The organism is Rhodanobacter thiooxydans LCS2 (assembly GCF_000264375.1).
Classification (GTDB): domain Bacteria; phylum Pseudomonadota; class Gammaproteobacteria; order Xanthomonadales; family Rhodanobacteraceae; genus Rhodanobacter; species Rhodanobacter thiooxydans.
Genome location: NZ_AJXW01000094.1, coordinates 1 through 42,827, shown reverse-complemented (window position 1 = coordinate 42,827; position 42,827 = coordinate 1). Strand labels below are relative to the sequence as shown.

At 69.3% G+C, this 42,827-nt stretch carries 30 protein-coding genes and 1 pseudogene; 15 read left to right on the top strand and 16 right to left on the bottom strand.

The window, feature by feature from the left end:
• Nucleotides 1-25: 25 nt before the first annotated feature.
• Nucleotides 26-643, top strand: a pseudogene (locus tag UUA_RS19905) (integron integrase); the annotation flags it as partial.
• 28 nt (nt 644-671) lie between these two features.
• On the opposite strand, the gene UUA_RS16290 reads toward UUA_RS19905, so the two are convergent.
• Complete coding sequence (locus UUA_RS16290; RefSeq protein WP_008438841.1) at nt 672-9,311, bottom strand: glycoside hydrolase family 94 protein; 8,640 nt, start codon at nt 9,309-9,311, stop codon at nt 672-674.
• A 164-nt stretch (nt 9,312-9,475) separates the two neighbouring features.
• On the opposite strand from UUA_RS16290, the gene UUA_RS16285 reads away from it, so the two are divergent.
• Nucleotides 9,476-9,940, top strand: coding sequence for a GNAT family N-acetyltransferase (locus tag UUA_RS16285; protein ID WP_008438840.1), 465 nt, complete (start codon nt 9,476-9,478; stop codon nt 9,938-9,940).
• A gap of 66 nt (nt 9,941-10,006) precedes the next feature.
• On the opposite strand, the gene UUA_RS16280 is transcribed toward UUA_RS16285, so the two are convergent.
• Both UUA_RS16280 and UUA_RS16275 read right to left on the bottom strand, forming a co-directional pair.
• Nucleotides 10,007-12,499: a sensor domain-containing protein gene (locus UUA_RS16280; protein WP_039954305.1), complete on the bottom strand. Its 2,493-nt coding sequence runs from the start codon at nt 12,497-12,499 to the stop codon at nt 10,007-10,009.
• An 87-nt stretch (nt 12,500-12,586) separates the two neighbouring features.
• Nucleotides 12,587-13,729, bottom strand: a complete 1,143-nt coding sequence (locus UUA_RS16275; protein ID WP_039954303.1) for a hypothetical protein — start codon at nt 13,727-13,729, stop codon at nt 12,587-12,589.
• A gap of 116 nt (nt 13,730-13,845) precedes the next feature.
• On the opposite strand from UUA_RS16275, the gene UUA_RS16270 reads away from it, so the two are divergent.
• A complete protein-coding gene (locus tag UUA_RS16270; RefSeq protein WP_008438837.1) occupies nt 13,846-15,129 on the top strand; it encodes an acetyl-CoA C-acetyltransferase in 1,284 nt (427 codons plus the stop codon).
• 52 nt (nt 15,130-15,181) lie between these two features.
• A complete protein-coding gene (locus UUA_RS16265; protein WP_008438836.1) occupies nt 15,182-15,739 on the top strand; it encodes an energy transducer TonB in 558 nt (185 codons plus the stop codon).
• Between the two features lie 211 nt (nt 15,740-15,950).
• Here the strand turns inward: UUA_RS16265 and UUA_RS16260 are convergent, their stop codons facing one another.
• The 4 genes from UUA_RS16260 to UUA_RS16245 all read right to left on the bottom strand — a co-directional run bounded on the left by UUA_RS16260 (nt 15,951) and on the right by UUA_RS16245 (nt 20,253).
• The gene (locus UUA_RS16260) at nt 15,951-17,825 is read right to left on the bottom strand and encodes a phospholipase D family protein (protein WP_008438835.1); all 1,875 of its coding nucleotides are present in this window, start codon (nt 17,823-17,825) and stop codon (nt 15,951-15,953) included.
• A gap of 81 nt (nt 17,826-17,906) precedes the next feature.
• On the bottom strand, nt 17,907-18,380 hold the full coding sequence (locus UUA_RS16255) for a SixA phosphatase family protein (protein ID WP_008438834.1): 474 nt from the start codon (nt 18,378-18,380) through the stop codon (nt 17,907-17,909).
• Between the two features lie 56 nt (nt 18,381-18,436).
• Nucleotides 18,437-19,069 carry a ParA family protein gene (locus UUA_RS16250; RefSeq protein ID WP_008438833.1) on the bottom strand — a complete coding sequence of 211 codons (633 nt, stop codon included), beginning with the start codon at nt 19,067-19,069 and terminating at the stop codon, nt 18,437-18,439.
• A gap of 152 nt (nt 19,070-19,221) precedes the next feature.
• Entirely contained in the window at nt 19,222-20,253 is a 1,032-nt protein-coding gene (locus tag UUA_RS16245; protein ID WP_008438832.1) for a hypothetical protein, read from the bottom strand.
• A gap of 162 nt (nt 20,254-20,415) precedes the next feature.
• Between UUA_RS16245 and UUA_RS16240 the strand changes: the two genes are divergently transcribed.
• Nucleotides 20,416-20,610: a hypothetical protein gene (locus UUA_RS16240; protein ID WP_008438831.1), complete on the top strand. Its 195-nt coding sequence runs from the start codon at nt 20,416-20,418 to the stop codon at nt 20,608-20,610.
• Between the two features lie 82 nt (nt 20,611-20,692).
• Here the strand turns inward: UUA_RS16240 and speE are convergent, their stop codons facing one another.
• Nucleotides 20,693-21,574: a polyamine aminopropyltransferase gene (gene speE / locus UUA_RS16235; protein WP_008438830.1), complete on the bottom strand. Its 882-nt coding sequence runs from the start codon at nt 21,572-21,574 to the stop codon at nt 20,693-20,695.
• A gap of 286 nt (nt 21,575-21,860) precedes the next feature.
• Here speE and speA point away from each other — a divergent pair, with 286 nt between their 5' ends.
• The 3 genes from speA (at nt 21,861) to UUA_RS16220 (ending at nt 25,831) form a co-directional block, all read left to right on the top strand.
• Nucleotides 21,861-23,750: a biosynthetic arginine decarboxylase gene (gene speA / locus UUA_RS16230; protein ID WP_008438823.1), complete on the top strand. Its 1,890-nt coding sequence runs from the start codon at nt 21,861-21,863 to the stop codon at nt 23,748-23,750.
• 117 nt (nt 23,751-23,867) lie between these two features.
• Entirely contained in the window at nt 23,868-24,653 is a 786-nt protein-coding gene (locus UUA_RS16225; protein ID WP_008438822.1) for a 3-hydroxybutyrate dehydrogenase, read from the top strand.
• Nucleotides 24,650-25,831 carry a DUF3734 domain-containing protein gene (locus UUA_RS16220; RefSeq protein ID WP_008438821.1) on the top strand — a complete coding sequence of 394 codons (1,182 nt, stop codon included), beginning with the start codon at nt 24,650-24,652 and terminating at the stop codon, nt 25,829-25,831. Before UUA_RS16225 ends, UUA_RS16220 begins: the two co-directional genes overlap by 4 nt.
• A gap of 168 nt (nt 25,832-25,999) precedes the next feature.
• On the opposite strand, the gene UUA_RS16215 is transcribed toward UUA_RS16220, so the two are convergent.
• From UUA_RS16215 to radC, 4 genes are all read right to left on the bottom strand, one after another.
• Complete coding sequence (locus tag UUA_RS16215) at nt 26,000-26,755, bottom strand: SDR family NAD(P)-dependent oxidoreductase (protein ID WP_008438820.1); 756 nt, start codon at nt 26,753-26,755, stop codon at nt 26,000-26,002.
• Nucleotides 26,756-26,786: 31 nt separating this feature from the next.
• The gene (locus UUA_RS16210; protein WP_008438819.1) at nt 26,787-27,482 is read right to left on the bottom strand and encodes an SPOR domain-containing protein; all 696 of its coding nucleotides are present in this window, start codon (nt 27,480-27,482) and stop codon (nt 26,787-26,789) included.
• The gene (gene argS, locus UUA_RS16205; RefSeq protein WP_008438817.1) at nt 27,482-29,170 is read right to left on the bottom strand and encodes an arginine--tRNA ligase; all 1,689 of its coding nucleotides are present in this window, start codon (nt 29,168-29,170) and stop codon (nt 27,482-27,484) included. The genes UUA_RS16210 and argS overlap by 1 nt, the downstream gene beginning before the upstream one ends.
• Before the next feature lie 509 nt (nt 29,171-29,679).
• A complete protein-coding gene (gene radC / locus UUA_RS16200; RefSeq protein WP_008438816.1) occupies nt 29,680-30,351 on the bottom strand; it encodes a RadC family protein in 672 nt (223 codons plus the stop codon).
• A gap of 95 nt (nt 30,352-30,446) precedes the next feature.
• On the opposite strand from radC, the gene coaBC reads away from it, so the two are divergent.
• The 3 genes from coaBC to UUA_RS20245 are packed head-to-tail and all read left to right on the top strand — an operon-like array spanning nt 30,447 to nt 34,473.
• Nucleotides 30,447-31,652, top strand: coding sequence for a bifunctional phosphopantothenoylcysteine decarboxylase/phosphopantothenate--cysteine ligase CoaBC (coaBC, locus tag UUA_RS16195; protein WP_008438815.1), 1,206 nt, complete (start codon nt 30,447-30,449; stop codon nt 31,650-31,652).
• Complete coding sequence (gene dut / locus UUA_RS16190; RefSeq protein WP_008438814.1) at nt 31,649-32,107, top strand: dUTP diphosphatase; 459 nt, start codon at nt 31,649-31,651, stop codon at nt 32,105-32,107. The genes coaBC and dut overlap by 4 nt, the downstream gene beginning before the upstream one ends.
• Nucleotides 32,108-32,163: 56 nt before the next feature.
• Nucleotides 32,164-34,473: a phosphomannomutase/phosphoglucomutase gene (locus UUA_RS20245; protein WP_008438813.1), complete on the top strand. Its 2,310-nt coding sequence runs from the start codon at nt 32,164-32,166 to the stop codon at nt 34,471-34,473.
• A gap of 87 nt (nt 34,474-34,560) precedes the next feature.
• Here the strand turns inward: UUA_RS20245 and UUA_RS16180 are convergent, their stop codons facing one another.
• Both UUA_RS16180 and pyrE read right to left on the bottom strand, forming a co-directional pair.
• On the bottom strand, nt 34,561-35,205 hold the full coding sequence (locus UUA_RS16180; RefSeq protein ID WP_008438812.1) for a DUF4124 domain-containing protein: 645 nt from the start codon (nt 35,203-35,205) through the stop codon (nt 34,561-34,563).
• 118 nt (nt 35,206-35,323) lie between these two features.
• On the bottom strand, nt 35,324-35,971 hold the full coding sequence (gene pyrE / locus UUA_RS16175; protein WP_008438811.1) for an orotate phosphoribosyltransferase: 648 nt from the start codon (nt 35,969-35,971) through the stop codon (nt 35,324-35,326).
• A gap of 154 nt (nt 35,972-36,125) precedes the next feature.
• Here pyrE and UUA_RS16170 point away from each other — a divergent pair, with 154 nt between their 5' ends.
• From UUA_RS16170 to UUA_RS16160, 3 genes are all read left to right on the top strand, one after another.
• Entirely contained in the window at nt 36,126-36,896 is a 771-nt protein-coding gene (locus UUA_RS16170; protein ID WP_008438810.1) for an exodeoxyribonuclease III, read from the top strand.
• Nucleotides 36,886-38,202 (top strand): AmpG family muropeptide MFS transporter, encoded by a 1,317-nt coding sequence (locus tag UUA_RS16165; RefSeq protein WP_235605834.1) that lies wholly within the window; start codon nt 36,886-36,888, stop codon nt 38,200-38,202. The genes UUA_RS16170 and UUA_RS16165 overlap by 11 nt, the downstream gene beginning before the upstream one ends.
• Nucleotides 38,203-38,340: 138 nt before the next feature.
• Nucleotides 38,341-38,652, top strand: a complete 312-nt coding sequence (locus UUA_RS16160) for a hypothetical protein (RefSeq protein WP_008438807.1) — start codon at nt 38,341-38,343, stop codon at nt 38,650-38,652.
• Here the strand turns inward: UUA_RS16160 and UUA_RS16155 are convergent.
• Together UUA_RS16155 and UUA_RS16150 are read right to left on the bottom strand one after the other, a co-directional pair.
• Nucleotides 38,622-39,752: an anhydro-N-acetylmuramic acid kinase gene (locus UUA_RS16155; RefSeq protein WP_008438806.1), complete on the bottom strand. Its 1,131-nt coding sequence runs from the start codon at nt 39,750-39,752 to the stop codon at nt 38,622-38,624. The genes UUA_RS16160 and UUA_RS16155 overlap by 31 nt on opposite strands.
• A 13-nt stretch (nt 39,753-39,765) precedes the next feature.
• The gene (locus tag UUA_RS16150; protein ID WP_008438805.1) at nt 39,766-41,211 is read right to left on the bottom strand and encodes an OapA family protein; all 1,446 of its coding nucleotides are present in this window, start codon (nt 41,209-41,211) and stop codon (nt 39,766-39,768) included.
• 184 nt (nt 41,212-41,395) lie between these two features.
• Here UUA_RS16150 and tyrS point away from each other — a divergent pair, with 184 nt between their 5' ends.
• Nucleotides 41,396-42,607, top strand: a complete 1,212-nt coding sequence (tyrS, locus tag UUA_RS16145) for a tyrosine--tRNA ligase (RefSeq protein WP_008438804.1) — start codon at nt 41,396-41,398, stop codon at nt 42,605-42,607.
• Nucleotides 42,608-42,827 lie beyond the last annotated feature (220 nt).

The following is a 42,827-nucleotide window of genomic DNA, read 5'->3' as shown; positions in this document are numbered from 1 at the left end:
ACTTCGGAGTTGAATCCGCCAGGCGTTGCTGGCACAGATGGAAGGTCGTCCGTGGCTGCTGGCTAGTCTGTTGTATGGCACCGGTATGCGCCTGATGGAGTGCATGCGGCTGCGCGTGAAGGATGTGGATTTTGCCCGCAACGAGATCACGGTGCGCGACGGCAAGGGTGGCAAGGATCGGCGCACGGTGTTGCCGAAGAGGCTGGCCGAACCGCTGCAGCATGAGATCGAGCGCGCCCGCGTGTTGCATGAAGGTGACTTGATTGCGGGTTTTGGCGTGGCTCGCCTGCCGCATGCCCTGGCGCGAAAGTATCCCCATGCCGGACGGGAATTCGGTTGGCAGTTCGTATTTCCGTCAGCCCTGCGCTCAGTCGACCCGCTGGATGGCGTGGAGCGCCGGCATCATTTTGACGAAGCACTTCTGTCGCGCTCGCTGAAAAGCGCCTGCCGCCGCGCGGGCATCGTCAAGCCAGTGAGCGCGCATACGCTGCGCCACTCTTTCGCCACGCATCTGCTGGAGTCCGGGTATGACATCCGCACGGTGCAGGAGCTGCTCGGCCACAAGGACGTGGCGACCACTCAGATCTACACTCACGTGCTCAACCGCGGCGGCCACGGTGTATTGAGCCCATTGGACCGCTGAGCGGAGGGGCACGCCGCCGCGGCCGGCTTCATGGGTGGCGCGGACAGTTCAGTTCCACGCTGTGCTCTGCCCCGTCGTCGGCGAGTGGGATGCGACCGTCGGGCTGCACCTCGCCGTCCAGCCACAGCGTGCTCGGCGTGCCGACGTCGCTCTGGTGCAGGCGGATGCGGTAGAGCGTGCCGCGGTGGCGGTAGTCCAGCTCGAAACCTTCCCACTCGGCCGGGAGCACCGGCGCGAAGCGCAGCTGGCCGGCTTCCAGGCGCAGGCCGAGCAGCGATTCCACGATCAGCCGGTACATCCAGCCGGCGGAGCCGGTGTACCAGCTCCAGCCGCCGCGGCCGATGTGCGGGGCGACGGCGTAGACGTCGGCGCTGACCACGTAGGGCTCGACCTTGTAGACATCCATTTGCGCGGCATCGATGCCGTGGTTGACCGGGTTGATCATGTGCAGCAGTTCCCACGCGCGGGCGCCGTCACCGAGTTCGGCGAAGGCCATCGTGGCCCATATGGCGGCGTGCGTGTACTGGCCGCCGTTCTCGCGTACGCCGGGCAGGTAGCCCTTGATGTAGCCCGGGTCCATCGCGGATTTGTCGAACGGCGGCCGCAGCAGCTGCACCAGGCCGGCGTCGCGGCGCACCAGGTGGACGTCCAGCGAGTCCATCGCCTGCCGCTGGCGCTCCGGCGCGCCGATGCCGGACAGCACCGACCAGCTCTGCGCGATCGAGTCGATGCGGCATTCGTCGTTGCTGCTGGAGCCGAGCGGCGTGCCGTCGTCGAAGTAGGCGCGGCGGTACCAGGCGCCATCCCAGCCGTGCTGCTCCAGTGCGCTGCGCAACTTGACCACTTCGCCTTCGCAGCGTTGCGCGAACGGCTCGTCGTCGTGCAGCCGGGCCACTTCGGCGAAGCGCTGCAGCACTTCGCAGGAGAAGAAGCCCAGCCACACGCTTTCGCCGCGGCCCTGTTCGCCGACCCGGTTCATGCCGTCGTTCCAGTCGCCGCCGCCGATCAGCGGCAGGCCGTGCGCGCCGCGCAGGGCGAAGCTGCGCTCGATGGCGCGCACGCCATGCTGGTATAGCGTTTCACGCAGGGCCGATGGCTGCGGCAGGTCATAGTACGACTCCTCGCCCTCGTGCAGCGGACGGCCCTCGATGTAGCCGACGTATTCTTCGAGCACGCCGCGGTCGGCGCTGGCCAGCACGTAGCGCGCGATGGCCAGCGGCAGCCACAGGTAGTCATCGGAACAGGTGGTGCGTACGCCGCGGTCCAGTGGTGGGTGCCACCAGTGCTGTACGTCGCCTTCGGCGAACTGGTGCGCGGCGCACAGCAGCAGCTGCGCGCGCGACAGTTCCGGCGCGGCGTGCAGGGTTGCCATCGAATCCTGCAGCTGGTCGCGGAAGCCGAAGGCGCCGCCGCTCTGGTAGTAGCCGCTGCGCGCCCACAGCCGGCAGCCGATGGTCTGGTACAGCAGCCATCCGTTGGCGAGCATGTCGAGCGACGGCTCCGGCGTGCGCACCTGCACCGCACCGAGCACGCGCGCCCAGTGCGCGCGCACCTTGTCCAGCGCGTCGGCGGCGCTGCCGCTGCCGCGGAAGCGCTGCACCAGCGCGCTGGCCTCGGTGGCGTCGCGCCCGAGACCGAGGCGGAAGATCAGCCGGCGCTGCTCGCCCTCGCCCAGGCTCACCATCGACTGCAGCGCGGCGCAAGGGTCCAGCCCGGCACCGAGCCGGCCGGACAGGTGCGCGCGGGCCAGCCCGGCCGGTGTGCGCATGCTGCCGTTGCGACCGAGGAATTCGCCGCGGTCGCCGCCAATGCCGCGCGCGGGGTCGTCCACGTCGAAGAACGCCACGCGGTTCGGAAACTCGCTGTTGTACGCGTTGCGCGCGAACAGCGCGCCGCTGGCCGGGTCCGATTCGGTGACCACGTGCATCGAGGTTTTCTCGCGCAGGTCGCCAAGCAGCCACTCCACGTAGCCGGTGACGCTGAGCCGGCGCGCCGCGCCGGAGTCGTTGCGCAGGTGCAATACGGAGAACTTCACCGGCGCGTCCAGCGCCACGTAGACCCACAGTTCGGAGTGGATGCCATCCTCGTGGTGCTCGAACACGCTGTAGCCGAAGCCGTGGCGAGTGGTGTAGCTGCCGCTGCCGCGGCACGGCAGCGGCGTGGGCGACCAGATCTGGCCGGTGTCCTCGTCGCGCAGGTACAGCGCCTCGCCGCCGCCGTCGCCGACCGGATCGTTGTGCCAGGGGGTGAGGCGGAACTCGTGCGCGTTCTCGCCCCAGCTGTAGGCGCTGCCACTCTCGGAGATCACTGTGCCGAACTGCGGGTTGGCCAGCACGTTCGCCCACGGCGCCGGCGTGCTGTCGCCGGCGGCCAGGGTGATCACGTACTCGCGGCCGTCGTGGCTGAAACCGCCGTGCGGATTGGCCAGTAGCAGCGCCGGTGCGCCGGTGCCGCCGACGGGCGAGGCGCTGGCGATGCGCCGCGGCCGGCTCGGCTCGAAGCGCGGCGCATGGGTTTCCACCTGGCGTCGACCGATCTGCTCGGCCAGGCTGCCACGGCCGTCACTCAGCACGATGCGCGCGCTGGCCAGCATCACCAGCCGGTCCTCGCCGGACAGCTGCTGCCCCGGGCGCACGAAGATGCCGCCGGGGCGGTCGAGCAGGCTGGCCTCGCTGCCGGAGGCGATCAGGCCCATGATCAGGTCGTGCAGTTCCTGCCGGTAGCCGGCGCGGTCCTCATTCCAGATCACCAGGTCCACCGCCAGGCCCTTCTGCCGCCAGTACGCATGCGCCTGCACCAACTGGCGCACCAGCTCGATCCGCGACGGGCTGGCGATCTGCAGCAGCACGATCGGCAGGTCGCCGGAGACCGACTGGCCCCACAGCCCGGACTGGCCGCGCCGGTTGCCACGCAGCAGCGCCGGCTCGGCGCGCAGGCCGGCGTTCGGGTAGAGGATGCCGGTGGCCATGTGCTCGTACAGCTGCGCATCGGCGAGGCTGGCGTTGAGCTGGCGCAGCAGCACCTGGCTGTGCGTCCAGGCCAGGTCGAACACGCGGTCGGCGAGGTGGCGGTCGCGATACTTGCCGATCAGCTGCAGGCAGCCGTCGCGCTGCTCGGCGTAGCCGGTGACGAAGTCGATGGTGGCCGTCTGCTCCGGCTCCAGCGTGATGCGGCAGCGGATCGCCACGATCGGGTCGAGCACCGGACCGGCGCTGTCGGACAGCCGTGCCTGCTCGCGGTCGAGCGCCTGCGGCTCGGCCGTGCTGCGACCGCGGCCGATGAAGCGGGCACGGTCGGTCTCGTAGGAGATCGCGTCGATGTCGGCGTCGTGCACCGCCAGCAGGTGGAACATCCACGGCACCTGCTCGCCGGCCGAGCGTGGCCGGCGCGTGCACACGATCGCCTGCAGTGCCGGTACCAGCTCGGTCTGCACGAACAGCTTGCTGAAGGCCGGGTGCGCCGCGTCGGCGAGCGGCGGCGCCAGCACCACCTCGGCGTAGCTGGTCAGCTCGATCGTGCGCCGCGTGCGGCTGCGGTTGCCGATGTGGGTGCGACGCAGCTCGATGTCGTCTTCCGGCGACACCACGATCTCGGTGTGCGCGTCGAACTCGCGCTCGCGCACGCGGAACTCGGCGCGCGCGTCGGAGAAGATCGCCTCGAACTGCTCGGTCTTCTTCAACGTGGGCTGGTAGGCGGTGGACCAGCACTCGCCGCTGGCCACGTCGCGCAGGTAGCAGAACATGCCCCAGGCGTCGCGGGTGATGTCCTCGTGCCAGCGCGTCAACGCGAGGTCGCCGCGTCGGCTGTAGCCGCCGCCGGCGCTGGAAAGCACCACGTGGTAGCGGCCATTCGACAGCAGCTGCACGGCCGGGCGGGCGCGATCCGGGTCGGCGAACACGCGTAGCCGCGCCTCGGCCGGGCGCGGGCTGCCGTCCGTTTCGGGGAAGCCGGAGGCGTGCAGGTATTCCGCCGCGGTCTTCGGCACGCGCTCCTGCAGCAGCAGACTGGTGGCCTGGAACTGCGGGTCGGATTCGAAGCGCCGTTGCATCGGCCGGTCCAGCAGCGCATGGCCCAGCGCCAGCAGGCTCATGCCCTGGTGGTGCGCCATGAACTGCCGCACCAGCGCCGAATCCTGGCCCGGCGGCAGCCGCGCCGGGGTGTAGTCGATCGCCTCGTACAGGCCGTAGCGACCGCGCGCGCCGGCCTCGGCCAGCCGCTGCAGGTTCCGCGTGGCCGCCGACGGCGCCACCATCAGCGCCAGCGCGCTGGCGTACGGCGCCACCACCGTGTCGTCGCCCAGCCCGCGCTTCAGGCCCAGCCCGGGCACGCCGAACGCGCGGTACTGGTAGGTGAAGTGCGCGTCGAGCGTGTTGTAGCCCGATTCGGAAACGCCCCACGGCACGCCGAGCTGGTTGCCGTACTCGATCTGCCGCGTCACCGCGGCGTGGCAGGTCTGGTCGAGCAGGGTGCCTTCGTAGCTCGGCATCACCAGGGTCGGCATCAGGTACTCGAACATCGAGCCAGTCCACGACAGCAGCACCGGCTCGCCGCCCACGGTGGTGAGCAGGCGGCCCAGCGCGAACCAGTTGTCCTGCGGCAGCTGGCCCTGCGCGATGCCGACGAAGCTGGCCAGCCGCGCCTCCGACGCCAGCAGGTCGTAGTAGCCGGCGTCGAGCCGGCGCTGGTCGACGTTGTAGCCGATCGCCAGCAGGTCGCGCGTGGCGTCGTACAGGAAGCGATAGTCCACGAGTGCCAGCTCGCCGGCCTGTTGCGCCAGCTGCTCGATCACGGCGAGGCGTTCGCGCGCGCGTTCGCGCACGCCCTCGGCGTCGGCCGCGGCCGGCCACGCCAGCGGTTCGATCCGGGCCAGCTGGCGCAGCGTGGGGATGCCGGCGAAGCCGGCGTCGCCGTCAGGCGGCGGGTCGAGCTGGAACGCGATGGCCTCGGCGTACAGCTCGTCGCACTGCGCGAGCAGCGCATCGAGCCAGAACCGCGCCTCGCTGCCGGGCTCGGTCTCCAGCCACTGTTGCAGCGCCTGCGCATGCCCGGCCAGGCGCTGCAGCAGGGCGCTGGCTTCGCCGCTGGTTGCCGGCAGCGTGGCCAGCGCCTGCTGCAGGTGGCGGTCGAGCGGGTCCAGCGCCCGCGCGGCGTCGACGTCGAGCGTGTCGCGCAACAGCGCCAGCGTGTCGAGCAGGCCGTGCAGCACGCGTGGCCGGAACATCGGCTGGCCGGGCAGTTCCTCCAGGCCCGGGCGCAGGGTCAGCAGGTGGCCGGCGAGGTTGCCGCTGTCCACCGCCGAGACGTACAGCGGCGCCAGCGGCTGCAGGCTCTGCGTGTCGTACCAGTTGTAGAAGTGGCCGCGGTGGCGAGGCAGTTGCTGCATGGTGGCCAGGCTCTGCCGGGTGCGTTCGAGCAGGCGGCCAGTGGCCAGGAAACCGAAGTCGTGCGCGGCCAGGTTCGCCAGCAGCGCCAGGCCCATGTTGGTCGGCGAGGTGCGATGGGCGATCGCGGGCCCGGGTTGCTCCTGCAGGTTGTCCGGCGGCAGCCAGTGCTCCGCGGCGCCGACGTGGACGTCGAAGAAGGCCCAGGTCTGCCGTGCCAGCGTGCGCAGGAAACGCTGCTGCAGCGCGCTCGGCGCGAATACCTCCGCCACGCGCGGCTGGCTGATCCACCACGCGAGGGTGGGCGAGCCCAGCCACAGCAGCAGCAGCGGCGTAGCCAGCCACAGCGCGTCCGGACGCACCAGCGCCAGCGCCACGGCCAGCCCCAGTGCCAGCGTCGGGGCGATCCACATCCGCCGCCACAGCGCGGACTGCGCATGGTCGCCGTGGCGTTCGACCTCGCTGGAGCTCCGCCACTGCAGCAGGTGGCGGCGGCTGACCGCCATCCGCCACAGCGTGCGCACGATCGCGTCGAGGTGGTACAGCGCCTCATGCGGCAGCCACGCCAGCCCCAGCACCATCCGCGCCAGATGTTGCATGCCGGCCCGGACGGCGGCGCGCAGGTGCTGGTCGAGCTGCACCTCGCGCGGCTTCTGCACCAGGTCCAGCAGCGCCGCCAGCAGCGGCGGCAACAGCACCATCGACAGCACCGCCACGGTCCACGAGAGCACCGGCGCAATCAGCAGCCAGCCGATCATCAGCAACAGCAGCAACGCCACCGGCACCAGGCTGCGGCGCAGGTTGTCAAGGATCTTCCAGCGCGACAGCGCGGTGAGTGCATTGCGGCGCCAGCCGCCGTGCGCGGTCGGCGCCCACGGCAGCAGCCACGGCAACAGCTGCCAGTCGCCGCGGATCCAGCGGTGGCGCCGCTTCACGTCGGCGCCGTAGCGGGCCGGCCAGGTCTCGAACAGCTGCACGTCGCTGAGCAGGCCCGCGCGTGCGTGGCAACCCTCGACCAGGTCGTGGCTGAGGATGCGGTTGTCCGGGAAGCAGCCGTCCAGGGTGCGTTCGAAGGCGTCGATCGCGTAGATGCCCTTGCCGATGAACGAGCCTTCGCCGAACACGTCCTGGTAGACGTCCGAGACCATCTGCGTGTACGGGTCGATACCGGCGTCGCTGCCGTACAGTTGGGCGTAGCGCGAGCGCGCGGTACTCGGCAGGCTGATCCCCACGCGCGGCTGCAGGATCGCGTAGCCGCTGACCACGCGATGCCGCCCGGGGTCGTACACGGCGCGGTTGAGCGGGTGGTCGATGGTGCCGACGAAGGCCCGCGCGGCGTCGCGCGGCAGCTCGGTGTCGGTGTCCAGGGTGATCACGTACTGCACCGGCCCGAGCGAGGCGATGTCGCCCACCACCCGCATGAAGCGGCCGTGCGCGTTGCCGCGCAGCAGCGCGTTGAGGTCCGCCAGCTTGCCGCGTTTGCGCTCGTGGCCCATCCAGCATTGCTCGCCCGGGTTCCAGAGGCGCGGCCGGTGGAACAGGAAGAAGCGGTCGGCCTTGGCGCCGGCATAGCGCTCGTTGAGCGCCTCGATCCGGCGCTGCGCCAGCTGCAGTAGCGCCTCGTCGCCGGGCAGCGTTTCGTGGTCCGCGTCGGCGAAATCGGTGAGCAGGGCGAAGTGCAGGTGTTCGTCGCGATTGCCGAGGAAGCGCACCTGCAGCGATTCGGCCAGCGCATCGACGTCCTGCGTGCTGGCGATCAGGCTGGGGATCGCCACCAGGGTGCGCGCGCTGGCCGGAATGCCGTGCGAATAGTCCATCCGTGGCAGCTGCTGCGGCGCGATCGACAGCGTGGCGATCCAGTTGAGCAGGCTCAGCCCCAGCTGGCTGGCCAGGATCGCCGCGGGCACTGCCAGCGCGACCAGCGCCCACGCCGGCCAGCGCTGCTGCGCGGCGATGCCGACCAGCGGCTGCGCGAAGGCGAAGGTGAGCAGCGCCAGCAGGCCCAGGTAGATCGGCAACGGCGCGCGGTCGAAGCCGCGGCGCAGCGCCACGCGCAGCGGCGGATGCACACCGAGCCGCCGTTCCAGCCGCGGCCGGCCGCGGTCGATCAGGTAGTAGCCGACGTGCTGCGGCAGCGACACGCTGCTGTCGGTGGGCGCTGCGGCCTGGCTCAGCGCGATAGCTGCCTCGGCCACCTGCAGCTCGGTCAGCCGGTGCCGCCGCGCCATCGCCTCCACCATATGGCGGTAGCGGTCGCGGGTGGCGAAATCCATCGCCGCGTAGACCCCGGTCGGGTCTTCGCGCAGGCAGTGCTCGACCAGGCTGCAGTGCTCGACGAAATCGCGCCAGTCGATCGCTGACAGCGTGCGCAGGCTGCCGATGCTGTTGCTGATGGTGACCTGGTTGGCGGCCTGCTGCTGCGCTTCCAGCTGCACCAGGTGCTCGACGCTCTGTCCCGAGGCGGCCAGGCGCTGCTCGATCCAGCTCAGCGGCAGCGCCAGCGCCGGGCTCTGGCCCTGCAGCCGGCGCGCCAACTCGGCCACGAACGGACTGTTCATCGGCGGGACCGAGCGCGCCATGTCGGCCACCACCAGCACCACCGAGTTCGGCTCGCGTTCGGCGGTGGCGGTCATCGCGTCAGCCCAGCGCGCGGCCTGGCCGCGATGGCTCCAGTCCGCCATCACCCGCGCGGCGACGCGACGCAGGTTCTCGATCAGCGCCAGCCGCAGCATGATCGGGATCGCCCACAGCTCGCCCAGCTTCAGCGGGCTCACTTCCTGATAGGCGTCGATGAAGTGCTGCAGGATATGCGTGTCGACCCGGCCGTCGCCGTGCGAGATGATCTCCAACGCGATGTCGTACACCCGCGGCAGCCCGGCTGACGGCCCGCTGGCCAGCCGCGGCAATTCGCGGCTATAGCCCTTGGGCAGGTGCCGGCGGGCAATCCGGATCTGCTCCTCGATCAGATAGAAGTTGTCCAGCAGCCACTCGGCGGCCGGGGTGATCCGCCGCCGCTTGCGACTGGCGTCGGTCAGCCGTTCGCAGGTGTGGGTCAGCACCGCCTCGTTGTCGTCCAGCCGCGCCAGCAGCGTATCGGGGGTGATCCGCGCGCTAAGCCGGTGCTGGCCGGCCAGCGCGCGGCCGTGCTGTTCCATCTGTTCGGCGCTGAACAGTTCCGCGCGCAGCGCCGGCTCCTGCTCCGGCCGCGTGCGCGCCGCGGCACGCCGGCGGCGGAAGGCTTGCAGCCTTCGCAGCTTGAGCAGGTCGAGCAGGTTGCCGATGTTCAAAACGTTTTCCTTGGCCTCGTGGCTGCGGCCGCGAGGCGTTCGTGGGGACGGGTTGCGGGCGGGAACCCGTGCGCGGGCTGCTACCACCGGCACGCCCTATCCTAGGCGCCGGCATGTGAAGATGACGCACGCTAGGATGGGCACTCGCCCGAAGGAGCCCGCCCATGTCACTGCAGATTCGCGCCGCCACGCCCGCCGACGCTCCCGAGCTGGCCGCCTGGAACATGGCGATGGCCTGGGAGACCGAGCGCAAGCGACTCGAAAGCGCGACGCTGGAGCGCGGCGTGCGCGGCGTGTTCGAGCAGCCGCGGCGTGGCTTCTACCTGGTGGCCGAACACGATGGCGCGGCGGTCGGCTGCCTGCTGGTGACCTACGAATGGAGCGACTGGCGCAACGGCGATTTCTGGTGGATCCAGAGCGTCTACGTGGTGCCGGCCGCGCGCCGCGTGGGCGCGTTCCGCGCGCTGTATGCCGAGGTCGCGCGGCGCGCCGCGGCGGCCGGCGCGGTCGGCCTGCGGCTGTACGTGGAAACCGAGAACGGCCGCGCGCAGGCGACCTACGAGGGACTCGGCATGCAGCGCTGCCACTACTTCATGTACGAGGCGCCGCTGGCGGTACCGGTTTTGTAGGAGCCCGCTGGCGGGCGATGCTTTCCGTCATGTGATGGAAAAAAGCATCGCGCACAGGGTGCGCTCCTACAGGTGATGCGTGGGGGTGGAGGCTCCGGTAAGCAGCGCCTGGAACTCCGCCGCCGGCAATGCCGCGCCGAACAGAAAGCCCTGCAACTGCGAACAGCCGGCCTGGCGCAGGAACGCCACCTGCGCGTGCGTCTCCACGCCCTCGGCCACCACGTCCTTGTTGAGGCTGCGCGCCATCGCGATGATCGCTCCGGTGATCGTGGCGGTGTCGCGGTCGCTGGTGAGGTCGCGCACGAACACGCGGTCGATCTTCAGCGTGTCGATGGGGAAGTGCTTCAGGTACGACAGGCTGCAGTAGCCGGTGCCGAAATCGTCCAGCGACAGCCGCACGCCGCGCCGCTTGATCCGCTGCAGCAGACCGGTGGTGGCGTCGCCGCCGGACATCACCATGCGCTCGGTCAATTCCAGTTCGAGCAGGCCGGGCGCCAGGCCGCTTTCCGCCAGCACCTCGTCCAGCCAGTGGTAGAACTCGGGGTGCTGGAACTGCAGTGGCGACACGTTCACCGAGACCGGGATGGCGTGGCCGAGGTCCTGCCACGCCCGTGCCTGCCGGCAGGCACGGCGCAACGCCCAGGCGCCGATCGGCAGGATCAGCCCGCTGTCCTCGGCGACCGGCACGAACTGGTCCGGCTGGTACAGCTCGCGTCCGTTCGCCTGCCAGCGCAGCAGCGCCTCGGCGCCGACGATGCGGCCGCTGTGCACGTCCACCTTGGGTTGGTAGTGCAACTCCAGTTCGTGCCGCGGCAGTGCCTGGCGCAACGCGGTCTCGATCCGCCGCCGCGCCTGCGTGCGCTCGTTCATCGACGCGGTGAAGAAGCGGTAGCCGTGCCGGCCCTGCGTCTTCACCGCGACCAGCGCAGTCTCCGCCTGCTGCAGCAGGCCGTCCGGTTCGATCGCGTCGTCCGGGTACACGCTGATGCCGATGCTGAGCTGCAGGCTGAGGTCGGGCAGGCCGTCGACATGGGTCAGCTCGCCGTGGTTGATCAGCCGCTGGCCCAGGCTGGCCGCGTCGCCGACGCTCTCCAGGTGTGGCAGCACCACCACGAACTCGTCGCCGCCGTAGCGGCTCAGCAGGTCGTCGCCGGACAGGCAGCGCTGCAGCTGGGCCGCGAACGCGCGCAATACCCGGTCGCCGGCAGCGTGACCGTGCAGCTCGTTGACCTGCTTGAAGTTGTCGATGTCGGCGTAGAGCAGCGCAGCGCGCTGCTGGCGCCGGTTGGCGGTGGCGATCGCCTGGCCGATGTGCTCGTGCAGCTGGCTGCGGTTGGGCAGGCCGGTGAGCGTGTCGTGCTGGGTCAGGTGGATCATCTTCAGCGCCAGCGCGCGGGTTTCGCTGACGTCGTGGAACACCAGCACGCCGCCGATCACGTTGCCGGCATTGTCGTGGATCGGCGCGGAGGAGTCCTCCACCGGCGTGTCGAAGCCGTGGCGGTGGCGCAGCAGGGTGCGGCCGGCCAGGTCGACGATGGTGTTGTGCTTGATCGCTGCGCGCAGCGGATTCGCCACGGCATGGCCGCTGCGCGCGTCAAACAGCTGGAAGATCTCCTCGATCGAGCGGCCCTGCGCCTCCAGCCCGCTCCAGCCGGTCATCGCCTCGGCGATCGGGTTGAGCGAGGTGATGCACAGCTGCGGGTCGGTGGTGATCACCGCGTCGCCGATCGAGCGCAGGGTGACCTCGGCCAGTTCGCGCTCGCGGTGCAGCGCGTCCTCGAACGCCTTGCGCTGGCTGATGTCCTGGATCTGCACGACGAAATAACGCGGATTGCCGTCGTCGTCGCGCACCAGGGACACGCTGAGCTGCGCGTGTACCAGGCTGCCATTCCGGTGGGAATACCGCTTCTCCAGATGGCACGATTCCAGCTCGCCTTCCAGCATCTGCGTATGCCGCACGTCGCTGGCCGCGACGTCGTCGGGGTGGGTGATGTCGTGCGTCGTGCGTGACAGGAACTCGTCCTCGCGGTAGCCGAGCATCGCGCAAAGCGCCGCGTTGACCCTCAACCAGCGGCTGTCCGGTGCGACCAGCGCCATGCCGATCGCGGCGTGCTGGAACGCGCCGAAGAAGCGCTGCTCGCTCTCGTGCAGCTTGAGTTCCAGGTCATGCCGCTCGGTGATGTCGACCAGCGCGGTGAAGATGCCGCAGACGTGACCGTCGGCGTCGAAGTCGGGCTGGAAGTTGCCGTGCGCGTAGCGCCGCCGACGGCCGTCGTGCAGCTCGCCTTCGTAGCTGGCCATGTGTCCGGCATAGGCGCGCGCCAGCGCCGCCTTGGCCAGCGCGTGGTTGCGCCGGCCGACCACGTCGACCAGGTGTTGGCCGATCAGTTGCTGCGGATCGACACCGAGCCAGCGGCGGTGGGTGTCGTTGACGAAGCGGAAGCGCTGTTCCAGATCGAGGTAGGCCAGCAGCACGGGCGCGCCGTGCGCGACCCGCACCGACCAGTCGGCTTCCCCGGGTAGCGATGGCGATACCTCGGCAGGCTCGTGCGGCCGCATGGTCATTCCGTCAGCAGGGCGCCCCCTGGCGGCGCCCTTGCATCATGCGCCGAGTTTTCGCCGCTGCCCAGCAGGTTGCGCGGAAGTTCAGTGCAGGAGCGTCGCCGGGGCGCCGAGCCGGCCGTTGGCGTCCAGCACGATGCGGCCGGATGCGTGCAGTTCGGCGACGATGCCGTAACGGTCGGTCAGCTGTGCCAGCAGCGGGCCGAGTGCCTGCGGCCGCAGCGGATAACCGTGCGCCAGCGCGCGCGCCTGCCCGCCGTCGCCGCGCTGGACCACGCTGACCGCCACCACGCCGAGGCCGGGCGCCTCGTGCGCGAACAGCGTCGGCGGGTCGTAGCCCGGTTCGACCGCGGCCAGGGTCTCCAGCAGGCAGCCGTCGGCCGCCGTGTCCGCCGCCAGCTCGGGCGACAGCTGCAGCGGCACGTGGTGCGCGTCGAGCAGCGCGGCGTACTGGCGAAGCTCGAACACGATGCCGGCGAAGTCGTGCGCGCGCTGTCCGGCGTCGCCGCCGGTCTGCGCACCCAGCCACTGCGACGGCGACTGCGCCAGCACCCTGCCGCCGGCGTAGTGCAGGGGCAGTCCGCGCGCGCTCATGGTCGATTCCTCGTGGTCGGGCGTGAGCAGCGCCGCCTCCAGCAGCGCCCACAACGGCGCCAGGTTGACGTGCTCGTACTGCACGCAGGTCAGCGCGAGCAGGTCGTTGCGGCTGAAGTAGCGCGCATGCTCCAGCTGGATGCCGAGCGCACGCATCAGCCAGTCGGCGGTATGCGTGCCCATCTCGCCGCGGCCGACCAGCTGGACCTCCAGCTGCTCGGACAACTCCCCGGCCTGTTCCGCCGGCACCAACAGGCTCATCGGCAGCAGCCGCATCGGGCCGTCGGCATAGGCCGAGGACGGCTCCAGCGCAGGCGCCGGCATGTGCCCCTCGTGGGTGCCGAACGCCACCACGTTCTCCAGGTGGCCGCGCGGCACGCGTCGCGCCAGATCCTCCAGCGTGCTCCACACCGGGAAGCCCGGCCGCAGCAGTTCGACCTGGTCGAACAGCGCGGCGGCCAGCGCCAGCCGCGCGGCGTCGACCTGCGGCACCAGCCCGTGCAAGTCGGTGGCGACCAGCGCGGCCAGCTCGGCAGCTTCGTCGCGGGTGAAGCTCATCCGCGTCACCGGCTCGCCCGCGGCCGGTTCCAGCGCCAGCACGATAGGGAGCGCGAGCAGCGTTTTGGTTTCCACCAGCGAGGTCCACAAGAAGACGAAGAGACGGGATTCTACCATTCAGCGATTTGGGCTTTCGCCGAGGGGCATGGCGGGTTAGCCTTGACAAACTTGAGTGGTGGACTGTCCTGAGCATGGAAAACACGCAAAAGCGCGTCGGGGTGATCGGCGGCGTGCGCATTCCGTTCTGTCGCAATAACACCGCCTACGCCGACGTCGGCAACTTCGGCATGTCGGTGAAAGTGCTCGGCACCCTGGTCGAGCGCTTCGGCCTGCACGGCGTGGAGCTGGGCGAAGTGGTGATGGGCGCGGTGATCAAGCACTCCTCCGACTGGAACCTGGCGCGCGAGGCGCTGCTCAGTTCCGGCCTGGCGCCGACCACGCCGGGCATCACCACCGCGCGCGCCTGCGGCACCTCGCTCGACAACGCCATCATCATCGCCAACAAGATCGCCGCCGGGCAGATCGAGGCCGGCATCGCCGGCGGTTCGGACACCACCTCCGACGTGCCGATCGTCTACGGCACTCGCCTGCGCAAGCGCCTGCTGGCGATGAACCGTGCCAAGACCCCGCTGGACAAGCTGCGCGTCGCGCTGCGCGGCTTCTCGCTCGGCGAACTGAAGCCGTCGTTCCCCGGCGTGGCCGAGCCGCGCACCGGCAAGTCGATGGGCGACCACTGCGAGCAGATGGCGAAGGAGTGGCACATTGGCCGCGAAGCGCAGGACCGGCTCGCGCTGGACAGCCACCGCAAGCTGGCGGCGGCCTATGAAGCCGGCTTCTTCGAGGACCTGCTGGTGCCGTTCCGCGGCTTGAAGCGCGACGGCTTCCTGCGCCCGGACTCGACCATGGAAAAACTTGCCGCGCTGAAGCCGGCGTTCGACAAGACCTCCGGCCACGGCACGCTCACCGCCGGCAACTCCACCGGCCTGTCCGACGGCGCCGCTGCGGTGCTGCTGGGCAGCGAGGCGTGGGCCGCACAGCGCGGGCTGAAGATCCAGGCCTGGCTGCGCGATGCCGAGGTCGCCGCGGTGGACTTCGTGCACGGCGAGGGTCTGCTGATGGCGCCGACCATCGCGGTGCCGCGCATGCTGGCGCGCCACGGGCTGCGCCTGCAGGACTTCGACTACTACGAGATCCACGAGGCGTTCGCGGCGCAGGTGCTGTGCACGCTTCGTGCGTGGGAGAGCGCCGACTACTGCAAGAACCGTCTCGGCCTGGACGCGCCGCTCGGTTCGATCGATCCGGCGAAGTTCAACGTGCACGGTTCCAGCCTCGCCGTCGGCCACCCGTTCGCCGCCACCGGCGCGCGAATCATCGCCACGCTGGCGAAGCTGCTGGAGCAGAGGGGCTCCGGCCGCGGCCTGATCTCGATCTGCACCGCCGGCGGCATGGGCGTCACCGCGATCCTCGAGCGGTGACCGGGCAGCAGCTTCAGCCGCGATTCGCCCTGCGGGGCGCATAAAGACCGCCATGTTCCGCCTGCGCACCACCACCACCCTCAGCCTGCTCGCGCTGGCCGCCGGCGTCGCTGGTACCGGCTGGCTCAGCGAGCAGACCAGCGTCTGGCCCGGCCCGCCGGCGCGCTATGTCGTGCAGATCGACACGCCGACCGCGACGCGCGCCCGCCCTGCCCAGCGTCCCGCGCACGGCCGGACCCGCGTGGTGCAGGTGCGCCGGGCGCTGCCGCCGAGGGTCGTCGGCGACGAGGCGCAAGCCGCCATCGCCGCGCCCGCTCCTGCCCCCGAACTGGTGCCGCTGGCCACGCCAGCCGACAGCTCGCAGTCGTGGGACGAACTGCGCGGCCATCTGGACGGCCGTGTGCGGCTGCACGTCGATGTTGACGCCAGCGGCTGGGTCCGCGCCGCCAGCCTCGCCGAATCCAGCGGCGACCCGGTGCTCGATCAGCACGCCCTGCGCAGCGTGCGCGGCTGGCGCTTCGCGGTGCCGCTGGACCACCCCGACGGCCTCAGCGGCGAGCTGCCGATGCGCTTCACCTCGCAGGGCAACCGCGTCGCGCAGTTGCCGTAGGGCCGTTGCCCGGTCGCGCTGGTACTTTGCGTTCTGTCGTCCCAGAGCAAAGAGCTTTCGTTCACGTGCACCTGTAGGAGCGCGCTTCCTGTGCCGTGCTCCTGCTTTATGCAGAGCGAAGGTCTCGAAAGCTCTTGGTCCTTGCTTCAAACAAGGCAACAGGTGGCGAAAGTGATTTCCGTGGAACGGAGCGGACGGTGGTGAGCGGCGCTCACAGAATGCCCTTGGCCCCCACCCCGAACGCGGTGATCAGCCGCGTGATGATCAGCTTCGGCGACAGTGCCACGTCGGGGAAGTCGCCGACCGGTTCGTAGCAGGCGTAGAAGTTCGGGTCGGTGGCGCGCAGGGGCTGGCAGCCGGGTTTGAGGTCGTAGCTGGTGGCGTACCGGAACGGCCACAGGTCGAACAGCGGCAGGCTCTCGGAGACCGTGCCGATCGCCTGGTTGATGTCGGTCAGTACCGGAACCTTCGGTTGCCGCGGCGCGATCACCCAAGCGTTCTCCGGCTGCGTGCTGCGCAGGATGCTGTGGCGCAGCTGGCCGGCGAAGTCGTGGTCGTAGACGATCATGCCCGACTCGGTGTTGTAGTGGTCCGAGCGCGGGTCGAAGTTGTGCGATCCGACCATCGCGAAGGCGTCGTCGACCACGATCGACTTGGCATGCAGGCCGAAGCGCATGCCTTCGCTTTCCAACGGTGCCGGCCGATTGTTGCTGCCGCGGCTGCCGAGCAGGTGTAAACGCGTCTCGCTGAAGGGACGCGTGCCGGTGACTTTCGACGGCAGGGCGGCCGCGGGCATGCCGAGGTTGGCCAGTTCGTAGTCCTCACCGGCGCTGGGCGCATGCGGCTTCAGTTCGTGGACCTCGAAGCCGAATTTCTTCAGGTAGCGCTTGCGGTGCTTGTACGACATCGCATATGCGGCGAACGCGTCGGTCGCTGCCAGCGAGTTGGTGGAGACGATCACGCGCGGCGGATCGGCGCGCCGGTGCAGCGTGCGAAAGATGTGCTGGGCGCGTTTGCTCATCACCAGGTACGGTGTCTGCAGCAGCACCTCGCGTTTCGCTTCACTGATCATGTGCATGATGTGGTGGGTGAATTCCAGCGCGCGTCGCTTGTCCGGCTTGTCGGTCTTGGCCGGCAGGTCGCTGAAGTACTCCACCCGGCCCACCCGCAGCGAGGCGTCGACCAGCCAGGTCCGCAGCCAGGCCGGGTCCTCGGCATCCTCTTGCGCCCGGGCCACGCGTGTCGGGCGGCGGTAGCGCGGGGCTGGCCAGGATGGTGGCGCGCGTTCGGTCAGGATGCGCCGGTTGACGTCGCGCAGGTGGGTCAGTGGCAGCGAGCGCCGATGGTTCCAGAACAGCTCGAAGCTGGCCGCCATCTGCAGCGCGGCCGGCCCGCCGACCATCGCGTCGCGGTCGATGTAGTTGAAGGCGTCGTCCCAGTTGAAGTAGCGGTCCTGGTAATTGCGCCCGCCGGCGATGCCGATGGCGTTGTCCACCAGCAGCAGCTTGTTGTGCATGCGCTGGTTGAACTGCATGAAGCAGCACAGGATGCCGGCGGCGAACTCCAGCGGCTGGGTGTGTGCCTTGTGGAAGGTGGGGTTGTACAGGCGCACCTGCAGATTCGGACTGATCCACGCCAGCCGGTCGAGCAGGTCCGGGTCGTTGAAGGAGGACAGCTGGTCGGCCAGGATGCGTACGCGCACGCCGCGCCGCGCCGCGCGCACCAGTTCGTCGAGCATCAGCTGGCCGGCGTCGTCCTGGTCCCAGATGTAGGTCTGCACGTCGATCGAGCGTCGTGCCGCGCGCACCAGGTTGATCCGCGCGACCAGCGCCGGCTCTGAGTCGTCGAGCAGGGTGACCACGTGCACCGGCCGCTGCGGCGTGGAGGCGGCCAGCGCGGCGGTGGCGGCGTCCAGCAGCGGCGAGGGGAGCGCGCAATGGTCGGCCCGTGTGCAATCGAGGCGATGATCGGCGGTGGCGGCGACGATGGCATCGGCGCGGCGGATCTGCGCGCGCGACAGCGCGCAGCCTTGCAGCGACAGCAGTGCGAGTACGAGCGGAAGGACGAATCGGCTCAGGACAGGCATGGATGACTCATACGTTCTGCGCGTGCCACGGCCATGAGGAGGCGGGCGCGGCGCGGTGCTGGCGGATGGCCGCGGCGCGCGTCAGGGCGACCAGAACGCGTCCAGGCGGGCGTTGCCCGGCTCCAGCGCGCCGTCCAGGTGCAGCACGGCCAGCGCACCGGGCGGCATGCCGCGGAACTCGTCGGAGCGGCCCTCGACCAGCAGGGCGACCAGCCGCTCCATGCCGGGGTTGTGGCCGACCAGCAGCACCGTGCCGGCGTCGGCATGCTGGTCGAGCAGGGCCAGCAGTTCGCCCGGCGTGGCGTCGTAGATTTCGGTGGCCTGCTGCGGTACCGGCGCGTCGTCGATCGCGGCCAGCGCCAGCCGGGTGGTCTCGTCGGTGCGCCGGCTCGGCGAGCACAGCACTCGGTCGGGGCGCAGGCCGTGCGCGGCCAGCCACAGGCCGGCAGCCTGCGCTTCCCGTTCGCCGCGCACGCTGAGCGGGCGCTGCGGGTCGTCGCCGGCGGTTTCCATCGGCACGGCTTCGGCGTGTCGCAACAGGATCAGTTCGTGCATGGAGGACTCCAGGTGTGGTGGTGCGGGGCGCGATGTACGTGGGGGAAGAGCGCGCTTCAGTGCTGGCGCTTGATCCAGCGCAGCAGGGCCTTCCAGTCCTGCTGATGGCTGCGCACCTGCTCGGACTGGTAGTCGAAGATGCCCTTGCCGAGCCCGGCGAGCAGCACGTAGGCCTGGCTGTCGCGCAGCTGCGCGGCGATCGGGAACGGCGACTGCTCGGCGAGCCGGGCGAGCGCGTCCTGGCTGGCGTGGGTCCACGGCTTGAGCCGGTTGGCGACCAGCGCCACCGGCAGCTTGCCGCTGCGGACGCGCTTGACCGCCTGCAGCTCGCCGAGGAAACGCAACGTGGCGTCGAGGTCGAACGAGGACGGCAGCACCGGCACCAGCAGCACGTCGGCCGCATCGAGGTAAGGTTCCAGTTCGCGCTCATCGGCGCCTGCGGGGGTATCGATCAACAATTGCTGGGTGTCCGGCGGCACTCGTTGCAGGCTGCGCCGGCCGCTGTCGAAGGCCAGCACGCCGGGAACGTTGTCCGGCCGGAGTTCGGCCCAGTGGAAGCTGGAATGCTGCCGGTCGGCGTCGAGGATCGCGGTGTGTTGTCCCGCCTGGGCCCAGTGCGACGCCAGCTGCGTCACCAGCGTGCTCTTGCCGCAACCACCCTTGCTGCTTGCCACCAGCGTCGTAAGCATCGGATCGCCCCTGCTACGGAAGGTGGCCCAAGCCTAGCGGGAAGGCCGGGAATAGGGAATCAAGGCAGGGAATAGCCAGAGCGGGAAACGCCGAACCGGGCGGCAAGGGCTGCTCTTCCGATTCCCTACTCCCTATTCCCTGCCTTGATTCCCTATTTCCGGCTCTGGGGCCGCCAGCCGGCAGGCGCTTCGACCGGGATGCCGTTGTCACGCAGGGCGGCCAGCTGCAGGCTCATCTCGGTGCCGCCGTGGCGGGCCAGCGCCAGCAGGCGCTGGGCCAGTGCCGTGTCGTCCTGCGCCCTGGCCAGCAGCTGGGCGAAACTCTGCACCTGCCAGACCAGGTCGCGGCGGGCGTCCTTCGCTTCCTGCTGCTGCGCCGGATCGTCGGCCAGCACCTCGCGCAGGTGCAGGCCCAGCGAACGCGCCAGCGGGCTGGAGCCCCATTCCAGCGTCTTGCCCAAGGCCACGCAGTCGGCCTTGATCGAGGCGTCCTCGCCGGCGTTCTCGCACAGCTTGGCGACCAACTGCAGGGCCGGTTGCGGCTGGGTGCCGGCCACGCCGAACACCAGCACGGTCTGCATGCCGACGGCACCGCCGGCGTGGGCCGGGTCCAGCACATCGGGCGGTGGCGGCAGCGCGCCGGCCGCATTGGCCAGCGCGTGCAGGCTGATGCCGGCGTAATCGTCGTAGCGCTTCGCGGCCGCGGCCTGGCGCAGGTCTTCGCGGGCGGCCTCCTGTTGCTTGGCCCGCGCATCGGCACCGAACTTGAGCAGCCACACCGCGGCGTTGTCCGGGGCTCGGGCCAGCAGGTGTTGCAGGGCTTCCTCGTTCGGGCAGGCGTCGGCGGTGGCATCGCAATCGGCCAGACGCATCCAGTCGACCGCCGTGTCGGCGCCTTCGGCCTGCGCGGCGCGCTCGATCAGGCGATGGAAGCTGTTGCTGGGCGGCTGGTTGAACAGCGGTCGCGCCAGCAGGGCCGCGCCGAGCAGCCGCGACGGATCGCCGCTGGGGGCGAGCACGCTGACCAGGTCGCGCTGGAAGGCGAGCTGGGCCTTGTCGCGGGCCTGCACCGCCTTGTCCGGCGTGCCGCGGTTCTTGCCGACCGGGGGCTTGCCGGCGAATGCCGGCGCAACGGCCAGCGACCACGCGCAAATCAGGGCGAGGCAATGCCGTCCACGCATCATGGGCTCGACTCCGCAGGCGAACAAAGCGCGCAGCATACCTTGCGTGGATTAAGCGCGGCTGATCCGCCGGCCGGCGAAGGCGGACCAGTGCGGCAAGGCTTGCTAGGATGGAAACCCCCGGCGCAGGGCCGCGCCCCCATGTCACCGTTCGGGAGACGCGTAGTGGATCAACTGTCGACGTTCGCCGGCGGCGCACCCTGGTTTGTCGGCTGGGGCACGCTGGCCCTGATCAATGCCGCCCTGGCGCAAGGCAAGAACCGCAGCGGGCTCATCTGGTTCCTGTTGTCGCTGCTGTTCGGCCCGCTCGCCACGCTGCTGCTGGTGCTGCTGCCGAAGGTGCGCTCGAAGATGTTTTGAGGGCGGGAAATAGGGAATCGAGAATAAGGAATAGGAAGAGCGGCCACTGTGGCCCTTCTATTCCCAACTCCCTATTCCCGGCTTATTCCCCCAACGCCTCGCGCAGGAACTCCGGCTGGGCCAGCGCGGCTTTGTGGATTTCGGCGTTGTAGTACTTGGTGGGGAAGTTTTTGCTGAGTGCGCCGCGCTCGCGGAAGCCGGACAGGTCGCCGCCCTTGCGCGCCATGGTGCAGCTCCACCAGCCGGTGGGGTAGCACGGCTGGGGGAACGGCAGCGTCTTCACCGCGCTGAAGCCCGAAGTGCGCATGGCCGAGCGCATCGACTTGATCAGCTCCAGGTGCGCCAGCGGCGATTCGCTCTGCTGCACCAGCAGGCCGCCGTGTCGCAGCGCCTTGTAGCAGCTGGCGTAGAACGCGGCGTTGAACAGGCCTTCGGCCGGGCCGACCGGGTCGGTCGAGTCGACGATGATCAGGTCCAGCGAATCGGGCTCGGCCTCGGCCATGTACTTGATGCCGTCGATGAACAGCAGCTCGGCGCGCGGGTCGCCGTTCGCCTCGCACAGCTCGGGGAAGTACTGCTCGGCCAGGCGGGTGACGCGCTCGTCGATCTCCACCTGTACCGCGTGCTCGACTTCCTCGTGCTTGAGCACTTCGCGCAGCGTGCCGCAGTCGCCGCCGCCGATGATCACCACGCGCTTGGCGCGCGCATGGGTGAACAGCGCCGGGTGGGTCATCATCTCGTGATAGAGGAAGTTGTCGCGGCTGGTCAGCATCACGCAGCCGTCGATTACCATCAGGTTGCCCCAGTCGGTGGTCTTGTGGATCTCGATGGTCTGGAACGGGGTCTTCTCCGCATGCAGCAGCCGCTCGGTGCGGAAACCGATGGAGGAGCCGGAGGCCTGGTGGGCCTCGGTGAACCAGGCCTCGTTGGGCCGGGCTTCGTTCGGCGTGGACTGCTGCGACATGGCGGGTGTTCCTGGTGAACCGGGTGGAAGGAGAAAGGTCGTCGATTGTAGCGGCAACGGCGGTGAACGTCCCGGCAGTGGCCGCCGCCGTCTTGCGCATATCGTCACAGCCGCCCATTACAATGGCGCTCCGGCCTGGCCGGCGCAGCGCGCCGGTCGCCGACCAGCCCGATCGGCCCCGCGGCGTGCGAGGCTTCCGGTCGTTCGGGCTCGTGCTCGCGTAGAGCTGAAGCGTCAAGGCTCGCCGCTGCGACGACATCATTCGTTTGCACGAGGAGCAACGCTGATGGCGAACCATTGGACTGTCGACACCGCCCGCCACACCTATGCGGTGCCACACTGGGGTGACGGCTACGTGGACGTGGACGAAGCCGGCTGCATCGTGATGCGTCCGCGCGGCGCGTACGGCCCGGCGCTGTCGCTGCCGCGGATCGTCGAGCGCGCCTGCGCCGAAGGCCTGCGGCTGCCGTTGCTGGTGCGCTTTCCGGACATCCTGGCCGACCGCCTGGCGCGGCTGCAGACGGCTTTCGCCAAGGCCATCGACGAGTGGCACTACGCCGGCGGCTACACCGCGATCTATCCGATCAAGGTGAACCAGCAGCGCGGCGTGGCCGGCGAGCTGGTCGCCGCCGGCGTGCATGGCTTCGGCCTGGAGGCCGGTTCCAAGCCCGAACTGATGGCGGTGCTGGCGATGGCACGGCCCGGTTCCATCGTGATCTGCAACGGCTACAAGGACCGCGAATACATCCGCCTGGCGCTGATCGGCAAGAAGCTCGGCCTGCGCGTGCACATCGTGATCGAGAAGCTGTCCGAGCTGGACCACGTGTTCGCCGAGGCCAGGGCGCTGGGCGTGGAGCCGCTGCTCGGCGTGCGCGTGCGCCTCGCTTCCATTGGTGCCGGTAAGTGGCAGAACACCGGCGGCGACAAGGGCAAGTTCGGGCTGTCGCCGAACCAGGTGCTCACCCTGGTCGAGCGGCTCGATCACGCTGGCCTCAAGCACACGCTGAAGCTGCAGCACTTCCATATGGGCTCGCAGATATCCAACGTGCGCGACATCGCCAACGGCATGCGCGAGGCCACGCGCTACTTCGTCGAGCTGTGCCGGATGGGCGTGCCGCTGGAGATCGTCGATGTCGGCGGCGGCCTCGGCGTGGACTACGAAGGTTCGCGCTCGCGCAGCCACAACTCGATCAACTACTCGATCGAGCAGTACGCCTCGACCATCGTGCAGTCGCTGGCCGAGGCGGTGGCCGCCGAAGGCCTGGAGGCGCCGCACATCCTCACCGAGGCCGGCCGCGCGATGACCGCGCACCACGCGGTGATGGTGGTCAACGTGACCGAGGTGGAGGAAGTGCCCGCCGGCGCGATCCCGCCGCCGTGCGTGGACGAGCCGGCGGTGCTGCGCCGCCTGCGCGAGACCTGGGAGGAACTGGACCGGCGCCCCGCGCTGGAGCTGTTCCACGAAGCCCAGCATCACTTGAGCGAAGGCCAGGCGTTGTATGCGCTGGGCCAGCTCGCGCTGGCCGACCGCGCGCGGCTGGACGAGATGTACTACGCGATCGCCGGGGCGGTAAGGCTGCGCCTGCTGCCGGCCGAGCGCTCGCACCGGCAAGCGCTGGACGAGCTGGACGAGAAGCTGGTCGACAAGTACTTCGCCAACTTCTCGGTGTTCGAGTCGATCCCGGACGTGTGGGCGATCGGGCAGATCTTCCCGATCGCGCCGATCGCGCGGCTGGACGAGCAGCCGACCCGGCGCGGCGTTATCGTCGACCTTACCTGCGATTCGGACGGCCGCATCGACCACTACGTCGATGCCGAAGGCGTGGATGTCAGCCTGCCGCTGCACGCATTGCGGGACGGTGAAAGCTACCGCCTCGGCATCTTCATGGTCGGCGCCTACCAGGAGACGCTGGGCGACATCCACAACCTGTTCGGCGACACCGATGCGGTGAACGTACGCGTGGACGGCGACGGCTACACTTTCGCCCATGTACGCCGCGGCGACACCACCGACCTGATGCTCGACTACGTTGGCTACGACCTGGAGACGCTGCGCGCCAGCTACCGCGAGCGCATCGCCGCCGCCGGCCTCGCCGGCGACGAGGCCGCGCGCCTGTACGACGCGCTCGACGGCGGGCTCGCCGCCTACACCTACCTGGCCGAGGACATCCGCTGAAGGCGTGACGGCGACTGCCCCAAGGTCCGATGGCGGCCGTCGTCGCGGCGCCTACAATCCGCTGGATGGGCGCGATCGGACGATCGCGCCAACCCCATCCTTTCCAAGGAGCAACGCATGAACAGTCTCAACGGCAAGGTGGCCCTGGTCACGGGCGCAGCCAGCGGCCTCGGCAAGGCGATCGCGGAACTGTACGCGCAGCATGGCGCCAGCGTGGCGATCGCCGACATCAACCAGCAGGCCGCCGACTCGGTCGCCGCGCAGATCAACGCGGCCGGCGGCAAGGCGCTCGGCGTGGCGATGGACGTGACCAGCGAGGTGGCGGTGAACGAAGGCACCGACAAGGTGGTCGCTGCGTTCGGCGCGCTGGACATCCTGGTTTCCAACGCCGGCGTGCAGATCATCAACCCGATCGACCAGTTCGCCTTCGCCGACTGGAAGAAGATGCTGGCGATCCACCTCGACGGCGGCTTCCTCACCACCAAGGCCGCGCTGAAGCACATGTACCCGGGCAACCGCGGCGGCGTGGTGATCTACATGGGCTCAGTGCACTCGCACGAGGCCTCGAAGCTGAAGTCCGCCTACGTCGCCGCCAAGCATGGCCTGCTCGGCCTGGCCCGCACGCTGGCGAAGGAAGGCGCCGCGCACAACGTGCGCTCGCACGTGATCTGCCCGGGTTTCGTGCGCACGCCCCTGGTCGAGAAGCAGATTCCCGAGCAGGCGAAGGAGCTGGGCATCAGCGAGGACGAGGTGATCAGGAACGTGATGCTGAAGGACACCGTCGATGCCACCTTCACCACCGTCGAGGACATCGCGCAGACCGCGCTGTACCTGGCCACCTTCCCCTCCGCGGCGCTGACCGGTCAGAGCATCGTGGTCAGCCACGGCTGGTTCATGCAGTGAGCCATCCTGATCCGGCGTCCTCGCTGGCGGAGAGGGCGGCCCGCGATTACCGCACCGTCGCGCTGGTGCTGCAGGGCGGCGGCGCGCTTGGCGCCTACCAGGCCGGCGTGTTCGAGGCGCTGGACGAGGCCGGCCTGCAGCCGACCCGGCTGGCCGGCATTTCGATCGGCGCGCTGAACGCGGCGATCATCGCCGGCAACGCGCCCGGGCAGCGGGTGGAACGGTTGCGCGAATTCTGGGAGGCGATCTGCCGCCCGCCATTGTGGCCGGCAACGCCGCCACTGCCCTGGTTCGACGCGGTGGCGTGGCCGACGGCGTGGCTCAGCGGGATGAGCGGCATGGCTGCCTGGCGCGCGATGACCGAAGGCCAGGCCGGCTTCTTCCATCCGCGCCAGCCGCCGCCGTTGCTGGGCGGGCACGCCACACCGGGCAGCGTGAGCTGGTACGACACCGCGCCGCTGCGCGCCACGCTGGAGCGGCTGGTCGATTTCGACCGGCTCAACGACGCGCGCACGGTGCGCGTGGCGGTCGGCGCGGTGAACGTGCGCAGCGGCAACTTCGCCTACTTCGACAATCGCCGCGAGCGCCTGCGGCCGGAGCACTTCATGGCCTCCGGCGCGCTGCCGCCGGGCTTTCCCGCGGTGGAGGTCGACGGCGAGTTCTACTGGGACGGCGGCATGGTCTCCAACACGCCGCTGTACGAGGTGCTCAGCGAGCGCCCCGGTTGCGACACGCTGGCGTTCCAGGTCGACCTTTGGAGCGCCCGCGGCGCGCTGCCGCGCGACCTCGCCGACGTGGCCGAGCGCAGCAAGGAGATCCAGTACTCCAGCCGCACCCGGCTGGTCACCGAGTTCATGCGCCGCACGCAGGAGCACCGCCGGCTGCTGCACGACGTGATGGCGCTGGTGCCGCCCGAGCGCCGCCACGATCCGGTATACCGCCATGCCGAGGCGCGTGCGGCCGAAGCGCTGACCAACGTGATCCACCTGATCTACCAGAACCGGCCGCACGAAGGCCACTTCAAGGACTACGAATTCAGCGTCGCCAGCATGCGTTGCCATTGGCAAAGCGGGCTGGACGACATGCGCCACACGCTGGCCCATCCGCACTGGCTGGCTGCGCCCGATGCGGGACAGCCATTCGTGACGCACGATGTGCACCGCAGCGAGGCGGGTTAGCGGCCAGTCGATCGCGACCGGCCGGATTTCCGGGATCGAGGCAGGGACGCTTCGTATTCATTGGCAAGAATGCGTAGGGCGGGCACCGCCCGCTGTGCTGGTACTGCTTTCACACCCCATCTGGCCAAAGCCGGCGGGCGGTGCCCGCCCTACGCGTTTGGCGCGTCTCTACGCGTCCCGCGCCACTTGCAGCCCGGCGGGCGACTGGCTGACCGGCATGATTTCCAGACGGGTCACGTCGAGGTGTGGCGGCAGGTTGGCGATCCACCAGATCGTGTCGGCGATGTCGGCCGCGGTGATCGGATGGGCGCCGGCGTAGAGCTGGTCCGACGCCGCCTTGTCGCCGCCGGTGCGCACCACGGTGAACTCGGTCTCGGCCATGCCCGGCTCGATGGACGTGACGCGCACGCCACTGCCGTGCAGGTCCACGCGCAGGTTCTGCGAGAACTGGGTGACGAAGGCCTTGGTGCCGCCGTACACGTTGCCGCCGCGGTAGGCATAGCTGCCCGAGATCGAGCTGATGTTGACGATCGCGCCGCGGCGCGCGACCAGTTGCGGCAGCAGCAGATGAGTCAGCGACACCAGGGCGGTGACGTTGGTGTCAATCATCTGCTTCCACTGTGCCAGGTCCGCCTGTTGCGCCGGCGCGGTGCCCAGCGCCAGGCCGGCGTTGTTGACCAGCAGGTCGATGCCGGCGAACCCGGGTGGCAGGGCCGCGTGCGCCGCCCGCATCGCCGTCTCGTCGCGCATGTCGAACGCCGCCGCGTGCACGCGCCCGGCGCCGTGCCGCGCTACCAGCTGTTGCAGCCGTTCCATCCGCCGACCGCTGGCGATCACCCGCCAGCCTCCGGCGACGAAGCGTTCCACGGCAGCGGCGCCGAAGCCGGAGGTGGCGCCGGTGATCCAGGCGGTTTTGGTGGTCATGGGCGGAAATTCAGTGGGAGGAAAGGGTGGCTCAGCGGCCTTCCTTCAGCGCAATCGCGTTGATGCCGGCGCCGGCCAGGCGCTGCTTGGTCGATTCCAGCTCGGTGGCGGAACGGAACGGCCCCAGCCGCACGCGGTTGTAGGTTTGCCCGCCGATGCTGACCGACTGCACGTTGGCCACGAAGCCCTGCAGCGCGAGTTTCGCCTTCAGCGTCTCGGCATCGGCCGCGTTAGGGAACGCGCCGACCTGCAGCAGGTAGCCGCTGCCGGAGGCCGGTTGCGGCACCGCGCTGGCCGGTGCGGCGGTAACGTCCTGGGTGACCGCCTGCGGCGCGTTCGCCGGTACCGCGGCCGGTGCCGCCTGCTGCGCCTGCAATTGGGCGGCCTGCTGCTTCTGCTGCTCGATGCGCGCCTGCGCGCTGATCTCGGCATCGGGGATGCGCACCTCCTTCTCCGACAGCACCGAGTAGAAGTCGAATTGCGGCTTCTTCGGCGCATTGTCGTTGCCCGCTTCGAGCACGCCGGGCGCGCTGCCGTGCTCGGCGGTGGCCTGCGGATTCGCCTGCGGGCCGTCGGCCTTGCGCAGGCTGGTGAGCAGGCTGCCGCGCAGCATCACCGCCATCAGGATCGCGCCTGCGATCAGGCCGATCACCGCGTAACCCCAGCCCGGGAACCCGTTGCTGCCGTTGCGCACGGCCTGCCGGCCCCTGCCCTTGCGTGCTGCCATTACATCTTCTCCGGGGCGCCGAGGCCCAGCAAATCCAGCCCATTCTTCAACACCTGGCGGGTCGCCACCACCAGCGCCAACCGTGCGTTGCGCAGCGCGGCGTCCTCGACCAGGAACTGATGCGAGTTGTAGTAGGTGTGGAACGCGTTGGCCAGTTCGCGCAGCCAGGCCGCGACCAGGTGCGGCTCCAGGTTTGCCGCCGCCGCCTCGACCAGTTCAGGGTACTTGGACAATTCGGCGAGCAGGATCTGCTCATGCTCGTTGTCCAGCCGGTCGAGGTGCGCGAGGCCCTCGGCGAGGTCGACTGTGTAGCCCTTCTCCGGCGCCTGGCGCAGCACGCTGCAGACGCGGGCGTGCGCGTACTGGATGTAGTACACCGGGTTGTCGTTCGACTGCGAGCGCGCCAGGTCGATGTCGAACACCAGCTGCGAGTCGCTCTTGCGCGAAATCAGGAAGTAGCGCGTGGCATCCTTGCCGACCTCGTCGATCAGGTCGCGCAAGGTGACGTAGCTGCCGGCGCGCTTGGAGATCTTCACCTCCTCCCCTCCCTTCATCACCGTCACCATCTGGTGCAGCACGTACTCCGGCCAGCCCCTGGGGATGCCGCAATCGAGCGCCTGCAGGCCGGCCTTCACGCGGGCCAGCGAGCCGTGGTGGTCCGAGCCCAGCTCGGTGATCGCGCGTTCATAGCCGCGCTGCCATTTGCTGAGATGGTAGGCCACGTCCGGCAGGAAGTAGGTGTAGGTGCCGTCGGACTTGCGCATCACGCGGTCCTTGTCGTCGCCGAAATCGGTGGTGCGCAGCCACAGCGCGCCGCCGTCCTCGTAGGTGTGGCCATGCGCGACCAGCTCGCGCACGGCCTCCTCCACCTTGCCGTCGGTGTACAGCGACGATTCGAGGAAATAGGTGTCGAAGCCTACGCCGAACGCCTGCAGGTCCAGATCCTGCTCGCGGCGCAGATAGGCCACGGCGAAGTGGCGGATCGCGTCGAGATCGTCCACGTCGCCGGCGCCAGTGACCGTCTCGCCATCGGCGACCACCGACTCGCGATCGAGATAGGCGCGCGCCACCTCGGCGATGTAGTCGCCGCGGTAGCCGTTCTCCGGCCAATTGCTGTCATCCGGCGTGATCCCGCGGGCGCGCGCCTGCACCGAAATCGCCAGGTTGGCGATCTGCACGCCGGCGTCGTTGTAGTAGAACTCGCGCTTCACGTTCCAGCCGCTGGCGTCGAGCAGGCGGCTCAGGCAATCGCCGATCGCCGCGGCGCGGCCATGGCCCACGTGCAGCGGGCCGGTCGGGTTGGCCGAGACGAACTCCACGCCGACGGTCTTGCCGCCGCCGCTGGTGCTGCGGCCGTAGGCGTCGCCTTCGGCCAGGATCCGGCGCACTTCGGCGTGGTAGGCGCCCGGCGCGAGAAAGAAATTGATGAAGCCGGGGCCGGCGATCTCGACTTTCTCCACCAGCGTGTTGGCCGGCAGTGCGGCGACCAGTTTCTCGGCCAGTTCGCGCGGCTTGGCGCGCGCCGGCTTGGCCAGCAGCATCGCCACGTTGCTGGCGAAATCGCCGTGTTCGCGGCTGCGCGCGCGCTCGATCACGAAGCCGGGCAGGCTGAGGTCGGTAGGCAGGGTGGCGGCGCCCTGCAGGGCCTGGATCGCCTGCAGCACCAGTTTCCGCAGCGGTTCTTTCACGGTGGGGCCGGTTTCGTGATGGAACCGGCAATCCTAACAGACCCGCCTGCCGGCGAAACGCGCGCCTGACTGCTTGTGGCACCGGCCAGCGGAAGCTTCGGGGCGCGCCGGAATTTTGACGCACCGCGGCGAGCCACGCTGTGGATAAGTCTGTGGGGAAAGCTGCGGCTCGCGCGTGGCTCCAGGCGGCGAGCGGCCTTGCATCGTCGTGTCGCTAGAAATTTATCTTGTGCGCCAATAAGTTGAGATACTCATCTCGAGTCCGTACACGATAGGCCCGCCAAGTGCCGGTATCGCCATTTTGTGTATAAGTTGGCGCGGTCCAGGGCCATGCTTTCGGCTGCGGCTGGCGTCACCGCATTGTCATGCGGCACTGCGATACTGAACGGGCCAGAACATGAACTCCCCTCCATGACATGGCGACCGGGGATGCCGCTCTCCCCACCTCCCCAATCGGCCTCGCGGCGTGGCTCCTGCCACGCCGTTTTTTTTGTCCGGGGAGGCTGATCTCAAAGCAGGCCGCGGGCTGCCATCGACACCGGCTCGCCGCTGCCGATCACCAGGTGGTCGAGCACGCGCACGCCGACCAGCTGCAGGGCGTCGCGCAACTCGTGGGTGATGGTGCGGTCGGCGGCGCTGGGCTCGGCCACGCCGGAGGGGTGGTTATGGGCGAAGATCACCGCACAGGCGTTGTGCTGCAGGCAGGCACGGACCACTTCGCGCGGGTGCACGCTGGCGCCGTCGACGGTGCCGCGGAACAGCTCCTCGAAGGCCAGCACGCGATGGCGGTTGTCCAGATACAGGCAGCCGAACACCTCGTACGGCAGGTGGCGCAGGCGTGCGCGCAGGTAGTCGCCGCTGTCGCGTGGGTTGCCCAGGCTGGGCAGTTCCTGCAACTGCTCGGCCAGGCTGCGCCGGGCCAGTTCCAGCGCGGCGGCGATCCGCGCGCGCTTGGCCGGACCCAGGCCGCCGACGCGGATCGGCTGCTCGGGCCTGGCCAGCAGCGTGCCCAGGCTGCCGGCGTGCGCCAGCAGTTCGCGGCCCAGCGCCAGCGCGTCCTTGCCGCGGCTGCCGTTGCCCAGCAGCACCGCCAGCAGCTCGGCGTCGGACAGCGCGCCGCTGCCGCGCGCCAGCAATTTTTCACGGGGGCGTTCCCCCTCGGGCCAGTTGCGGATGCTCATGTGCCCAACTTGCCGCACGGCGTGCGGGGCGGGCAGCGGTGCGCGCGGGTGAATCCGGTAAGCTAGGCCTCTGCCGATTGTCAGGCCCGCCTTACATGAGTCTTGCCCAACGCCGCATCCTGCTCGGAGTGTCGGGCGGCATCGCCGCCTACAAGTCCTGCGAACTGGTCCGCCGCCTGCGCGATCTCGGTGCCGAGGTGCGCGTGGTGATGACCGAGGGCGCCACCCGCTTCGTCAGCCCGACCACCTTCCAGGCGCTGTCCGGCCAGCCGGTGCGGGTCAGCCTGTGGGATGCGCAGGCCGAGGCGGCGATGGGCCACATCGAACTGGCACGCTGGGCCGAACGCATCCTGGTGGCGCCGGCCAGCGCCGACCTGCTGGCGCGTCTGGCACATGGTCTGGCCGACGATTTGCTGACCACGCTGTGCCTGGCCAGCGCCGCGCCGCTGTATCTGGCGCCGGCGATGAACCAGCAGATGTGGGCGCACCCGGCGGTGCAGGACAATCTCGCCACGCTGCGCCGGCACGGCGCGCACATCCTCGGGCCGGCAGTGGGCGACCAGGCCTGCGGTGACGTCGGTAGCGGCCGCATGCTGGAGCCGCACGAACTGCGCGGTGCGCTGGTGGCCTCGTTCGGCGAGCGCTCGCTGGCCGGGCTGAAGGTGCTGGTCAGCGCCGGTCCGACCTACGAGGACATCGACCCGGTGCGCTTCATCGGCAACCGCAGCTCGGGGAAGATGGGCTTTGCGGTAGCCGAGGCCGCCGCGCAGGCCGGCGCCGAGGTGAGCCTGGTGGCGGGGCCGGTGAGCCTGGCCACGCCACCGGGCGTGGCGCAGCGCATCGACGTGCGCAGCGCGGCGCAGATGCATGCGGCGGTGCTGCAGGCGGCAGCACAGGCGGACATCTACATCGGCGCAGCGGCGGTGGGCGACTACCGCCCGCAGGAGGTCGCCACGCAGAAGCTGAAGAAGCACGACGGCAGCGAGCTGGTGCTGCGCCTGGCCGAGAATCCGGACATCCTGGCCAGCCTCTCGGCGCAAACCGCGCATCCGTTCCTGGTCGGATTCGCCGCGGAGACGCATGATGTGGCGAGCTATGCGCAGGGCAAGCTGCGCCACAAGGGTCTGGACATGATTGCGGCGAACCAGGTGGGTGGCGGGCTCGGTTTCGAGGCGGCCGACAATGCGTTGACCCTGTACTGGGCCGACGCTGCGGTCGCGTTGCCGCGGGCGGAGAAATCCGAGCTGGCGCGGCAGCTGGTGGCCCATGTGGCCGAACGCTACCGGGCGACGCGCGGATGACGATCGACGTCGAGCTGAAGATCCTCGACCCGCGCCTGGGCGACGGCATTCCGCTGCCGCAGGCCGCCACGCCAGGCAGCGCCGGCATGGACCTGCGCGCCGCGCTGCAGCAGCCGCTGACCTTGCAGCCGGGCGAAAGCGCGCTGGTGCCCAGCGGCATCGCGATCCACATCGGCGATCCGGGCTGGTGCGCGCTGATCGTGCCGCGCTCCGGGCTGGGCCACAAACACGGCCTGGTGATGGGCAACCTGGTCGGAGTGATCGACGCCGACTACCAGGGGCCGTTGATGATTTCATGCTGGAATCGCGGCAGCCAGCCGTACACCATCGCGGTGGGCGATCGCGTCGCCCAACTGCTGCTGGTGCCGGTGGCGCAGGCGCAACTGAAGGTGGTGGCCGATTTCGCGCCCAGCGAGCGCGGCGGTGGCGGGTTCGGCTCGACCGGTATCCAATAATCAGCGGGGTCGGCCCGGGTGCCCGGGCCGCACGCAGTGACGGCCGCGGGGGCGGTATGGCGTTGAACATCGCGAACGAACGGCTGCGCAACCTGCGCGTCGACTGGCGTGATCTGCTGCCGCTGGCCGGCGGTACCGCGCTGCTGCTGCTGGGTCTGTTCTGCGCCTGGCAAACCTGGCTGATTGCCGACGAGGGTAATGCGGTGCGCCGCGTGCACCAGGCCCAGGACGAGGCCGTGCAGGCGTTGACGGCGGAGATCGCCAGCCAGCGCGGCGCGGTCGAAAAAGTGCTGGCCGGCGTGAACCCGGCGACCCTGCTGAGCAACCCGGCGCAATCCGCCGCGGCGCTGCGCCAGCAGTTGCCGCAGGCGAAGAAGCTGGAGCTGTACAGCGGCGACCTCACCGAGGTGCTCAAGGCCAATTACCGCGAGTTCGGCTACGCCAAGGCGGCGCAGCTGATGGCCGCGCAGAGCGCGAACGGCGCGCCGCCGGCGCAGAGCGTCTCCTACGGCAGCGGCGACCGCCGGCTCAGCCTGGTGATTCCGCTGGGCCCGCCGCAGCAGGCCCAGGCCTGGGCCTGGGTTGAGCTGCCGTTTGCGCCGCTGCGCCAGCGCTTCGACGCGATTTCGCCGGCCGGGGGCCGGCTCGACCTGCGCCAGGGTGACGACCGCGGCTACGTGCAACTGCTCTCGCATGGCACCAGTTCGGCCGAGGCCGAGGAAGCCGGCAAGCCAGTCGCAGGCAGCGCGTTCAGCGTCGGCGCCGGCCTGCCCAGCGCGTTCATCGTGCTGCCGCGCTGGTGGCTGCTGAGCGGACTGCTGGCTGTGTTCGGCCTCGGCGGCGGCATCTATCTGCTGCGCCTGCGCCAGCGCTGGAAAGCGCAGCCGGTGGTCGCGGAGGCCGACGTGCCGCTACCGGAGCGGCGGAGTGCACCGGCCCGGGCCAAGCCGTCGGAACCGCCGGAGCCGCCGGTTACGGCGGTGGTCGGCGTGGATCCGAGCATCTTCCGCGCCTATGACGTGCGCGGCGTGGTCGGCAAGACGCTGAACGCGGACGTGGCGCATGCGCTCGGCCAGTCGATCGGCACACTGATGGCCGAGAAGGGCCTGCGCGAGATCGTGGTGGGGCGCGACGGCCGCCTGTCCGGGCCGGAACTGGCCGGCGCGCTGGCTGACGGCCTGCGTGAAGCCGGCGTGGACGTGATCGATATCGGCGCGGTGCCGACGCCGGTGGTGTACTACGCCACCTACCGCTTCAACACCGGCTGTGGCGTGGCGGTCACCGGCAGCCACAATCCGCCGGACTACAACGGCTTCAAGATCGTGGTCGGTGGCCAGACGCTGGCCGAGGGGGCGATCCGGGACCTGTACCAGCGCATCGCCGGCGGCGCGCTGGCCAGCGACGGCGGCGGCGGTCTGCGCCAGGTCGACGTGGCGCCGGACTACATCGAGAAGATCGTCTCCGACGTGCTCGCCGAGCGCCGCCTGAAGGTGGTGGTGGATTGCGGCAACGGCATTCCCGGCGCGATCGCGCCGCAGGTGCTGGAAGGCGTCGGCTGCGAGGTGGTGCCGCTGTACTGCGACGTCGATGGCAACTTCCCGAACCATCACCCGGACCCGTCCGACCCGCACAACCTGGAGGACCTGATCCTCGCCGTGAAGAGCAGCGGCGCCGATCTCGGCCTGGCCTTCGACGGCGACGGCGACCGCCTCGGCGTGGTCACCCGCTCCGGTGAGATCGTCTACCCGGACCGCCTGCTGATGCTGTTCGCGCGCGACGTGCTGTCGCGCCAGCCCGGCGCCACGGTGATCTACGACGTGAAATGCACCAGCCACCTGAAGGGGCAGATCCTCGACGCCGGCGGCAGCCCGCTGATGTGGCGCACCGGGCACTCGCTGATCAAGGCGAAGATGCGCGAGACCCAGGCCGAGCTGGCCGGCGAGATGAGCGGGCACTTCTTTTTCAAGGAGCGCTGGTACGGCTTTGATGACGGCATCTACGCCGCTGCGCGGCTGCTGGAGATCCTCGCCGGCGACCTGCAGGGACGCAGCGCCGAGCAGATCTTCGCCACGCTGCCGAAGAGCATCTCCACGCCCGAGCTGAAGGTCGAGCTGGCCGAGGGCGAGCACTACCGCTTCATGGATCAGCTGCGCCAGCAGGCGAACTTCGAGGACGCCAGCCTGATCACCATCGACGGCATGCGCGCGGACTGGGCGGACGGCTGGGGCCTGGTGCGCGCGTCGAACACCACCCCGGTGCTGGTGTTGCGCTTCGAGGCGGACGACGCGGCGGCGCTGAAGCGGATCCAGCAGGTGTTCCGCCGGCAGCTGCTGGCCGTCGACCCGGGTCTGAAGCTGCCGTTCTAGCGGCCGGCGGCGCGTCGGCCGTCACGTCAGGCGCTTGAAACCGCGCTCCGGGCGAGGGTCGGCGCCATCGGCGCCATCGGCGCCAGGCTACTCCGCCGACTGCTGCTGCGCGGCTGTCCTGACTTCACGGTAGTGCGCCAGCTGCGCAGCCTGTTGCTGCTCGGTATTGCTGCGCAGGGTCTGCTGGCGGCGCAGCGTGTCGCGCAGCGTGGCCACCACGTTGCGCTGCTGCGCGATGCTGTCGGCCAGGGGCTTGGGCACCGGACTCTTGGCGTTCTCGAGGTCGGCGGCGCGGCCGAGCAGGTCGGTCAACGCCTTCTCCTGGCCACGCAGATTGATCTGCGAGGTGTGGATCTGCTGGTCGATGGTATCCAGCACCTGCTGCAGCGAAATCCGGTAGGAGTCTTCGTCCGGGTAGGCCAGCAGCATCTGCGCATCGGCGTTCGCGCGTTCCTGCGCTGCGCGCTGCTGGGCCGCCTGTTCGGCGGCGAGCTTGGCGGCGGCGGCGCGTTCGGCGGCGGTCAACTGGCGTGGCACGCGTTGCACCACCAGGCCGCGGTCGTTGACCAGCTCGTAGCCGTACTTCATGGCTTCGGCGGTCAGGCTGTCGCTGAAGTGCATCAGACCCTGCCCGTCGTGCCATTTGTAGCGGACGTTGCCGGTGTTCTGGGCCTGCGTCGACAGGCTCGCAGCCAGCACGGCGACGGCGATGACGAGCAATGATTTGCGCATGGATACCCCTCTTCGTTGCCCAGTATAGCCAGCGCGGTCACGCTGCCTAGCTCCGTGGGCACGGCAGCCGCTGCGAGTGTGACCGGGTTCGCTTGAGCCCGTCGGCGACATGCTGAACTCAGCGTCGGACTCCGTAGCGCTCGCGATAGGCCAGCAGGCGGGCGTGCTCGGCAGTCAGGCGCGGCTGCTCGCCGGCATAGGCCAGCACGTCATCGAGGCTGGTGATCGCGATCACCGGAATGCCGTGGTCGGCGGCCACCTCCTGCGCGGCCGAGCGCTCGCCCTGTCCGCGCTCCTGCCGATCCAGCGCGATCAGCACGCCGGCCGGCGTGGCACCCTGGGCGCGGATCAATGCCAGCGCCTCGCGCACCGCGGTGCCGGCGGTCATCACGTCATCGACGATCAGCACCCGGCCCTCGAGCGGCGCGCCGACCAGCACGCCGCCCTCGCCGTGGTTCTTCGCCTCCTTGCGGTTGTACGCCCACGGCAGGTCGCGGCCATGGCCGTCGGCCAGCGCGATGGCGGTGGCGGCGGCCAAGGCGATGCCTTTGTAGGCAGGCCCGAACAGCATGTCCACGGCGACACCGGAGTTCACCAGGGCGGCGGCGTAGGCGCGGCCGAGCTGGGCCAGCGCGGCGCCCGAGTCGATCCGCCCCATGTTGAAGAAGTACGGGCTCTGGCGACCGGATTTCAGGGTGAACTCGCCGAAGCGCAACACGTCACGGCGCAGGGTGAGTTCGATGAAGTCGCGCTGGTAGGCGTGCACGGCGGGTCTCGCAAATGGGGGAAGTCGGGGCCGCTGCGGCGTTGCGCTACGGCAAGGCCGCCATGGTACAGCCCTGCCCGGGCCGACCGGTGCGCACGGACCGCAGGGCGGCCCGGCATGGTTGCTATGATGGTCCGCCGCCCGAGGAGTCCGCATGCGCATCATCACCCTCAACACCAACGGCATCCGCTCGGCCGCCACCAAGGGCGTGTTCGACTGGCTGCGCCGGCAGCAGGCGGACGTGGTCTGCCTGCAGGAGACCAAGGCGCAGGAAGGCCAGCTGGCCGACGCGATGTTCCGCCCCGACGGCCACCACTGCCTGTACCGCGACGCCAGCAACAAGAAGGGCTACAGCGGCGTGGCGATCTACACCCGACGTGAACCCGACCAGGTGCTCACCGAACTGGGCTGGGATGCGTTCGACAACGAGGGGCGCTACCTCGAGGCGCGCTTCGGCAAGCTCAGCGTGGTCTCGCTGTACTTCCCGTCCGGCTCCTCCGGCGACGAGCGCCAGCAGTTCAAGTTCAAGGCGATGGAGTGGATCACGCCGATCTTCGATGCATGGTTGAACAGCGGCCGCGACTACGTGATCTGCGGCGACTGGAACATCGTGCACACCAGGAACGACATCAAGAACTGGTCGTCCAACCAGAAGAACTCCGGCTGCCTGCCGGAGGAGCGTGCCTGGCTGGACCTGCTGTTCAACCAGCGCGGCTGGGTCGACAGCTTCCGCGCGATCAAGCCCGATGCGGTCGAGTACACCTGGTGGTCGAACCGCGGCCGCGCGCGCGAGAACAACGTGGGGTGGCGGATCGACTACCAGGTCGTCTCACCGAGCTTGCGTGAGCGCCTGAAGGCGTGCTCGATCTACCGCGACGAACGCTTCTCCGACCACGCGCCGTACACCGTCGACTATGCCGATTGAGCCCGCTGCGCCGCGACCGGCAAAGCCGTCGGTATGGCGGGCGTTCGCCCAGCCGGCGGCATGGACGATGGCGCTGTTCGGCTTCTCCTCCGGCCTGCCGTTCCTGCTGGTGGCCGGTACGCTGGCGTACTGGCTGAAGGAAAACGGCATCAAGCTGGCGGACATCACCATGACTGCCAGTGCCGGCATGACCTATGCGTTCAAGTTCGTGTGGGCGCCGCTGCTCGACCACGGGCGGCTCCCCGGCTTCGCCCGCCTCGGCCAGCGCCGCGGCTGGCTGTTGTTCGCGCAGCTGGGCGTGGTGTTCGGGCTGCTGGCGATGGCCGCGTTGACCCCGCGGCAGCTGACCCCGTTCGTCGCGGCCACCCTGCTGGTGGCGTTCTTCGGTGCCACCCAGGACATCGCGGTGGACGCCTATCGCATCGAGATCGCGCCGATCGAGGCGCAGGGCGCGCTGGTTGCCACCTACTCGCTCGGTTACCGCATCGGCCTGCTGCTGGCCGGTGCGGTGGCGCTGATCCTGGCCGACCACCTGTCGTGGCGGCTGGTCTACGTGCTGATGGCGCTGGCGATGGCGGTGCCGGTGGCGACCACGCTGATCGCGCGCGAACCGGACGTGTTGCGGGTGCGCGCCACGCGCTGGCGCGACGCGATGCGCGAGAGCGTGATCGATCCGTTCACCGATTTCTTCCGCCGTTACGGCTGGGCGCTGGCCGGGGTGGTCTTGCTGTTCCTGCTGCTGTTCAAGATGCCTGAGCAGGCCACCATCGGCGGCATCATGAGCCCGTTCTACCGCGACATGGGTTTCTCCAAGACCGAGATCGGCACCATTACCAAGATCTACGGCATCTGGATCGGCATCGTCGGCGTGTTCATCGGCGGCGCCATGGTGGCGCGCTGGGGTGCATGGCGGCCGCTCGGCATCACCATCGTGCTGTGCGGCTGCAGCAACCTGCTGTACCTGCTGCTGATCGCCCACCCCGGCAATCTGCTGGTGCTGACCCTGGTGATCTCCGGCGAGAACCTGACCCTGGGCATGCTGGGGCCGCCGACCGTGGCGTTCCTCTCCTCGCTGGTCAACCGCCAGCACACCGCAACCCAGTACGCGTTGCTGAGTTCGCTGGTCAACCTGCCCGGCAAGCTGCTCGGCTTTTTTGCCGGCGGCATCGCCACCGCCACCGGCTACGGCGGCTACTTCGTCATCACGGTGCTGGCCGTGCTGCCGTCGATGCTGCTGTTCGCCGGCCTGTGGCGCTACTTCCGCGGCGAGGAGCGTGCGCGGGCGGCGGCGACCGGCACCACCTAGGCTGTCGCCCCACCGGTGTGGTTGCGTTCACAACGTGATTGCCAAGTCGGCCACGGAATCGCCATCACGCCGTGTGGTGTGGCGGCGGTTGTGCAAGCATCGCTGGCACAGGGGCATGTGCAACATGGAGTGACGCTTATGCCGGACATGATCCTGCAGCACGTCGACAGCCTGCTCGTCGAACGCATCCGGTCGCTGGCCCGGGATCGCCAGTGCACGGTCAACGACGTCATGTTGCATGCGCTGCGCAGCGGCCTGGGCATGTCGGCTGCGCAGCAGTGCAGTGAGAACCTGCGCGACCCCGCTGCGCTGACGGCCCTGGATGGCGATTGGGGGGCTGCGGAACAGGGGGTGTTCCAGGAGGCGCTGCGTGCGCTGGCGCAGACCCGGCCGACCCAGCTGGCCCCGGAAAACATCGGCTATGCCGGCGGTGCAACCGGCGCGGAATAGATCGCGCCCAGTATCCGCGGGCCGCGTGCGCCGGTGACCGCCGGCAAATTGCCGGGCAGGCCGAGCAGGCGCTGTCGCGCCAGCCAGGCGAAGGCGGTGGCTTCGAGGAAGTCCGGATCGATGCCGTAGCGCGAGGTGCCCAGCAGCACGCGAGGCGCCAGCAGTTCGCCCAGCCGCCGCATCAGTGCGCCGTTGTGCACGCCGCCGCCGCAGGCCAGCACTTCTTCCGCTTGCGGCGCATGCTGCGCGATCGCCGCGGCCACGCTGCGCGCAGTGAGTTCCAGCAGGGTCGCCTGCACGTCGGCGGGGTCCAGCGCGGCGAGCGGTGCATGCGCGGCCAGCCAGTCGAGGTGGAAGTACTCGCGGCCGGTACTCTTCGGCGGTGGCAGCGTGAAGTAGGGGTCGGCCAGCAGGGTGCCGAGCAGGCCGGTGTCGACGCGGCCACTGGCGGCGTACGCGCCATCACGATCGAACGGTTCGCCGTGCTGGCGCAGGTGCCAGGCATCGAGCAGGCCGTTGGCCGGGCCGGTGTCGAAGCCCACCACGCGGCCGTCGGCACCGAGCACGGTGATGTTGGCGATGCCGCCGAGGTTCAGCACCACCCGCGCATGTCCCGGTCGTGCCAGCAGCATCGCGTGCAGCGCGGGCAGCAGCGGCGCGCCCTGCCCGCCGGCGGCGACGTCGGGACGGCGAAAATCCGCCACCACGTCGATGCCGCAGCGCTCGGCGATCACGCTCGGGTCGCCGAGCTGCAGGGTGAACGGATAGGCGCCGGTGGGGCGATGGCGCAGCGTCTGGCCGTGCGAGCCGATCGCGCGGACGGCCGAGGCGGGCGTGCCGCTGCGCTCGAGCAGCTGCAGTGCGGCGTCGGCGAAGCAGCGGCCGATCTGGACGTCCAGCCGTCCAAAAGTATCGAGGTCGAGTGCCGTCTCACCCTGGGCCAGCGCAAGCATCCGCCTGCGCAGATCCGGCGGCCACGAGTGCGAGTGGCTGGCCTGCAGCTGCGGCACGCCACGGTTGAAGCTGGCCAGCACCGCGTCGATACTGTCGGCGCTGGTGCCGGAGATCAGTCCGAGGTACAGCGCCGAGGCGTCGTCCACGCGCGGCGGGCGTTCAGTTGTCGTGGTTGGCGCGGACGTTGGCGCGCGCCAGCGTGATGCGCGCGTCCAGTTCGGTCAGCCGCGCCAGTTGGGGCTTCACCACTTCGGCCTTGAAGCGCGCCATCTGGACGGCCGGCAGCGGCTCGGGCTTCGGCAGCGTCACTGTCTGCGGGTTGCGCTGCACGCCGTTGACGCGGAACTCGTAGTGCAGGTGCGGGCCGGTGGCCAGGCCGGTCATGCCGACGTAGCCGATCACTTCGCCCTGGCGTACCCGCTCACCCACCCGCTGGCCCTTCACGAAACGCGACATGTGGCCGTAGGCGGTGCTGATGCTGTTGTTGTGCTGGATCACCACGAAGTTGCCGTAGCCGCGTTCCCAGCCGTGGTACTTGATCACGCCGTCGCCCGCCGCGTGGATCGGGGTGCCGCTGGGGGCGGCATAGTCCACGCCCTTGTGCGCGCGCATGCGACCGAGGATCGGATGCATGCGCGTCGCGGTGAACTGCGAGGAGATGCGGGTGAAATCGACCGGGATGCGCAGGAACGACTTCTGGATCGGCCGGCCATCCTCGCTGTACCAGCCGTAGCTGCCGTCGGCCTTCTTGAAGCGGTAGGCGGTGTAGCGCTTGTCCTGGTTGACGAACTCGGCGGCGATGATGTTGCCCTGGCCATAGCGCACGCCATCGCGGTAGATGTCGTCGTAGATCACGGTGAAGCTGTCGCCGACGCGCAGGTCCTGCACGAAGTCGATGTCGTACTTGAACAGGTCGGCGAGCTTGCCCACCATCGCCGCGTCCATGCCGGCCTGGTCGCCGGCGGCGTACAGGCTGCTACGGATCACGCCATGGGCCACCTGTTCGCGCAGGTCCAAGTCGCGCTGCTGGATGGCGACGCTGGGCCGCGTGCCGTCGAGGCGGATGGTGGCGCGGCTGGCCTGGTCCTGATCGAAGCGGAAGCCTTTGAGGCTGCCGTCGCTGCCGAGCAGGAAATCGAACTCCTGGCCCGGACGGATGTTGTGCAGAGCGGTTTTTGCGCTGCCGGCGGTATCCATCACCTTTTGCAGGTCGGTCATACCGAGGCCGCGTGCGGTGAAGATGTCCGACAACGTTTGTCCGGGTTGCACCCGCACCACCTGCCAGTCGTCCACGGTCGCGGCGGTGAAGTTGGCCGGCGTGATCTTCGGCAGCGCCAGCGGCAACAGCGAATGCACTTCCGGCGTGGGTGCGGGGCGCATCGCGCTGGCCCAGGCGGGCATGATGAAACCGGACAGCAGGGTAATCAGCAGCGCCGTGCCGGCGAGCACCAGGCGTTCGCGGCGCCAGCGGATCGGCTCGATCTCGCCCGAGCGATTGAACGACCAGTGGGCGCAGCGCGCATAGAAATGGGAGTGCCGGCGTTGCGCCTTGCGACAGATGGCCTGCTTGCGGGCTTGCCGTGCCCCCTGCTTTTCTTCTGCCATGCTGTTACGCCTACGCTACAGAGAAACAAAACTGCGGATACCATAACGGCCATGTGCAAAGGACGTCAACGCCTTTCGCATCAAGGATTTGCAACGCTTTCGTCGTTAACACACAATTAACGTTGACGGCACGATCACATTGCGGGCCATTGCCTGTTTCATCCAACCATCGAGAAAACCTTGCATGAGCGAGCTTGAGCAGGCGCTGGCCACGATTGCGCGTGGCGCCGACGAAATCATCAAGCGGGAAGACCTGGCCGAACGTCTGAGGCAGGGTCGCCCGCTGCGGATCAAGGCCGGTTTCGACCCGACCGCGCCGGATCTGCACTTGGGCCACACCGTGCTGCTGAACAAGATGCGCCAGTTCCAGGACCTGGGCCACCAGGTGGTCTTTCTGATCGGCGACTTCACCGGCATGATCGGCGACCCCACCGGCAAGAACGTCACGCGCAAGCCGCTCAGTCGTGAAGACGTGCTGGTCAACGCCGAGACCTACGCCGAGCAGGTCTACAAGGTGCTCGACCGCGAGCGGACCGAGCTGCGCTTCAACTCCGAATGGTTCGGCAAGATGAGCGCGGCCGACATGATCAGGCTCGCTGCCCAGCACACCGTGGCGCGGATGCTCGAGCGCGACGACTTCACCAAGCGCTACGCGGCACAACAGCCGATCGCGATCCACGAGTTTCTGTATCCGCTGGTGCAGGGCTACGACTCGGTGGCACTCAAAGCGGACGTGGAACTGGGCGGCACCGACCAGAAGTTCAACCTGCTGATGGGCCGCGCGCTGCAGGAACACCACGGCCAGCCGCCGCAGATCGTGCTGACCATGCCGCTGCTCGAAGGCCTGGACGGCGTCAACAAGATGTCCAAGTCGCTGGGCAACTACATCGGCATCAACGAGCCGGCGATCGACATCGTCACCAAGACCATGAAGATCGGCGACGAGCTGATGTGGCGCTGGTTCGAGCTGCTCAGCTTCGACGTGTCGCTGGATGAGTTGGCACGCATGAAGCAGGACATCGCCAGCGGCGCCCTCAACCCGCGCGACGCCAAGCTGCGTCTCGCACGCGAACTGGCCACGCGCTTTCATGGCGCGGCCGCTGCCGAACAGGCGATCGCCGGGTGGCATGCGGTGGTGCGTGGCGAAGGCGATACCTCGCTGCTGCCGCAGGCCGATATCACGGTGCCGGTCGAGGGTATGCGCCTGGCGACCCTGCTCACCGCGGCCGGGCTCACTGCCAGCAACTCCGAGGCGAACCGCAAGTTGAAAGAGCGTGCCGTGCGCATTGATGCCGAAGTGGCAGAGGATGCGCAGCGCGTCTTCCACGCCGGCTTCGAAGGCGTGCTGCAGGTGGGCAAGCGCAGTTTTGCCCGCGTGAGACTCGTGCCTGCCTGATGCGCGCGTTCCAGCGAGAGATGGCGGCGTGCAAGCGCACTTGAGAGAAAAATTTGCCGTCACCGCAGTCGTTTGCGCAGGTTCCGTGAAATTTCTCTCAAGAAACACTTGCCAAAAAAAACACAGGCCGTACTATTCGCGGCCCGCAGTCGCCCAACGTCGCAAGACGGACTGACGGGACCTCGAAGAAGCCTCCCCGAGGGTGTTGACGGTCAAGAAA

Excerpts from the sequence above, each read along its gene's own strand:
- UUA_RS16280 (WP_039954305.1), bottom strand. The coding sequence starts at position 12,499 with ATGCGGCCGCACGAGCCTGCCGAGGTATCGCCATCGCTACCCGGGGAA.
- UUA_RS16150 (WP_008438805.1), bottom strand. The coding sequence starts at position 41,211 with ATGGCAGAAGAAAAGCAGGGGGCACGGCAAGCCCGCAAGCAGGCCATC.
- dut (WP_008438814.1), top strand. The coding sequence starts at position 31,649 with ATGACGATCGACGTCGAGCTGAAGATCCTCGACCCGCGCCTGGGCGAC.
- radC (WP_008438816.1), bottom strand. The coding sequence starts at position 30,351 with ATGAGCATCCGCAACTGGCCCGAGGGGGAACGCCCCCGTGAAAAATTG.
- UUA_RS16210 (WP_008438819.1), bottom strand. The coding sequence starts at position 27,482 with ATGGCAGCACGCAAGGGCAGGGGCCGGCAGGCCGTGCGCAACGGCAGC.
- speA (WP_008438823.1), top strand. The coding sequence starts at position 21,861 with ATGGCGAACCATTGGACTGTCGACACCGCCCGCCACACCTATGCGGTG.
- UUA_RS16255 (WP_008438834.1), bottom strand. The coding sequence starts at position 18,380 with ATGCACGAACTGATCCTGTTGCGACACGCCGAAGCCGTGCCGATGGAA.
- UUA_RS16215 (WP_008438820.1), bottom strand. The coding sequence starts at position 26,755 with ATGACCACCAAAACCGCCTGGATCACCGGCGCCACCTCCGGCTTCGGC.
- tyrS (WP_008438804.1), top strand. The coding sequence starts at position 41,396 with ATGAGCGAGCTTGAGCAGGCGCTGGCCACGATTGCGCGTGGCGCCGAC.
- coaBC (WP_008438815.1), top strand. The coding sequence starts at position 30,447 with ATGAGTCTTGCCCAACGCCGCATCCTGCTCGGAGTGTCGGGCGGCATC.
- UUA_RS16265 (WP_008438836.1), top strand. The coding sequence starts at position 15,182 with ATGTTCCGCCTGCGCACCACCACCACCCTCAGCCTGCTCGCGCTGGCC.
- UUA_RS16180 (WP_008438812.1), bottom strand. The coding sequence starts at position 35,205 with ATGCGCAAATCATTGCTCGTCATCGCCGTCGCCGTGCTGGCTGCGAGC.
- UUA_RS16170 (WP_008438810.1), top strand. The coding sequence starts at position 36,126 with ATGCGCATCATCACCCTCAACACCAACGGCATCCGCTCGGCCGCCACC.
- UUA_RS16270 (WP_008438837.1), top strand. The coding sequence starts at position 13,846 with ATGGAAAACACGCAAAAGCGCGTCGGGGTGATCGGCGGCGTGCGCATT.
- UUA_RS20245 (WP_008438813.1), top strand. The coding sequence starts at position 32,164 with ATGGCGTTGAACATCGCGAACGAACGGCTGCGCAACCTGCGCGTCGAC.
- speE (WP_008438830.1), bottom strand. The coding sequence starts at position 21,574 with ATGTCGCAGCAGTCCACGCCGAACGAAGCCCGGCCCAACGAGGCCTGG.
- UUA_RS16245 (WP_008438832.1), bottom strand. The coding sequence starts at position 20,253 with ATGATGCGTGGACGGCATTGCCTCGCCCTGATTTGCGCGTGGTCGCTG.
- UUA_RS16225 (WP_008438822.1), top strand. The coding sequence starts at position 23,868 with ATGAACAGTCTCAACGGCAAGGTGGCCCTGGTCACGGGCGCAGCCAGC.
- UUA_RS16260 (WP_008438835.1), bottom strand. The coding sequence starts at position 17,825 with ATGCCTGTCCTGAGCCGATTCGTCCTTCCGCTCGTACTCGCACTGCTG.
- UUA_RS16165 (WP_235605834.1), top strand. The coding sequence starts at position 36,886 with ATGCCGATTGAGCCCGCTGCGCCGCGACCGGCAAAGCCGTCGGTATGG.
- UUA_RS16250 (WP_008438833.1), bottom strand. The coding sequence starts at position 19,069 with ATGCTTACGACGCTGGTGGCAAGCAGCAAGGGTGGTTGCGGCAAGAGC.
- UUA_RS16160 (WP_008438807.1), top strand. The coding sequence starts at position 38,341 with ATGCCGGACATGATCCTGCAGCACGTCGACAGCCTGCTCGTCGAACGC.
- UUA_RS16285 (WP_008438840.1), top strand. The coding sequence starts at position 9,476 with ATGTCACTGCAGATTCGCGCCGCCACGCCCGCCGACGCTCCCGAGCTG.